The following is a 56741-nucleotide window of genomic DNA, read 5'->3' on the forward strand; positions in this document are numbered from 1 at the left end:
GACTTATTTTTCGGAATCCGGCTGCTGTACTGCCTTTCGAAATAGTAAACCAAAGCTGAGATGAAAAGCGCGATTAAAAGCAGCAGTCCGCCGACAGGCTTGAAGATGTTGGCTCCGCTTAAGAGTCCTGTCAGTTCAAGCTTTCGATAGACTTCCCTGTCGATCAGCTGATTTTCCTCAACAAGTATCTGCCCCTGCTTGATCTGCACCTGCTGCACGCTGTCAGCCGCTTCCTGACGCTTCTGCTCCGTCTTGTCAGGATCGTATACATAGTTGGGAATGATTGCAAAGCGTCCGATTTCATCGGCGGCGTTTTTTAATTTTGAAGGTATTGAATTACCCTTCAGCTCTTTCGTTACATGCTCTTTCGCTTCATCAAGCTTGCCGGCGCGGATTTCTTTGCTCATCACGTCATTGACGGCGGTGATGACCGAATCCTGTGTCATGGAAAGCTCTCCGTCGCTGGCCTTCAGCAGGTGTTTGATTGAATCCTGCGACAGCGAGTCCGTCACATCTGAAGTCAGCTTTTCTTCGACAGATTTGATCTGGTCTTTTTCAGATGGGGCCTGCTTGTCTTTTTTCTCTTGTTCTGCGCTTTCTTTTTTCACTTCTTTAATGATGTCGAAAATTGATGAGACAAGGTCGACCCTGTTGTCAGAGTACTCTTTTTTCAAGGTGTACTGGTCGGGAACTTCCTCTCTCGCTTCCTGCTTTTTATTAGCCGTTGCCTTTTGATCTTCGACTGTTGCCGGCGCATAGATCGTATTCTCGCTGATCGAAAATAAATCGAGGTCGAGGGACTCGGGCCTCACATGGAAAAACAGCAGGATGAACATTAGCGCGGATAAAGCCGCATAAAGAATGACGGGGAGGAAGCGGCCGTTTTCCAAGCGGATGGGCCGAAACTTTCCGTCTCTTTTTTTCTTTTTCAACAAAAGCACCTCTTTTCCCGCGGGAAACTAAAAAATGACCCGATAACGGGCGATCGGGCCATTCGGAATTATTTTGACTTTTCGTATGCTTCAATAATACGGGCGACAAGCGGGTGTCTGACCACGTCCGTCTGATCCAGTTCAACAATTGAAATGCCTTCGATATCAAGGAGCATCTTTTTTGCAACAGCAAGCCCCGATGTGACGCCCTTCGGCAAATCGATTTGCGTAATGTCGCCTGTAATGACCATTTTAGAACCAAAACCCAATCTCGTCAAAAACATTTTCATTTGTGCCGGTGTCGTATTCTGCGCTTCATCCAAAATCACAAATGCGTCGTCGAGCGTCCGCCCCCTCATGTAAGCAAGCGGCGCGATTTCGATCGTTCCTCTTTCAAGCAGCCGTGCCGTATGGTCCGTTCCGAGCACGTCATGGAGCGCGTCATATAGCGGTCTTAAATAAGGGTCAACTTTCTCCTTTAAATCCCCCGGCAAAAACCCGAGGCTTTCCCCTGCTTCAACAGCTGGTCTTGTCAAAATGATTTTTTTGATGCGTCCGTTTTTCAGTTCATGAACGGCCTTTACGACAGCCAAATAGGTTTTCCCCGTTCCTGCAGGGCCGATGCCGAAGATTAAGTCGTGCCTTTTCATGGCGGCGATATATTCTCTTTGACCGATGGTTTTGACTCTGATCGGTTTTCCTTTGGCGTTTTTCGTAATTTCCTCTTCATACATGCTTTCAAAAAACTCAAGCTTCTGCTTTTTCGCCATCTTGATCGCATACAAGACATCGCGTTCTGATATCTCGATTCCTTTGCGGATGAGATTCAAGAGGGATGCAAGCAGGCTGTCCACGATTTCAAACGTTTCTTCGTCTCCGGTCACATAGACGGTTTCACCGCGCGTGACAATCGAAATGTTCAGCTCTTCCTCCATTAACTTCAAATGGGAATCCTGGTTCCCAAACAGCGCTTGAGCCTCGTTCGGACTTTCCAGTTGCTGATGAATCGCAAGTAAGTGTTCTGTCATTCTTTAGTCTCCTGAACAATTGGTGTTGTTTGAACAATGTCTTCAATAACCTGGTAAAGGATGATCAATTTAACTTTACCATTCTCACTCGTTTCGTGCAAAACTTTTTCACTGATAATGTTCCCGTCGCTGCCGATTTTTTTCCTGATGTCTCTTTTTCCCATTTCGATCCCTTCAAGGACCGCTTCTTTTTTCGAGTACACCCTTTTGATTTGTTCGCTCTCTCTCGTATGTTCCTTTTCATATGCGACAGGAAGCGTAAAATTCATAAAATGCAGCGAGTGTTTTTCGGTTTCTGTCTTCGGACGCGAGAACTCTTCTTTTTTAAAAGAAAAGCCCCAGACAGGCACAGAAAAAGAACCGAAGGATAGCTTGTGACTTGTCCTTACTTTACCCGTAAAAACGTCAAATGATGTCTCAAGAGGAACCGTTACCTTTGACTTGTACCAGGTTTCACCGTAGATTTTCCCTTTGGCTCCGACTTTTTGCTTTTCCTCTTCGCTCCCGATCAGTCCGGAAACAAGCATTTGCCCTTTTTCAACGTGCTGATTCACGGTGACGAGCGGCTCGCCTTTTTCCACGAACATTTTCGAGATGGTCGCCCCTTTTTTAGCGACGATGTGCCTCGGACCAATATATTTTTCTTTGTCAGGTTCATTTTTTTCAACCACTTTCATGTGAAGGGCCGTGCCGTTTAATTCAATGCCCACCCAGGTGATGTTTTCGACGCGCTCTGTAAGCGCCTGCTGAATTTTTTCCGGGGTCAGCATCGTAAACTGAAGGCGCCCTTTTTTGACGCCAATTTGATTCAAGTGCTGTCTGATTTGATGTTCTGTCTCCGGATTGGCTCCTGTTATGTCAATTTTCCAGAGCATATTGGACAATAAAAACATGATGATAAAAAAAGCAGCAATTCCAATAGTGAAGCCGCTATTCCGTTTAGACTTCTGCACAAGGAAAGGGAAACCTTTTCGTCTGACGAAGCGGCACTTGCAGTCAAAATCCCTTATGACCCTCCGGAAGGCATGTACATCAGAAAGCGGAATATAAAGAAAGACAGCGTCTTTCTTTTTCTTAACATTAAACATCGGGATGCTGCGCCTGGTGCATTCATTTAATAATCGCTCGATCCCCTTTCCAGTTATCTCAAGCTGGATCTTTCCTGAAAAAAAAGAAAGCCATTTATTCTTCACGATTCTTTCCCCCCGACTTATGAATCGATATAGCGTACGAGCTCAATCGTGCCTTCAAGTAGAATTTCCTCAGGCAAAATCGTTTTGATGACAAAGTTTTTGCCTTGAATGATGCACTGCCCCTGTTTGAGCATCAGCCTTACTTCCGTATCGCTGAAAAGCAAAAGCCCTCTGTGGTTTTCAATATATATGTGAAGTCTTCCTATCATCGTGATCCTCGGAAGATCCATCATGACATCAGGGGGAATTTCCAATGTTCTTGTCAGCCACGCTTTGATGCGGTTTTTTCTTTGCGCCATAAAAAAAGAACCCCCTTTCATCTCATATGTATGAGTGATATGGGGGTTCTAATACTTAAATTTTAGGCCGGCGCCTCATTGTGTAATGCGGCTTTCTCGACCGCGGAGGGCCGAATACTTCGCTGAGTACAACGCCTTGGACAATCGTGTTTTTATTCATATCGAGCAGCTCTTGTTTCCGGTTGACCACCCGGCTGCTCTGCTTTTTAATGGCCCGTTCAACGGCCGGCATGGACCGCTCGGCATCCGCTTGTATTCTGCGGAGTTCTGCGGCCATATCTTCGCTTTTTGCAGCAGCCGCTGCTGCTGCAGGCCGTTGTTGTTTGTTTTCTGCCGGCTGGCGCTGTGCCGTCTGCTTCGGCGTCGTCTGCGTTTTCGGCCGTTCAGGCACCGGTTTTCGCTTGGTTTCTTCATTTTCATCATTTTTTCCGAGCTTGTTGAATATGAAGGAGATGGCTGCGATGATGGCCGCCATGATAATCGGATTGTCGAACAGGATATCAAGCAATGAGCTCCCTCCTTTTTACAGGGGCTTGTTTATTTATGATCCTCTTCATTTTGGTCTTTCGTCATCTTTCCGAAAGAATCGCGCATGTCTGTGTCGGCGTCGATGTTTTTCATATTGAGGTAGTCCATGACTCCGATCTTTCCGCTGCGGAGAGCTTCAGACATCGCAAGCGGCACTTCGGCTTCTGCCTCGACGACTTTAGCACGCATTTCTTCGACGCGGGCGCGCATTTCCTGTTCTTGCGCAACCGCCATGGCGCGGCGTTCTTCTGCTTTCGCCTGGGCGATGTTTTTATCGGCTTCAGCCTGGTCGGTCTGCAGAATCGCTCCGATGTTTTTGCCGATGTCAACGTCAGCAATATCGATCGATAGAATTTCAAACGCTGTGCCTGAATCCAATCCTTTGCTCAAGACGGTTTGTGAAATCATATCCGGGTTCTCAAGCACTTTTTTATGATTATCGGAGGAACCGATTGTCGAAACGATCCCTTCGCCGACACGGGCAATGATTGTTTCTTCTCCCGCTCCCCCGACAAGGCGGTCGATGTTTGCGCGAACCGTGATTCTCGCTTTTGCTTTCACTTCGATACCATCCATTGCTACACCGGCAATAAACGGCGTTTCGATGACTTTCGGATTAACGCTCATTTGAACGGCTTCAAGCACGTCACGGCCCGCTAAATCGATGGCCGCACATCTGGCGAATGTGAGTTCAATGTTTGCACGCTGGGCAGCGATAAGCGCGTTGACAACCCGGTCAACATTCCCCCCTGCAAGATAGTGGCTTTCAAGCTGATTGATAGTAACATCAAGTCCCGCTTTATGCGCTTTGATCAGCGGGTTCACCACGCGGTTTGGAATGACGCGGCGGAGCCTCATTCCGATCAGTGTGAAAATGCTGATTTTAACACCAGCGGCCAAAGCCGAGATCCACAGCATGACCGGGACGAATGTAAAGAAGACAGCTAGTAAGATGATTCCGGCTGCTATAATAAGCAAAAGAAACAGTGTTGACGGATCCATAATATTCCTCCTAATAATATAATTTATAATTCTCTCACAACAATGCGTGAGCCTTCCACTTTAACCACTTTCACTTTCTTGTCCTTCGCGGTGAACGAGCCTTCAGATACGACATCAAGCCGTTCATCGCCGATGATGACCGTTCCGGACGGTCTGAGCGGTGTAAACGTGACGCCGGTTTTACCAATTAAATCGCGCCGGCTTTCATTTGACACATATCCGCTTTCCGTGCTTGTCGAGTCAGTTAAGATCAATTTTTTAAAAAATTTCATACGCTTCCCCAACACCCTTGTTAATAGAATGGATGCCGCTATAGAAACAGCAGTTGCAATCAAAATGGATACGGCCATGACCTTAAAGCTTCCCGATGCTAAAAAGAGGCTCGCAACAATCGCGATCAGGCCGGCAATCCCTGCTATTCCGCCCGGCAAAAAAATCTCTAAAATGATTAAAATAATGCCTGCTGCAAACAGAAGGATCGTTTCCATTCCGGCAAGCCCGGCGACGAGATGACCGTAGAAAAAGAGCAGCAGCGCAGAGAGTCCCATAAAGCCGGGGATCCCAAAACCAGGCGAATAAAGCTCGACAATCAGCCCGAGACTTCCGATTGAAAGGAGAATCGGAATCACGACCGGATGCGTGATGAACCGGGCCACCTTTTCGGCGAAGCTCACCTCGGAACGCTCGATTTTGGCATCCTTCAAGTTCAGCTTTTTCAAAAGATCATCAAGGCTCGAAACTGTGCCTTCGGAATAGCCGACTTCCAGCGCTTTGTCAGGGCTTAATGTGAGCAGCTCGCCCTTCGGCGCCCCAACTTCTTTAGCATCGACATCCGCATCGGCCATCGCGAGAGCGTATTTCGGATCACGTCCGTTTTTTTTGGCTGCGTCTTCCATTTCAGCGAGCCACAGAGATTCCGACTTTTTATCAGCGGCATTTCCCTGCGTGTCAATGATCGCGGCAGCTCCCATTTTCCCGCCGGGCGCCATATAAATATCGTCTGCATTCAAGGCGAGGTAAGCGCCTGCGGACAGAGCCCTTCTATTCACATAAGCGGTCACCGGAATGTCGGAGTTATGTATCGTATCAGCCATGTCAAGGACTGCGTCGACCGCTCCGCCGGGGGTATTGATATCGAGTATGATATGTTTGGCATTCATATCTTCCGCTTCTTGAAAAGAACGCTCAAGAAATTTTGAAAGCCCTTTTTCAACCGTTTCTTCGATCGGAATGACATACACTGTATCTCCATCCGCTTTCACGGTCAAATGAACGCCTAGTAATAAGAATAAAACAAAACCGCTGGCCAGAGCAACAAAAATTCTAAATTTTTTCAGCAGCAACGATGTCTGAGACCTCCTTCCCCTATTATCATTAACATTACATACGTTATAAATGTAGCAAAGGTTTCATCTTTCTACTACTTTTCTATTGTATGAACACGCACAAAAAAAGACGCCTTTAATTGCTTAAAGGCGTCTTTTTCTTAAGACAGTTGTTTGCTGACAAGCTTATTGACGAGACCGCCGTCCGCCTTGCCTTTGACTTTCGGCATGATAGCGCTCATCACTTTGCCCATATCCGCTTTTGAAGAGGCGCCGACTTCGGCGATCGTCTCATTGACGATGCCGAGCAGCTCTTCTTCCGTCAGCTGTTCAGGCATATAAGCTTCCAGAATGTCTAACTCTTTTTGAACTTTATCTACTAAATCTGAACGATTAGCGTTTGAAAATTCATGGAGGGAGTCTTTACGCTGTTTTAATTCACGAGAAAGAACAGTCAGTTCTTCATCATCGGTCAGCCTGTCTTTCTTAAGCTTGATTGCTTCGTTTTGAAGCGAAGCTTTGACCATGCGAATGACAGTCAGTTTGTCTTTCTCACGGTTTTTCATATAGAGCTTCATATCTTGATTCAGCCGCTCAAGAAGACTCATAAATCCACCCTCTTTTAGTATTTGCGCTTTCTTGCAGCTTCAGACTTTTTCTTGCGTCTTACGCTAGGTTTTTCATAAAATTCACGCTTTCTTGCTTCCTGCAAAGTACCTGTCTTTGATACACTGCGTTTGAAGCGACGAAGAGCATCTTCAAGCGATTCGTTTTTTCTAACGACCGTTTTTGACATTCTCTTTCCCTCCCTCCGAATACACCAATCGACTGCTTTAAAAAAAGACATACATATAAACATGTACTTTGACATTATAATATAAGCCTCCGGTAAGGTCAACCAAGGAGAATCGTTTTATTGTTCAGTCATGATTTCGGCAGCTTGTCTGTATATATTTATAAAGGAGGCTGTTCGAAAAACTGATGATAATCTTGATCTTATTCATATTATTGATCGTTCTTTTTCTCAAAGGCATGAGCATGCTGAGAAAAGGTTTGATTTCACTGACATTTGAAAAAATCGAAAAGCGGCTGCTGTTTTTCACGGATCATCCGGTGAAAGCCTTTTTGGTCAGCATTGTATTTACGGGGGTTTTGCAAAGCAGCTCGGCATTTATGGTGATCGTCATTGGCTTTGTCTCGGTAGGCGCCCTTTCATTTAAACGTTCGATTCCGCTCATTTTGGGAACAAACATCGGGTCCACCTTCACAACGGAATTTTTGGCGGTGAAGCTGGAATTTTTGATTTTTGCCCTCTTTGCCGCAGGTGCGGTTCTTTTCATGGCCGGAAAATCCCCTTTTCGGCAAGTGGGCGTAAGCATGATCGGCTTGGGTGTTATTTTTTTCTGTATCAGCGGCTTTAGCCGGCTTGCCGTGCCGTTGTCACAGCTAGACTCGGGCGCTTATATTGTGCAGCTTGCTGAAAATTCACCGCTTTACGCCTTAATCATCGGCACGGTGTTGACCGCGATGATTCATTCCAGTTCGGCGTGTGTCGGCATCCTGATGAGCTTTATGGATCAAGGTGTCGTCGGTTTGACCGAAGCGATGAGCGTTGTTCTCGGCTCCAATATCGGGACATGCATCACAGCCGTGATGGCGTCCTTCAAAGGCGGAGCTGCGGCCAGGCAAACGGCTTATGCCCATGTGCTGTTTAATGTCATCGGTGTAGCAGCTGTATACCCCCTGCTTTCATCAATAACAGGCTTTATCTCCGGACTGTCTGAAAGCCCCGCTCAGCAGATTGCCCATTTCAGCCTGCTCTTCAATGTCGTCACATCCCTATTGTTTCTGCCGCTCTCAAATCTGTTCCATTCGCTGATCATGTTTCTCATTCCAAACAAAAACCAGGCCCGGTAAACGCCTGGTTTTTGTTGATTAGTAGTCTTCATCCGCTGTTAAGCCTTTGACAATCGACACGCCTGCGCTTGCTCCGATTCTCGTCGCTCCGGCTTCAACCATAGCAAGGGCGCTTTCCTTATCGCGGACGCCCCCTGATGCTTTAACGCCGATATCAGGTCCGACAGCTTCCCGCATCAGTTTTATATCCTGAACTGTCGCACCGCCGCCGGAAAAACCGGTCGATGTTTTGACAAAGTCGGCGCCTGCTTTGACGGCCAGTTCACAAGCGAGCCTTTTTTCTTCATCCGTCAACAGTGACGTCTCTATGATGACTTTTACGAGAGCTTTGCCAACGGCCGCGTCTGTCACCGCTCTGATGTCATACTCCACGGTCCCGGTATCGCGGTCTTTTAATGCACCGATGTTGATCACCATATCAACTTCACCGGCCCCGTCTGCAATCGCCTGCCTGGTTTCAAAAGCTTTTGTTTCCGGAGACGCTGCACCTAAAGGAAAGCCGATAACCGTGCACACTTTCACTTCTGAATCTTTAAGAAGCTCGGCGCACAGCTTTACCCAGCAAGGGTTGACGCAAACGGAAGCAAAATCGTATACACGTGCTTCTTTGCAAAGCGCTTCGATTTCGGATGTGACAGCATCAGGCTTCAATAGCGTGTGATCGATCATTCGCGCAATTTGTTTTGTCATCGTCCCGACTCCTTTTCAAGTGGTTGTCTTTTATGATATTCGCAAAAAAAGCCGGAACACCTTTTTCGTGAACCGGCTAAATTGATCATTTATGACGATAAGCGGATGTTTTCATGGACGTCGTCTTCGGCGACGCGGACGAACTGGCCTTTATTGTACGGATAGCCGGCTTTTAAGATCTTCACTTTAACAAGCTGGCCGATCAGGTCTTCGGAACCTTCGAAAACGACCTTCATATAGTTGTCCGTGTAGCCGACAAGCAGATTGTCTTCGCCCGTTTCCGTGAACGGCTCTTCCGGAATGATTTCCAGAACATCGCCTTCATAATCTGATGCGTATTCTTTCGCAAGCTGATCTGAAAGAGCGATCAGTTTGTGAACTCTTTCGTTTTTCACGTTCTCGTCAACCTGGCCGTCCATGCGTGCTGCTGGAGTTCCGGTCCGTTTGCTGTACGGGAAGACGTGGAGCTCGGAAAACTTGTGTTCTTTAATAAAGTTGTACGTCTCCATGAATTCTTCTTCCGTTTCCCCCGGGAAGCCGACGATCACATCAGAAGTGACTGCGAGCCCCGGAAGAGCTTTTTTGAGTTTCGTCAGCCTGTCAGCGAAAAACTCCATCGTATACTTTCTTCTCATCCGTTTTAAAACGCTGTTTGAGCCGGATTGAAGCGGAATGTGAAGGTGTCTGACGATCTTGTCTGAGCGGTCAAGCACTTCGATCACTTCGTCTGTAATTTGGCTCGCTTCGATTGAAGAGATACGGATTCGTTTCAGACCTTTCACACGGCTGTCCAGTTCTTTCAACAGCTGTGCAAAGTTGTAGTCTTTCATATCTTCTCCATAACCGCCGGTGTGAATACCGGTTAAAACGATTTCTTTATAGCCGGCATCAACGAGCTGCTGCGCCTGGCGGATGACTTCCTCAGGGTCGCGGGAACGAAGCAGGCCGCGCGCCCACGGAATGATGCAGAATGTGCAGAAATTGTTGCAGCCTTCTTGAATTTTCAATGAAGCACGCGTTCTGTCGGTAAATGCAGGAACATCAAGCTCCTCAAACACTCTTGCTTTCATAATATTGCTGACGCCGTTAATCGGCTGTCTTTCTTCCTGGTACTGCTGAATATAGCCAAGCATTTTTTCGCGGTCCTGCGTACCGACGACGATATCAACGCCCGGGATCGCCATGATTTCCGCCGGGGAAGTCTGGGCGTAGCACCCTGTCACACAAATGACGGCGTCAGGATTTTGGCGGATCGCCCGTCTGATCACCTGGCGGCTTTTTTTATCACCTGTATTTGTGACGGTGCATGTATTAATGACGTATACGTCCGCCGAACTTTCGAATTCTTTTCTTTCGTAGCCGGCTTCTTTGAAAAGCTGCCAAATTGCTTCTGTTTCATAATGGTTGACCTTGCAGCCAAGTGTATGAAATGCAACGGTTGCCATTGTTATTCACCTCTTAGTAACTCTGTATGATAAGAAACTGCCGCCAACGCGTACAGCGGAGCTGTTTCCGCCCTTAAGATCCGCGGACCGAGCCCGCAGGCGAGGGCTCCTTTTTCTTTAAGCGCCTCAATTTCATCTTCTGAAAATCCGCCTTCAGGACCAAACACCATGAGCACGGATGATCCTTCCGGCAGGCTTTTGAGCACGGATTGAAACCGGCTTGTCTCGCCTTGCTTTGATGACTCTTCGTATGCAACGACACATTTATCGAAGTCCTCAAGGCTCTCAAGCAAACGTTGAAACGTGTGAACCGGCGCCACATCGGGAATCGTGTTTCTGTGGGACTGTTCTGCGGCTTCCTTGGCGATTTTCGCCCACCTTTCCCGCTTTTTCTTTGCCTTTTTTTCATCAAGTTTAACAACGGAGCGTGATGCCTGAAAAGGAATAAACGAGCTTGCACCGAGCTCTGTCCCTTTTTGAATGATCCATTCCAGCTTATCTCCTTTTGGAAGGCCGTTTGCAATATGGATCTGGACGGGCAGTTCGCGTGTTTTCCCCGTCCATTCGATTACGCTCAATAAAACCTCTTCTTTTGTGACGGACTCGATCCGGCATTTCGCTTCATGGCCGTCTTTTGCACAGCAAATGACCTCGTCTCCGGGAGACATCCTCATCACGGTCGCAATGTGATGAACGTCTTCGCCTTTGATCGAGAACACAGGTGCGGCCGTGACCTCTTGTTTTGATTGTTCGATAAAATATCGTTGCATACGCTTGTCACACCTACTAACGATTATTTTTTAGCGATGATGCTGACCCAGTCCTCCATTGAAAGAACCTCGACGATCGTAAAGCCTTCTTTCACCAGTGCATCTTTGACTTCCTGTTTTTTCTGCTGAATGATTCCCGAAGTAATGAAATAACCGCCGTCTTTCAACAGGCTGTATGCCTGATCCGTAAAGCGCAAGATGACCTCGGCCAGGATGTTGGCGACGATGACGTCTTTTTCCCCTTCGACGCCGTCAAGCAGATTATTTTGCTTGATCTCGATATGATCGCTGACTTTATTGAGCTTGGAGTTCAAGCGGGCGCTTTCCACGGCTACAGGATCGAGATCATATCCTTCAACCTGTTTGGCGCGAAGCATGGCTGATGCAATGCTCAAAATGCCTGTTCCCGTTCCGACATCCACGACCGAATCCCCTTCTTTCACATACCTTTCGAGCGCCTGTATGCAAAGTACGGTTGTCGGGTGTGTGCCTGTTCCGAACGCCATTCCCGGGTCCATCTCGATGATGAGCTCATCCGTATGAACCGGTGTGTACTCTTCCCATGTCGGAACAATCGTAAACTTCTCGGAAATTTTTACGGGATGATAATATTTTTTCCATGCTGTCGCCCATTCTTCTTCGTTAACCTCGCTGATGGTGATTTTGTTCCGTCCGAGGTCAATATCATACAGCAGCAGATTATTGATGGTTTCCTTGATTCCTTCTACGGTCTCTCCCAAAAAGCTGTTGATCGGGAGATACGCTTTAATGATGACTCCTTCATCAGGGTAATCATTGGGGTCGAGCTGGTAGATTTCTCCGTATACATTCTCACGCTCTTTAATTAAATCAAGCGGATCTTCAATTACGACTCCACTCGCACCAGCTTCATGCAAAATATTCGAGATGGGCTCAACCGCTTCATGTGTCGTGTGAATGCAGATTTCGGACCATTTCATACTACCAACTCCTCATCCAATCATTAATCGCCTTTAAAGGCGCGCTTTACTTTATCGAAAAAACTCATTTCCTGTTCATCCGGCATATTTCCGCTCACTTCTGCAAATTCGCGGAGAATATTTTTCTGGTTTTCTGTTAAATTCGTCGGTGTCACGACGCGGACGACGATGTGCTGATCGCCTTGACCGTACCCGCGTACGTTGGCAACGCCTTTTCCTTTTAAACGGAACTTGGTGCCTGTCTGCGTGCCCGCCGGCACTTTTAATTTTACTTTACCGTGAAGAGTAGGCACTTCGATTTCGTCCCCGAGCGCAGCCTGTGCAAATGTCAGCGGCATTTCGCAGTAAATATCGTCGCCATCGCGCTCGAAAAATTCGTGTTCTTGGACGCGGAAAACGACGAATAAGTCACCTGACGGACCGCCGTTGATCCCCGGTTCACCCTGTCCGGATACTCGAAGCTGCTGGCCGTCATCCACACCCGCCGGGATGGTGACATTGATTTTCTTGCGTTTTTTCACTTTTCCTGTACCGCCGCAAGTTGAACATTTGTGCTTAATTTGCTTACCCGTTCCATTACAGTAATGACATACTCTTCTGTTGACAACTTTTCCGAACGGAGTCGACTGCTCCATGTTCAGCTGGCCAGAGCCGCCGCAGTGTGAACAGGTTTCCGGCTTTGTTCCCGGTTTCGCGCCTGAGCCGCTGCATGTTTCACATGTTTCTTCACGCGGAATTTCGATCGTCGTCTCTTTTCCGAAGGCCGCTTCTTCAAATGACAGTGTCATCGTATACTGCAGATCGGCGCCCTGCCTCGGGGCATTCGGGTCTCTCCGCCTTGCGCCGCCTCCGAAAATGCTTGAGAAAATATCGTCAAACCCAAAGCCGCCGAAGTCGCCGCCGCCGAAACCTCCGCCGCCGAATCCCTGATTTGGATCGGTGTGGCCAAACTGGTCGTAATGGGCCCGTTTTTGGTCATCAGAAAGTGTTTCATAGGCTTCTTTGACTTCTTTGAATTTTTCATCCGCTCCGGCTTCTTTGTTGATGTCCGGGTGATATTTTTTAGAAAGCTTGCGGTAAGCTTTTTTAATCTCATCTTTAGAAGCGCTCTTACCTACCCCAAGCACCTCATAGTAATCACGCTTACTCATCTCTTCACACTCCCGATTTTCTCACATAAATTAGATTGTATCATTTCAAATTATGTTTTTTCAATTCCTTTTGTCCTTTAGGAAGAAAAAAGTCAAAGTCAAGAGATCCTGACTTTGACTTTCATCGCCTGTAAGGTCATGTGCTGTGCAAACCGGGGTAAGCACAGCACATTTTATTTCAATTATTTTTGTTCTTTGTCGTCGTTTACTTCTTCATATTCAGCGTCAACGACATTGTCGTCGGCTTTTTTAGCGCCGGCGCCGCCGTCTTGCTGAGCCTGAGCCTGTTTTGCAGCTTCTTCGTAAAGCTTCATTGAAAGCTCTTGGACGATCGCTTGCAGCTCATCTTTTTTCGCCTTGATTTCATCAAGGTCATTTTTCTCGATCGCAGCTTTTAACGCGTCTTTTGCATCATTCGCTTTTTTCACTTGCGCTTCATCGGCTTTGCCTTCAAGATCTTTCAGCGTTTTTTCAGTTGTGAAGACAAGCTGATCCGCTTCGTTGCGAAGCTCGATTTCTTCTTTTTTCTTCTCATCCGCTTCGGCGTTTTCTTCAGCTTCTTTCACCATGCGTTCGATCTCCTCGTCAGAAAGACCTGAAGAAGATTTGATCGTGATGTTTTGCTCTTTGCCGGTACCCAGATCTTTCGCGCTGACGTTGACGATACCGTTCTTATCGATGTCAAATGACACTTCGATTTGCGGTACGCCGCGAGGAGCCGGCGGAATATCTGTAAGCTGGAAGCGTCCGAGCGTTTTGTTGTCGGCAGCCATCGGGCGCTCACCTTGGAGCACGTGGATGTCAACCGCTGTTTGGTTGTCAGCCGCTGTTGAGAACACTTGGGACTTGCTTGTCGGGATTGTCGTGTTGCGGTCAATCAGCTTCGTGAACACGCCGCCCATTGTTTCGATACCAAGTGACAGCGGAGTTACGTCCAGAAGGACAACATCTTTGACATCGCCTGTGATGACGCCGCCTTGAATGGCTGCACCAAGGGCTACGACTTCGTCAGGGTTGACGCCTTTATGCGCTTCTTTTCCAGTTTCTTTTTTGATCGCTTCCTGAACGGCAGGAATACGTGTTGATCCGCCGACAAGAATTACTTTGTCGATTTCGCTTGCAGAAAGCCCCGCATCTTGAAGAGCCTGGCGGACTGGACCCATTGTGCGCTCTACCAAGTGTGAAGACAGCTCTTCAAACTTCGCGCGGGTCAGTGTCAATTCAAGGTGCAGCGGACCTGCGTCACCGGCTGTGATAAACGGCAGCGAAATTTGTGTAGAAGATACGCCGGAAAGGTCTTTTTTCGCTTTCTCAGCCGCATCTTTTAAGCGCTGAAGCGCCATTTTATCTTTAGAAAGATCAATGCCGTTTTCTTTCTTGAATTCTGAGACGAGATGATCGATGATCACTTGGTCAAAGTCGTCTCCTCCAAGGCGGTTGTCACCCGCTGTAGAACGAACTTCGAATACGCCGTCTCCCAATTCAAGGATGGAAACGTCGAATGTACCGCCGCCAAGGTCGTAGACGAGGATCGTCTGATCTTCTTCCGTCTTATCCAGACCGTATGCAAGCGCAGCTGCAGTCGGCTCGTTGATGATCCGCTCAACTTCAAGTCCGGCGATTTTACCGGCATCCTTTGTCGCTTGACGTTCTGCATCATTGAAGTATGCAGGAACTGTAATTACGGCTTTAGATACAGTTTCGCCTAAATAGCTTTCAGCATATGATTTCAAATGCTGAAGGATGATGGCAGACACTTCTTGCGGCGTGTACTTTTTGCCTTCGATTTCAACTGTATAGTCCGTGCCCATGTGGCGCTTGACCGACATGATCGTGTTCGGATTCGTGATGGACTGGCGTTTCGCCACTTCACCCACCTGGCGCTCTCCGTTTTTAAATGCAACAACCGAAGGAGTCGTGCGGGCTCCTTCTGGATTTGGGATGACTTTCGGCTCTCCGCCTTCAAGCACTGCAACGCATGAGTTCGTTGTTCCCAAGTCGATTCCGATTACTTTGCTCATGATTTTTACCTCCTGCTATGTAGTTATTGGTTGACTTTTACCATAGAAGGACGGATCACCCGGTCCTTAAGTTTATAGCCTTTTTGCAGTTCCTCAACGACTGCGTTTGATTCGTACGCTTCATCCTCGACCTGCATAACAGCCTGGTGCATGTTCGGGTCAAATTGCTCTCCGACTGAAGGAATCTGTTCAACTCCTTCATTTTTAAGAGCCTCCAAAATTTGACGGTGCACCATTTCCATCCCTTGAAGCAGGCTTTTCGTCTGCTCGTTGTCAGGATCGATCTGTAGCGCACGTTCAAAGTTGTCAAGCGCCGGCAGCAAATCGCTGATGATGCGCTGGGAACGGTACTTTTCAGCAGCCTCAAGGTCAAGGCGTGCGCGTCGTTTGTAGTTTTCAAAGTCCGCCTGAACACGTAAAAGTTTATTTTCTTTTTCTTCAAGACGTTCTTGAAGTTCTTTGAGTTGTTTTTCAAGCATTTCTGTTTGCGTGTCTTCTGCCGGGGCATCAGCTTCAGCAGCCGTTTGTTCGGCTTCGGCTGTCTCCGCTTCTGTCTCGTTCAGTTCCTCTTGTTCGTTTAGCTCTTCAGTTTGTTTTTCTTCTGCCATCTGTGTTCACCTCCCTTAAAGGATGAGTTTCATGATAAAGAAGGGATTTCTCCCTTCTGTTTTGTTTTCGGGTACTGCCTTACCCATCATACAAACTTGTCAACGCTTTTGACAAGTCAGATGATACGTGCTGAAGCAAACCGACGACGCGGGAGTAGTCCATGCGCGTCGGCCCGATGACCGCGATGGAGCCGATCTGTTTTGAACCGACCGTGTATGTCGCGGTAATCAGGCTGCAGTTTTCCATTTCTTCATAGTCGTTTTCCTTGCCGATTTTAATGGTAATTCCGGACTCAGTCGACTGAAAGAGCCGGAGAAGCTCCTGTTCTTTCTCAATGAGCGACAATAGCGATTTCACTCTGTCAATATCGTGAAATTCGGGCTGATTCAGCATATTAATCTTGCCGCCGAAAAACAGCCGGTCGGTTTGAACAGATGAATCCAGCGTTGCGCCGAGCCCGTGTAAAATCGTATCGTAATTTTGGATATGCGACTTTAAGAAGATGACGACCTCTTTGAAAATCCTGTCTTTCAGCTCTGAGATCGGCACGCCTCTAAGGCGTTCATTTAATATATTCACCAGCTTTTCGAGATCGGAAAGATTGACCTCCGCCGGAAAGTTGATCGTTTTATTCTCGACATGGCCGGTATTCGTTACTAGAATGGCAACGGCCTTCTTAGGCTGAATCGGCACAATCTGGATCTGTTTGAGATGATTTTCGCTCAGTCTCGGACCGAGGACAATCGATGTATAATTTGTCAGATCAGACAGCACTTGAGCCGACTTCTGCACCGCTTTTTCGAGTTCAAAGATTTTTTCTTTGAAAACCGAATGAATAATGTTCAAGTCCGTTTTTGACAGCTTTCCGGGTGAAAGCAGATGATCGACATAATAGCGATAGCCTTTTTCAGAAGGAATCCGGCCTGAAGATGAGTGGGTTTTTTCAATAAAACCGAGCTCTTCCAAGTCAGCCATTTCGTTTCTGATCGTCGCTGAGCTGAATGTGATATCTTCCTTTTTGGAAAGCGTTCTTGATCCTACCGGCTGAGCTGAACGAATGAAATCGTTGACGATAACCTGCAAGATTAACAGCTGACGATTTGTTAACATCCATATCACCCCTGTTAGCACTCGACACAACTGAGTGCTAATTGTATATCAAAATTACCAAACCAAAATCAAAATGTCAATTATAACTCACCCAGGAATGCTTGAAACACTTCATTCCCTAACAGTTTTCCATTATGTGTTAAAAATACATTTTTGCTCGTGTTCACAATCAGCCCTGTTTCTTCCAGCGAACGGAGCACTTTCGGGAAGAGATCGTCAACAGTTCTTCCGTATTTTTGGAAAAAGTGTTCTTTGTCTACTCCCGCGGTTTTTCGAAGACCGAGAAACATTTCTTCTTCAATCTGTTCATTTTTTGTAACCCTGTGTTTTTCTTTATAAGGAAAACCTGACTGCTCAATCAGGTCGATATAATGTTTAACAGGGCCGGCATTTACCGTTCTTTCACCATTGATATAGCCGTGCGCGCCCGCGCCCAAACCGAAATACTCCTCATTGTTCCAATATGTGAGGTTATGTTTGCTCTCATATCCTTTTTTGGCGTAGTTGCTGATTTCGTATTGGCCGATGCCCGCTTCTTCCATTTTCCGCATCACAAGTTCGTACATTTCTGCTTCCTGATCCTGCGGAGGCAGGTGAAGCCGGCCCTTTTTCATCAAGTTATAAAAAACGGTTTTCGGCTCGACGATCAGCGAGTAGACCGAATAATGTTCAGCCCCGAGGGCAAGCGCCGTATCGAGCGATGAAGCGAAGTGGCCGATGGTTTGTCCTGGCAGACCGAACATCAGGTCAAGGCTGATATTATCGAACCCCGCGTTTCGCGCTCTTTCAAAGGAAACGAGTACGTCTTTTTGCTCATGGACTCTGCCGATTTTTTTTAGCAGCTCGTCTTCAAACGTTTGTACGCCAAAGCTCAGCCTGTCTACACCGGCGGCTTTTAAAACCTCCAGCTTTTCAGCCGATAAATCGTCGGGATTGGCTTCCACTGCAAATTCGGCAAGGCTTTCGGACGGTTTCAAAACGCGATGAATGGAATCAAGAAGCCGCTCAAGCTGCGCTTCCGACAGCGATGTCGGCGTTCCTCCCCCGATAAAGATCGTTTTCAGCTCCGGATGTCCGGCCGCTTCCATTGAATTGGCCATTTCCTTCTCTAAAGAACGCAAATATTCATCAACAGGCTGAGATTGAATAAAAAACTTGTTGAAGTCGCAATAATGGCAAATGTGCTCGCAAAACGGAATATGGATATATGCTGCTTTCATTGTTTTCACCTTCTTTTACAGGAAGAAGCCGCAGTGTGTTACGCTGCGGCAGCTCATGATTATGATTTCGGGCTGCTGTCGTCCATTTTCAGGACTGCCATAAAGGCTTCCTGCGGAACTTCGACAGAGCCGACCTGTTTCATTCTTCGCTTTCCTTCCTTTTGCTTTTCGAGCAGTTTGCGTTTTCTGGAAATATCCCCGCCGTAGCACTTCGCCAAAACGTTTTTGCGCATGGCTTTGATGGTTGAACGGGCGACAATTTTTGTGCCGATGGCTGCCTGGACAGGCACTTCAAACTGCTGGCGCGGAATGAGTTCCTTCAGCTTTTCGACAATAACTTTTCCCCGTTCATACGCATAATCGCGGTGAACGATAAAGGAAAGGGCATCGATTTTTTCGCCGTTCAGCATAATATCCATTTTCACGAGCTTGGACGGTTTATATCCGATGAGTTCGTAATCAAATGACGCATAGCCTTTCGTATTTGATTTAAGCTGATCGAAAAACTCGTAGACGATTTCCGCAAGCGGAATTTCGTAGACAATGCTGACGCGGTTCGCATCAAGGTACTGCATATCGATAAACTGGCCGCGCTTGCCCTGGCACAGTTCCATGACCGCTCCGACAAAGTCGTTCGGCACCATCATCGTCGCTTTGACGAACGGTTCTTCCACCCGGTCGATCTTCTGCGGATCAGGCATATTTGACGGGTTATCGACAACGATTTTTTCTCCGTCTGTCATGTACACGTCATAGATAACACTCGGAGCCGTCGTAATCAAATCGATGTTGAATTCGCGTTCAATCCGCTCCTGAATAATTTCCATGTGGAGCATCCCCAGGAAACCGCAGCGGAAGCCGAATCCGAGAGCCTGGGACGTTTCCGCCTCATACTGAAGGGCTGAATCGTTTAGCTCAAGTTTTTCAAGCGCTTCCCGCAAGTCGTTGTATTTCGCTGTATCAATCGGATACAGACCGCAATAGACCATCGGATTCAGTTTTCTGTAGCCTGGCAGGGCTTCGGGCGCTGGGTTTTCCGCACTTGTAATCGTATCCCCTACACGGGTGTCTCCGACGTTTTTGATTGCGGCCGTCAGGAATCCGACGTCACCGACAGTCAGTTCGTCAACCGGGACGGCCTTCGGTGTGAAAACGCCGACTTCAGTGACTTCAAATTCTTTTCCGGTCGCCATCATCTTGATTTTTTGACCGGCTTTTACGGTACCTTGGACGACTCTGATATAGGCGACGACCCCGCGGTATGCATCATACAGAGAGTCAAAGATCAGCGCTTGAAGCGGCGCTTCCGGATCTCCGCTTGGTGCCGGAACCTTTTCAACGATCTGCTCCAATATTTCTTCAATTCCGATGCCTGCTTTTGCTGAAGCAAGGACGGCTTCTGAAGCGTCAAGACCGATGACATCCTCGACTTCCTGGCGGACGCGTTCGGGTTCTGCGCTCGGAAGGTCGATTTTGTTAATGACCGGCAGGATTTCAAGGTCGTTGTCAAGCGCAAGGTAAACGTTTGCCAGCGTTTGCGCCTCGATTCCCTGTGCGGCGTCGACGACGAGAATCGCGCCTTCGCATGCGGCAAGGCTTCTCGAAACCTCATACGTAAAATCGACGTGTCCCGGGGTATCGATCAGATGAAAAATATATTCCTCTCCGTCCTTTGCCTGATATTTCAGCTGTACGGAGTTCAGTTTAATGGTGATTCCTCTTTCACGTTCCAAATCCATCGAGTCGAGGAGCTGTTCTTTCATTTCCCTTTGAGTGATTGCCGCCGTCTTTTCCAGGATTCGATCCGCAAGCGTTGACTTGCCGTGATCGATATGGGCGATAATAGAGAAATTTCGGATTCTCGACTGCCTTTGTAATCGTTTTTCTTTATCTGTCACACTAATCACTCCTACTATGAAACGCAATATGCGCTAGCTTAGATTATATCAATAGGGTTGTGAAGATTCAATGCTAAGTCACATATGCTTTCTAAACCCGAAAAAGAAAAAACGAGTCCTGCATCCGACTCGTTTTTTCTTTTACTTATTCCGTTTTTTCCTTTATCCAGTCATACAATGAACGGGCTGTGTTTGTGACCGAATCGGCCAGGGCGCGGCCGGCCGAGGAAAAGAGGTTGAAAGCTTCCAGCTGTTCCAGCTCTTTTTGTTTTTCCTCCAAATCGATTTGATGGCCGAGGACTGACGCCTCCTTCGCATCCCCTTCAGATATGCTGAGCGCCGCTTTTAAATCAGGGTCCTGATACCCTTTCATTTCAATCATTCCGTTGTTCGCCTGCTGCATGCCGAGAAGGACGCCGAAAAACATGACACAGCAAGCCAATATGCATTTCCCCATAAAAGAAGCCACTTCCATCACCTGTCCTATTGTTTTTTCTTATCGTCTTCACCGGTGTCTGCATCAACTTTTTCAGCATTCCAGTACATCTCGCTGAATACATCCGCCATCGCTTCTGCAGCCCGCTCCAGCTCTTCGCGGTTATTATCTACGCCGCCAAATTCGATTAAGACGGATCTTTCGTTTAAATCTTGATTATATATGCCATTATCCCCGGCAGCTCCCTTAGATATAACACCGCGGCTCAAACCGGGATATTTTTTTTCCAGCCGTTCATGCAGTTCTTTTGCGAGTTTTAAGTTCGATTCGAAATTAGAGCTCTTCTTGCCGAGCACAAATGCAACACGTGCATAGCTTTTTCCTTTGACAGTTGCGGTTGTCGCTTTCTTCCGCTGCGAATCCCTGTGAATATCGATAAAATACTGCAAATCTTTGTTTTGAGCCATCGCCTCTTTAACGACCGGCCTTGATTCATCATAGGAACGGGCATAAGCCCAGCCTTTTTTCCGCAAGTTCGCCTGAAAGTCAGTTTTATCCACCATTGCCCCGACCCCCTGCGACTTCATCGCATTTGCGAGCATATCGCTGACAAGCGTCACATTTGCTTTCGAATGAAGCGCCCGATCAGGTACCGTCTCCCCTTTTAAAAAGGGAAGATACGACTCCGTATTGTGCGTATTGTAGATAAATACGACTTTTCGGCCGCCCGTCGATTGTTCAGGAGGTTTTTCCTCCCCTGTTTGCTTTTTTTGTTTCCCTTCAAGCTCTGCAAGATTCGCTTCTCTCTCCTCTTTTAAGACCTCTGTCGGCGGCGGAGATTCTGACGGCATATTCGTGTAATCCGTCCCTTGCCCTGCAATAAGGATTTCCGAGTCAAAATGAGAGAAGCCCGGAAGCTCCCGACCGAGAAAACTTCGCGGATCTTTTAAATTAATGCTGGTCGCCAGTTTCAAGACGATCGGAGAAAGCTCAAAGCGTTTATTCGGTTCCGGCAATTCTGATGCGAAGTAGTGGTTTTCCATTCCCAAAATGAGTCCAAAGGTCTCGCCCGCCAATTCATCGGTCACCCGGTACAACGATGAAGACGGCCTTAACTCAGGACGCAGCGATGTCAGCACGCCTGATAAAATAAAAACGAGCAGCAGGCTGACGATAAATAAGAATACTGTCTTAATCGCACTTCTTCCATTTACAGCCAGCACAAACTGACGATTCCTGCCTCTTTTTCTCATCGCAAATCCCTCCAGAGCTTGTCTAGTAAATAGACTATGTACAAGATAGAGAAAGTAGAACAAGTTCCGGCAATGCTATAAGCACGAAAAAAAAGCGGCCTGGTCAGCCGCCTTAATCTTAGTGGTTATACATTCCTTTATTGTCTTGCGAGACATTTTCATGAAGCGCTGTGTTCAGACCGTTCGCAATCACATTTGCCATATCATCGATAAAGGTATCAACCTCTTTTGGGGTTACCATTAAGTTATGGCCGAGCGGAGCGAGGACTTCATGGATCAGCTGCCTTTTTTCATCCTCTGCGAGGCCTCCGACTATACCGAGAAACGATTTGCGGTGCTCCTCATCGGGAAGGTCTTCTTCGGTGAGGACCTTTCTTTTCCCAAAGCTCATCCCCGCGGGAACGAGCGACCTGGACGGACTGTCATCTCTCATCTCTCTTCCAAAATGCTTCAGCATATAATCAATCGTATCACTCGTGATCGTGACGGCATCGACCACCGTCGGAACACCGATGGCGATGACCGGAATGCCAAGCGTTTCCTCGCTTAACTCTTTTCTTTTATTCCCCACCCCAGATCCGGGGTGTATCCCGCTGTCTGAAATTTGAATGGTAGAATTCACACGCTCGATCCCTCTTGAGGCCAGCGCATCAATGGCAATGACAAAGTCGGGCTTTGAGCGATCGATTACCCCTTGGATAATGTCGCTCGTTTCAATTCCGGTCAAGCCCATGACTCCCGGGGAAAGCGCGCTCACCGGACGGTAGCCATCCTCTACATTTTCGGGCTGCAGCTGAAAAAGGTGCCTCGTCACGAGAAGGTTTTCTGTCACTAGGGGGCCGAGTGAGTCGGGCGTGACATTCCAGTTGCCAAGCCCTACAATTAAGCAGCTGGCATCCCGCGGAATGTTCAAATAATCGAGAAATGCGGAAAACTCCTTCGCAAACACATTGACGACTTTTTCCTGCAAGACGGAATCCTGCTGTCTGATCCCTTGTGTTTCAAAGGTTAAATAGCGGCCGGCTTTTTTCCCCGACAGCTTCGCTCCTTCTTCATCAATGTCCATCGTCTGAATTTTGATCCCGTCTTTTTCGTATTCTTTGACTGTAAACCCTTTCAGCTCTTTCTTTGGAGAAGCTTCCTTTTCCTCTGCCAGATCCCTCGCTTCCACGGCTAAGTCTGTCCGGACTGCATATTGACTTAAATCAAGCTTCTTTTTCTCCATATTTGCATTCCCTCCAAAAACATAACTGGTGTTAGTGTGCCCACAAGGTCTGTGAACATTCCCCCGAAGCGGAGCTTTCAAACAAAAATACTTTACATTTATATTGCAATCTAAGGGTGTGTTTGATAGAATACAATTTGTTCTATTGTTGAGATCTAACCTATAGAAAAGGAACAGAGGTTATGTCTTAGGAGGTGAAACACATTGCCAAACATTAAATCAGCGATCAAACGCACAAAAACAAACAACGAGCGCCGCGCGCACAACGCAACTATCAAATCTTCAATGCGCACTGCTATGAAACAAGTTGAAACTTTCGTAAGCAACAACGAAGCAGACAAAGCGAAAGCAGCTCTTTCTGCAGCAGCAAAGAAAATCGATAAAGCAGCTAAAAAAGGTCTTGTCCACAAAAACACCGCAGCTCGTTACAAATCAAACCTAGCGAAAAAAGTGAACGGACTTTCTGCATAATAGAAAGCTTGGCCATGCCAAGCTTTTTTGCTTGCCTTCATAAAAAACGGCTCTCTTAAATGAGAAGCCGTCAGACCGCCGATAAATCGATAAATCGTAAAAACCGCGCGGTCAGCTGGCGGAAGAAAATCAACATGACAATGTGCGCGATGCGCTGCATTGCAAAAATATACGGTCAATCCAGCCATAAGGTAGGCTCTGCAGAAAAGGGAATGCTCGCTGATCTCATCCTCTGGGGTCCGGCCTTTTTTTGTCGTCAAGCCTGAACCCCGTCCGTGCCGAAGCGAAATATTCGCGGATTGAGTAAACTGGACATGAAATGAAATAGCGTATAAGACTTATCAGAGGAGAGCTTCCCTTCCACCTGTCAGCTATGTTCACTCGCACGACGCTATTTTTCGTGCTAAATATTGTTGATTTTTATACAAAATGAGGGAACTTCCAAAAAGGAAATTCCCTTGCTATGTACAAGTTTAATTATTCCGGTGTTTAACTTTTAAATGATAATCCAATTTCCTTCAAAGCAACCCGCAATTTAGGTAAAGACGCTGGTCCCATACCGTGAAATTTCAAAATCTCTTTTTCGCTGTATTTTGACAGATCCTGCAAAGAAGTTATTCCATTGTGTTCCAAAGCTCGTCTGGCTGGCGCAGAGAGCAATGAAAGAAATCCGTTGTCAGGTTTGCGCTGTTGCTCACAAATCGGGCAAACAGGACAATTACTTCTTTTATCATACTGGTGTCCTTTGCTGCAAGTCCTTAAATTCTTTGTCATTTCATTTCTCCTTTTCCGCACATTTTCAATGTTACCGATTTTATCTTTTCTTTTTTGCAATCGTGCCCCTTTGCTATGTTTGGCATCTGATGTTCATATTCAGGATACACCGAAACTCGTTAAACTATCTTCTGGAAAAAGAAAGGCTGCGAAATCGTCGGTTTCAGAAATCGAAGCTCCAACTGGTTCCTGGATCGTCATAGCGGTTTAGTAAGGATGGTTTTACTTATAACCTGTGAGTAACTGGAGCAGGCCAAAGCGAAAAACGAAAGAAAGGGAAGCGTCCCAAAAACAATGATCCGGGCTGAAGCGAAAAATAGACACAAATCATGAAAGTCCCTATTGATGCAAAGACTTTTAGGTCAAACTCATTTCTCTTCTTCACTCAATTGCTTGACAAAGTCGAGATGTTTATATCCCCAGCTGCACATATCGGTCAACACCGGCGCCAACGTTTTTCCGTGCCCGGTTAAACTATATTCGACCTTCGGAGGGATTTCCTGATAAACTTGCCGTTTGACGAGACCATCATGTTCGAGCTCCCGAAGCTGGTTGGTCAGCATCCCCTGTGTAACTCCAGGGAGCATCCGTCTTAATTCTCCGAAGCGTTTGGTGCCTTCATGAAGTAATACGAACAGGATCAGCGGCTTCCATTTTCCTCCTATGGCCGCCAAAGTTATGATGATACCTTCCGTCGTCTTCATTTCCCGTACTTTTGACTTCATCTTTGTCAACTCCCGATTCGGTATTCGTGATATCAGTTACGTTACCATATCATTCTGATTCGCGGTAGTACTCTTATTTTACATACATAGTACGGTTTACCGGACTACCATAAACAAGTTCTTTCACCGCAATAGTACGGTTTAAAGGTCTATGTACGAAAAAAAAGCGTACTTTGCAATGCCAAAAATATTCGTAATAATTGGGACGAAGAAAGGTTCAAGAAAAACAACAAACGGTAGAGGAAGATGTTTATGAAAATAATGGTAATTGCAGCACATCCAAATTTGAGGGAGTCCAAATGGAACAAGGCACTAATGAACGAATTGAAAAATCATCCTGATATCTTTATTCGTGATCTGTATCAGGAGTATCAAAATTGGAGTATCGATGTTGAAAAAGAACAGCAATTATTACTTGAATATGACCGGATCGTTCTTCAGTTCCCATTTTATTGGTTCAGCTGTCCGCCTCTTTTGAAAAAATGGTTTGATGATGTGCTGACATACGGCTGGGCGCACGGCCCCGGAGGCGAAAACTTGAAAGGCAAAGAATTCATGATTGCTACGACAACAGGCGGAGCGGAAGAAGAATATCGCGTTGGGGGCCGCAATATGTTCACTGTAGAAGAGTATTTACGGCCGATTGAGGGTACTATTATCCGATGTCATGGCACGTTTCTTCCGGCTTTTACATCCCACAATCCTCATGACAATATCCTCAAAAACGAAGCGAAGCGATATGCAAAGCATGTTTTATCACCTAAGGAAGGATAAAGCTTGCCGATTATGAGGGTAAACGGAAAAAGAAATAAGAACAACTGAAAAGGCTGTCGAGATTTTCTCGACAGCCTAACGGCTCTCTTAAAATTAGAGAGCCGTTTTTTCAATCGGACTGCAAAAGCTTGAGCAAAAACAGCTCAAGCAGGAGCTGCTTGTCTTTTTTGCCTGTCTTCATTTCATAATCCATAACGGCGAGATGCTCGATGATGCTTTTCAGCTCTTCTTCAGAAAACAGCCTCGCCTGGTCGATCGCGAGCTTCACCCTGAACGGGTGAACTTTGAGGTTTGAGGCGATTTGCTTTTGCCCGTACCCCTGCTGCGAAAAGTATTTCGTCTGCATCAAAAGCCTGAACTGGTTTGCGATCAGCGCCATCATTTTGATCGGTTCTTCATTTTGCTTTAACAGATCATAGAAAATCTGCAGCGCTTCTGTACGCTTCCGGTTCACAACCTTGTTGATCAATTCAAAAATATTCTGCTCGAGACCTCTGGCAACGAGCTTTTTGACGTCCTCAAATGTGATCGAATCCCGATCACCAATATATGTACTAAGCTTTTTCACCTCTTGGGCAATGGCCGACAGGCTGGCATTACACAGGATGACAAGCTCCTCCGCCGCTTCTCGTTCTATGAGCTTCCCCTCTGATTTTGCAAGCCCAGTGATAAAATCAGCCGTTTCCCGGCCGTTCAGTTCTTTTGCTTCAACCATATGGGCGTGTTTTTTCAAGAGCTTGGTCAGCTTTTTCCTCTCATCAAGCTTTTCATAAGGAGCGAGCAGCACAAAAACGGAATAAGGCGCCGGCTGCGCAATATAATCCTCCAGGCTCCCGAGGTTATGCTCCGTTTTATCTTTCTTTTTTTCAGCTGTTAAAAAAGACGGGTTTTTCGCAACAACAAGACGCTTCTCCCCCATAAACGGAAAAGTTTCAGCATCTTCAACAGCAAGGTCCAATGCCTCTTCTTCCAGATCAAATACGGAAAGGTTGAAATCCTTCGTCTCTTCGTCAACAACGGCTTGTCTGATCCTTTGAACCGTCTCCTGCAGAAGATACGTCTCTTTCCCGTATAAACAATAAACAGGATGAATATCGCCTTTTTTTAAGCTTTTCCAAATATCAAATACCGTCATCTGCACTTTCCCCTCTTTCATCCTTCCTTTCTATCCTAAAGCGTGTTTTGCAATTAGTAAAGAGAGAAGCGGAGTCACCCGCTCTCTCATTTATAATAAACGCCTTCCATAAACCCCCGGGTCAGTTTATAGAAGACGATGTTCATAAATTTTAGAAAACGGTTGCATGAAGCTCCTAGATTTTTGCAAAGAATTGAATTATACTGGATATCAATAGGAGGGGTAAATTGTGAATGAATTTGAAAAAGACGTGCAAAGCAAACGTAACGATCTTGTAGATTCAGGTGTCGGTTTTATCGTGTCTTTTGGCTTTTTCGCTACAATGTTTATTATCGCTACTGTTATACATCTGGCCGCTTAATCAAGCCAAGTCATGGACACCGCTTTACTCTCCGTCAGGCAAGCGGCTTTTTGACGGCTGCTGTTTTTCAGCAGTCTTTTTTTCTTGCGAGGAATGTACTTTATCATATGGGGGATGAAGTAAAAACGTTCCGTTTCCGCCTCGAAATAGGTACTGAATCGAACCGTGCTGATCCGTTCTGAATACTTTCACATGGTGGCGGTTTAAGATATCCAGCACTTCCCCGTGGGGATGGCCGTAGCGGTTGTGCTCTCCCGCCGAAATGATGGCTGCTTTCGGCTCAATTTGCTTAATCAGATCTTCCCCCGTAGAACCTTTGCTTCCATGGTGACCGACTTTCAGAATATCCGCTTTAAGATTCGGATACACTTTCATCATCTCATTTTCACCTTCCTTCTCCAAATCGCCCGTTAACAGCCACGAAAATTCGCCAGCTTTCAGCCACAACACGAGGGAACCGTTGTTTTTGCTGTTTTTGTCCGCCTCTTTCGGTGAAAGAACATAAAATTCAAGATTGCCAATATGAAGGATGTCACCTCTTTTGGCTACATGTACCTTGACGCCTTCTTTCAAGGCAAGGCGAAGCAGCTTTTCATCAGACGGTTCGGCTGCGAAGCCTTTCGGCACGATCAATTGCTTGACTTTATGTTTTTGGATCAGCACTTGAGCTTCACCAATATGATCCTGATCAGCATGAGTCAAAATTAAAGCATCGAGCTTCTTGACTCCTTTGGATGCCAGAAATGGCATTAATACGCTCTCTCCTAGGGAAAAATCCTTTTTCCGCTTTCTCCACTGCTCTTTCCGGAAGGATACGGTTCCTCCCGTATCAATGAAGACGGTGCCATTCTGACCGGGAGCGCTGACATACATGCTGTCACCTTGGCCGATATCAAGCATTGTGACCTCTCCTTCTCCTGCAAATTGAGGAAGACATACGTGAATAGCAAACACAGCGGCAAGGAAGCCGGACGAAATCATGACCGCACGAAACGACATCTCTTTTTCAAGAAACAGCAAAAACAGAAAAATAGCTGCGAAGTAGAAAAACAACAAAATATCCGGCGGTTTAACCGCAGAAAAAACGAAAATATCCACGGCAGACACCGATTTAACAGCCTGATGGCTCCACACAAGCAGATGGTCCAGCACACAGGCTGCCGCCTCCCCGAGAGGACGAAAACATATGAAAGCCAACAGACTTCCGAAAGACAGCGGCATGATGATAAAAATATAGAGAGGTATGAAAAGCAGATTCATCACTGTGCTGAGAAATGAAAACTCTTGAAAATGGATGAGCAGGATCGGAAGGGAGGCGAGCTGAGCCAAAAATGACCCCAATAGCAGTTGAGAGATTCGGCTTTTCGGCTTGATCAATATTTCTTTTGAAAGAATGAAAACGAAGGATACGGCAAAAGAAAGCTGAAATCCGGCTTGAAATAGCAGATAAGGATGATACAACAGCAGTCCGAGGCAGGCGATGCTGATCACATCGGCGCTTTTGAAGTTCTTATTGGACAGTGATGCCAGCAGATAGATTTCAGACATGAGAACCGCCCTCACTACCGACGGGGCGCCTCCGGTCAAAACTGCCGCAACGGGCAGCCCGAAAACGAGCAGCCATTTGGCGCATTCTCTCGTCAAACCGAAGCGAATAAATACGTGGAACAGAGCGGCCGACAACAGACCGACATGAAGCCCGGAAATCGCTAAAAGGTGAATGATCCCGAGACGCTGATAGCCGTCCAGCACATCTTGTTCAATGAGAAACCGGTCCCCGAAAGTAAGCGCTCTTACAATACCGGCAGCCGGATTAGCCATATTTTCTTCTGTAAAATCAAGGCCCGCTTTTCGGATGTTCAATAGAAATGGCATAAGACCGCCGCCCGGCTTGCAGTTTTCAATGGACTGAACCGCAAATATCCAGTGAATCCCTTTTTGATACAAGGATTCTTTTTGATCAAAAGTTCCAGGAACGGTCTCTTTTTTCGGCGCTCTTAATTCACCTTGCATGACACAGAGGCTTCCCGGCTGAAGAGCGGAGAGCGCCCGTTTTTCTTGCGGAGACCGGATCGTATAGCCCGCTTTCAAAGCTTCCCCCTTATCTGTTTCGGCTGTGAATGAAAGCCGGTCTCCGTCTATTATGGGGATATCCCGAACAGAAGCAAACGTGTGAAATTTGCCTTCATGATAAATCGTTGTATTGAAATGGTCAATCATGTTAAAAGAGGTGAAATATAAAATACAAATCGCTGCACATATGATGAAAAGGAGTATTTGTTTCTTGAAGAAACAGAGGATAAAGAACAGAAAAAAACCGACGGCGAGGAAGAGATAAAGAGAAGAGTGAGCGGAGGCGATTCCGGCTGCCGCTGAAATCGCTCCGCACGGGAAGATGCGATGTCTGTCCATTGGATTACACGTAGCTTGTAAACAGTTTGTTAGCCTCTGCGTGTATTTTCCTGATTTCCTCTTCCTCAAGGCCTTTATCAGCCAGCTGTTTGATCAGATCTGCCACAAACGATAACTTTTCCTGGTTTTTCAAGTCGATAATCATCTCATCGAGCTCTACCTGCTCCACTTTAACAGAAGCCTGATCGAAAAGTTCAACCGCGTAAGGATGGTTTTTGTAATCTTTCGCATAGTATATCGTTTTAATACCTGCCTGAATGATCGATTTACAGCATTGAATGCACGGAAAATGCGTGACATATATTTCAGCGCCTTCGGTCGGAACGCCGAATTTTGCACACTGAAGAATCGCGTTCATCTCGGCGTGAATCGTTCTGATGCAATGCCCGTCCACCATATAGCAGCCTTCATCCGCACAGTGAACACCTCCGGCGATCGATCCGTTGTAGCCTCCTGCGATAATCCGTTTATCCCTGACAATCGTCGCCCCTACAGCAAGCCTTGTACACGTGCTGCGAAGCGCCAGCAAATGGCTTTGCGCCATAAAATATTGATCCCAAGAAATCCGTTCCACTTGTTTTCCCTCCAAAAATACGATGTCGACTTCCCTAAGTTTACATATGTTTATCCGCAAACGTCAATTTACTTTACCGTGATGGAAGATTTTATTCTTTCAAAAGACTTTTCTCCAATTCCCGAAACGTTTGTTATGTCTTCAATCGTCTGAAACATTCCGTTCTCCTCGCGGTATTCGACTACCGCTTCCGCTTTTGAAGGACCGATCCCGGGAATCGTCTGAAGCTCCTCAGAGGAAGCCGTATTGATATTGACGATATCACTTGAGCTGCCGTCTGCTCTTGAGTCCGCTTCCGAAAGAAAGCCAGCGGCCTCTTCCCCTTCAAATGGAATGTAAAGAACCATACCGTCCCGCAAAACGGCTGCCAGATTAATTTGCTTTTGGTCCGCTTTTTTCTCGGTGCCGCCTGCTTTTTTCAATGCATCGTGCACCCTGTCTCCCTCCTTCATTTGATAGACGCCCGGATTTTTCACAGCGCCTTTCAAATCGATGATAACCTCCTCTTCCCCCGCGTTTTTTTCCCGCTTCACCTCCTCTTTCTTGTCAAAAGTCTGTGCAGAAGCCTCTTCAGGAATGGAGAAGCCGGATGAAGTTTCACGCTTTCCGCTTAACAGCATGAAGGCAGCGCTGATGATCAAGACGAGTGCCACACCTCCCGCCGCATGCCATTTATATTGTTTTAGCCAATCTGTCAAACTGCTCACCTGCTTTCATACATATTTTGACTGAAGCCTTCATATCGTTTAAAAGATACAGGTTCAAAGGAGGGGAGAACGATTGAATATCGGCTTTATCGGGACAGGAAATATGGGGACCATTTTAATTGAGGCGTTGATTGAATCCAGAGCGGTCATTCCCTCATCTTTAACAATTACTAACCGAACGATCGACAAAGCGTTAAACATAAAAAAACGATTCCCAGACATTCAGGTTGCAGAACGGCCGGAAGAAGTGATCACGGAAAGTGATGCCGTGTTTATCTGTGTAAAGCCGCTGGATATTTATCCTTTGCTAAAGCGGCTCTCACCCGTCTTCACCCGCGATCAGATTGTGGTCACCATTACGAGTCCGGTGCAGGTCGAACAGCTGGAAGCCATCGTCTCCTGCCAGGCGGCAAGGGTGATCCCGAGCATTACGAACAGAGCGTTGTCTGGCGTGTCATTATTGACTTTCGGAGAAAGCTGCACAGCTGAGGCAAAAGAAAAATTGACGGCTTTAGTGAGCAAGATCTCAATCCCTCTTGAAATCGAAAGCGGGATTACGAGGGTCGCCTCAGACATTGTCAGCTGCGGCCCCGCCTTTGTCAGTTATTTGGTTCAGGAGTTTATTCAGGCCGCTGTAGAAGAAACCTCCGTCTCAAAAGAAGACGCGATTTTAATGACGACAGAAATGCTGGTTGGTTTGGGAAGGCTGCTCGAAACAGGGCATTACACATTGCCCGCCCTGCAGGAAAAGGTGTGCGTTAAAGGCGGTGTAACCGGTGAGGGAATTAAGGCGCTGGAAAGCGGCGTTCAGGATATGTTCCGCCAGATGTTCCGGAACACCCATTTGAAGTATGAAGAAGATATCGCTCTAGTCAAGAAGCAATTTTCCGTTTGATTCATTGTTTCACGAACGCGCTGAGATTTTCAACAAAGGAAAAATACATTATGAAAAACCATCGTTACGATTAAACGATGGTTTTTGTTTTTTTCGCTGTATAAAAATGACGTTCCGACTCTGCGCCAGGCTCCAATTTTGAAAAATCGGCAGTCACGCACTGCACCTCAAATCCGGCTTGCCGCAATAAGCTGATATACTTTTCCGTCTGGAAAGTCCGCTGTTCATGCGATTCATCAAACCTTTCGTATACGCCTCCGCTTTCTACGAAGAAGGTCAAATCGTGAACAGCTGAATGAGGCTCATCCCCCGCATAGCTTTGCCAAATGACGCTGACTTCTTCATCCTGATCGGCATACGTACTTCCCGGAAAAATGACATCCATTTTGTAAATGGAATGAACATCAAACAGAAGAAGCCCGCCTTCTTTTAATAGAGAAAAAACGTTTTTAAAAGTATTGAAAACGTCTTTTTCGCTCTTTAGATAATTCAGCGAGTCACAGCAGATCACAACCGCGTCAAACTCTTGCCCATGCCCGGCAAGCTCGCGCATATCCTGCTGAAAGAACTGAATATCGAGCTGCCGAACGGCTGCTTTGTACTGAGCCTGTGCAAGCATATCTTCGCTAATATCGATTCCTGTGACATCGCAGCCTTTTTCAGCCAAGCGGACCGATATTTCACCCGTTCCGCACGCCAGATCAAGTATCCGTATACGTTCTTTCTGCTGTGCACCGATCGTTTTTTCAATCCAGCTGACCCACTCATCGTAAGGAGCGTGAGACATCAGCTTGTCATAAATACCGGAAAATCCTTTATAAATCATTCATTAACTCCGAACGAAAGGTCTTCAGTCGGCGCGTCTCCCCACAGCTTTTCAAGGTTGTAATAGCCTCGTTCCTCTTTGTGGAAAACGTGGACAACGACATCGCCCAAATCGATCAAAACCCATCTGGCTTCGTCAAAGCCCTCCATTTTCTTCACATTGATTCCATTTTCTTCAGCCTGATCCTTAATTTCCCGGGCAATGGCCTGAACCTGTTTGTCAGAATTCCCATGGCAAATCAGAAAATAATCAGCCACAAGCGAAATCCCCTGCATATTCAAGGCGATCATATCTTCCGCCCGTTTATCATCGCAGGCCTCTGCGGCAATTTTTAAAATTGAAGCTTGATCCATTCAGTAATTCCTCCTAGTGTCTATCGTTTACTAAAGCATTATATGTGGCGACCGTTTCCGGATAAACGGCCTGATTTTTTGAAATTAAAAATGTCATCGTATTTTTCAACGCCTGGATAAGCGCCAAATCCAAATCTTCCTCAGCGAGAGTCCGAACCTCTTCAACCCCTGGAAAACGGCGGCCCGGCTCGATATAATCCGCTACATAAATCACTTTCTCAAGAAGCGTCATATTCGGCCTCCCAGATGTATGGAATCGAATGGCTGACAGGATGTCTTCATCCGTAATTCCAACCTCTGTTTTGACAAGCGCTGCTCCTGCCGGCGCATGCCAAAGTTCATGATGAAAATCGAGCACTTCAAGCGGCCCGCCCCCGTTGAGGATGATTTGTTTCATTTCCTCTTTCGGGCGAAATTTGGCATAGTCATGAAATATCGCGGCGATTTCGGCTTTTTTCACATCTGCGCCAAACCGTTCGGCAAGTTTGACAGCCGTCTCCATTACGCCGACCGTATGGATGTAGCGCTGTTCTGTCAGCTGTTCTTGCACGCAGGCTAAGGCTTCCTCACGTTTCATATAGATGATTCTCCTTCACATAGACCTTCACTTCGTCAGGGATTAAATAATCTGTCGGCTGCTGATTTTTAATGCGGTCCCTAAGTAAAGATGATGATACTTCAAAAATAGGCACATCGACAAAAACGAGCGGATACGGCGTCTCAATTTGAAAGCCGGGCCGTTTCACCCCGACAAATTGAATCATGTTGACAAGCTTGTCAATGTTTGACCATTTCGGCAGGTATTCCACCATATCCGCGCCGATAATAAAGTAAAACTTATCGTTTGGATATCGGTCTTTCAGCAGGCGAACGGTATCAAATGTATAAGAAGGGCCTTCCCTTTCGAGTTCGATCGTCTCCAATTTAAATTGCTCTTTCCCCGATATGGCGAGCTTCAGCATTTCCGCCCTGTGCATACTTAGCGAAAACGAGTTTTTTTGTTTATGCGGCGGAATTTGGTTGGGCATGAACCAAATTTCATCAAGATCCAGTTTATACAGGACTTCATTTGCCATTAATAAATGCCCGTTGTGCGGAGGATCAAATGTCCCTCCAAAAATCCCGATTTTCCTCATGATTACCACCTTTAAGCGTTAAGGAAGCTCAATTTTTTTATTTTCTTTCGACTCCTTATACAGCACGATAATGTTTCCGATCGTCTGCACCAGTTCGGCGCGTGCTCCGCCCGCCAGCGCTTCGGCTACTTCCTCTTTAGGCTGCTCGCAGTTTTGCAGCACGCTCACCTTGATTAATTCCCTGGCTTCAAGCGCTTCACTGATTTGTTTGACCATGTTTTCGTTGACTCCGCCTTTACCGACTTGAAAAATCGGTGACAGATGATGCGCTTCCCGGCGCAAATAGCGTTTTTGTTTTCCTGTTAGCATGATTTTCCTCCTAGTTGCTGCAACACAATTGATTTCATTTTTTCCATATTAGGCTCATGTCCGGTCCACAGCTCAAAAGCAAGGGCTGCCTGGCCGATGAACATGCCGACTCCGTCCAATGTTTTCAAGCCTTTTGCTTCAGCCTCCTGCAGCAGGGCCGTTTTCAGCGGATTGTAGATAATATCGCATACAAGGCACGTTTCTTTCGCATTCGCCAATGAAAGCGGGGCAGCTTCGATGTTCGGGTGCATCCCGACCGACGTCGTTTGAATCACGATATCATATGCTGACAAGTCTGCTTCTGCTTCCTGCAACGACAAAGCACGTGCCTCTCCTTCAAAACGCTTAGTGAATGCTAGTGCCTTTTCAGGTGTACGATTCGCCACGTCCAGCTGCTTCGGCATCTCAGCTGCCAGAGTGGTAAATATCGCCCTCGCCGCACCGCCTGCCCCAATCAACAGTATCGAGAGCTCAGAAAGCGGACGATCAAGGGATGGCTTCAGCGATTTAAGAAATCCTGCTCCATCTGTATTATATCCGACCAGCCCTTCTTTTTCTCTTCTGACAGTGTTGACCGCCCCGAGAGCTTCGGCACTTTCATCAATACGGTCGAGATGCTTCATGATCGATACTTTATGGGGGACCGTCACATTAAACCCTTGAATGCCAAGGGCCCGCATACCTTTCACAGCATCCTCAAGATCTTCGTTTTTCACGCGAAAAGCGTGATAATGTCCTTCTAAAGAAAGATCCTCCAAAGCCGCATTATGGATGTCCGGAGACATGGAATGAGCCACCGGATTGCCAATCAGTCCGTACATCGGTTTCATAACTCTCTCCCCTTAGCACTTATATTAGAGATCTGCGTAAAAACACGTGAACGCCTTTAGGCGCGTGGGCGACAATTTTTTGGTTCGCCTCTTGGACAGTTACCCAGCCGAGGCCCGAGAACACAACGTCCGTTTTCGGCTCTTTAATCGTAAACGTATGTTTAACAAGCTCTGGAAACGAGTCAAGATCTTCTTTTGCAGGGGGAGCAAGCATTTCCCCAGCGTGCTTTTCATACAGCTGATCCGCGTTTTCAAGCTTTGTTCTGTGGATATTGAGTTCATTCGGCATATAGCATACAAACGAAGATCTGCCTCCGCTTGCATAATCAAACCGCGACAATCCGCCGAAAAACAGCGTCTGTTCTTCGTTCAGCTGAAAGGTGCGGGGCTTTAGCTCCTTCTTCGGCGTTAATATTTTCAGATCGCGTTTCGCGACATAGTGCGCCATTTGATGATGGTTGATGATTCCCGGCGTATCATACATCGCCGATCCGTCATCCAGAGGAATTTCAATCGCGTCAAGCGTTGTCCCCGGATATTGAGATGTCGTAATGATGTCGCCCTCTCCGGAAACCTCTTTAATAATCCGATTGATAAACGTTGATTTTCCTACGTTCGTACACCCGACGACATATACGTCTTTGCCCTGTCTGTAATGTTCGATCGCGTCGATCGCATCTTTCATCCCCTGCCCGCGCCCGGCGCTGACGAGCAGCACATCAACAGGCCTTAAGCCGAGCTCTTTCGCTTCGCGCTTCATCCAGTTTACAAGGCGCTCGCGCTTGACTGATTTAGGGAGAATGTCTGCTTTGTTTCCTATTAATAAGATCGGATTGCCTCCGACAAAGCGGTTTAGGCCGTTGATCCAGCTTCCGTTGAAATCAAAGATGTCGACGATTTTCACGATAAGCGAATTCGTTTCCCCAATGCCGTGCAGGATTTTCAAAAAGTCATCGTCCGTCAGTGAAACATCCTGAATTTCGTTATAATTTTTCAATCTGAAGCAGCGCTGGCAGATGACATTATCTTTTAACAGCGATGCTTCAGGCGCGTAGCCCAGTTTATTTTTATCTTCGGTTTGAATGGCGACTCCGCATCCGATACAAACTACCTTTTCCATTCTTTAATCCTCCCACTGAATATGGCCTTTCCGTTTTAAAGCGCTGAGAATTCTGCGTTCCACCTGGCGGTTGAAACGCGTAAAAAAGCCGTCGGAAGCAGCCACAGGCACGACAAGAATGGTATGAAACCCATTGCGGTTCCCTCCCAGCACATCTGTCATGAGCTGATCTCCTATGACAACGACGTCTTCTTTTTTAAGACCCATATTTTTGACGGCTTTTCTGAAAGCTCTGCCCATCGGCTTTTTCGCTTTGTAAATAAACGGGATATTAAGCGGTTCAGAAAATATTTTGACGCGTTTTTCATTATTATTTGAGACAATTGTCACTTTAATGCCGTGCTCTTTCATCTCTTCAAACCACTCGATGAGACGCGGTGTAGCACTAGGCCTGTCCCATTCTACAAGCGTGTTGTCCAAATCCGTAATAATCCCTTTTACATTGCGCTCTTTTAGTTTTTCAGGGGTAATATGAAAAATATTTTTTACAAATTCATCCGGCAAAAAGAACTTTTTTAACACAAAGCCGCACCCTTTCCTTTCAATTACTGCTTCTTTTTTCAATGTGTCGAATCAAATCTAAAAGTGTCTTAAAAAATCGGCTGCCCGAAAAGTTTTCGACATATAATAGGATTCTTCAACAGGTGTGGATAAAATTACACACAGTATCCACTCATATTTCATCGACCTTTTATTAAATTATAAACATGATACCCACAAGTTATCCACTTTTTGGTGTGGATAACAGAACGATTGTTCTCGCCCAATATTCATGATAGATTATAGGTACTTCAAACAAAGATCATATAACTTAACATTTTATGCTTATTCCAAACAGGTTATTCCAATTTTTATGAGGAGGTGTCTTCCCCATTAAATGGGTACCGAGTATGAAAAAGCTGTCTGATGAACTTTTAATAGAATCATACATTAAAGCAAATGAGATGAATTTGAACCGCGAATTCATCGAGCTGATTGAAACCGAAATCAAAAGAAGGTCGCTCGGTCATCTGCTTTCCGTCTCTTCATAGCTCAAGCACTCCCGAGCGCTCTTGCCGCTTTTTTTCACTTAGGTTGATATTATATCACTTGAATAATACGCTTACTACTGTTTTTCATGAAAAAACACCTCTCTAAAAGAGGTGCTATTTGAAGAATCCGTGAGGACTAAGCCAGTAGAACCCGCCGATGACGAGCAGGACGACTAAAAGGACGACAACGAACGCATATCCGTATGCGGCGCCTGCATATCCGGGATAAGCCGGGTACGAACACGGACCAGCGGGAAAAGGATATCCCATCGCATCATTCCTCCTTTAGACTGTTATAGTAACAGCCTATGAAGAAAAAGGAGAAATGGCTAGGCCTTTTACTTAAATCAAGAAGTTTTTATAACTTTACTTTCATTAATTCCTTCAAAAATAATTCGCGCGCCTTTTGGGGTTAAGTGATTTCCCGATGGGTCGATAAACCCCGAATGGATCAGCTTCTCATCTGTAGCTCCGCCAGCTTTTTTCACGATGTTTTTCCAGTTGTCGATCAGCGGCACATCAAGTTCACGCGCCGTTTCCCTTGTGACATCATTATAGGAATCGTGCCATTTGCGCGCTCCTCCGTATTTTTCAAACGAAGCAGCCCGGTATCTTGCATAATAAAAGATGTTGTCCCCGCTTCCTTCGACGATCGGCAGGCACGTCATTAATATCGGCTCTATTCCGCGGCGGCGGCTTTCTTTAACAAAATAATAGAGGTTTTCTTTAAACCTTTTTTTGGATACGCGCGGCAGCCCTTTCGCAAGAATTGCTGCATCATTTGTTCCGAACATGATAAAAAGATATGCCGGCTGCTCATCCAGCACATCCTTCCTGAACCGAAGCCTGGCGTCTTCTGTCGTTTCTCCGCCTATTCCCGCATTATTTATTTTGTACTGCCCTTGAAGGGAAGTCTGAAGTAAATTGACCCATTTTTCCGCTTTTGGATAATCGCGAAATTGCCAATTTGAGCCGCGTGTATTGCTGTCTCCAAATGCTACGACTTTTCTGGGATCGTCCTCTCCGCAGCCTGCAAGCAGAAGCAGAAAGATGAGGACCATCACCAAGCTTTTTTTCATTCGTTCCACCTCCAAAAGCCAATACTACGATCATATAGGAGAGAAGCTGCACTTTCAATGGGAGAAATCTCTGCCATTCTGCAAGCGTATAGTCCTTACTATGCATTTAACCTGTCCCCCCTGTTTAAAAACATTCGTATTGGTTCACGGTTTTCCGACAAACAATGTATATGTTTTGACAGGTCGAAAGCCTAATTTTTCAGCGAGGCGAATCGATGCAACGTTTTGCCGGTCGCAATCCCAGCGCGGTTTCAAGCGGTTCTCTATTGCATACGCGATAAAAGCGCCGGCGCAGCGGGCTGCAAACCCACGTCCCCTGTAATCCGGGTGTGTTACGATATCAACTTCGGCAAAGCGTTCCGAACAAAAAATGGTGACACATTCACTGGCGATCACACCTTCATGCGACACTTTAAATCCGAAACCGTTCTTCAAAAAACGGCCTGGCCCTCCCCAATACTCAATCGCGTATTTTTCCGTGAAATTCGCGCTTTTTTGAAAGTCATCTTCAGAAAATCTTTCAACACCGGCAAATGCGGCGCTGCGAACATATTCCTCTTTTCCAAGGAAAAATGACACGCGCTCCATTTGCTGCAGAGGATCGCCAAGCCCCCCAATTAAAAAGGCGTCCCACTCCTCAGAAGCCGAAAACACGGTAAAGCGCGCTCCGTTCCTCTGTTCATTCAAATAGTGAAGCCATTCGCTCCTTCCGCTGTCGGGGATATCTCCAGCGACATAATAAATCCCGGCAGCTGTTCGAAAAAGAACAGTGGCCGGTGTGAAGAAATCATCGACATAAACGTTTCCTTCGATAAGTCCTTCGGCTATCGCATGCGCGAATGTCGGACTTTCGTCTGTTAACAAAACCTTTGCTTTTCGTTTTTCACTCGATTTCAGTTCAATCATCATAACTCCTCCTCGAACTTGAGACCGTCAAGCCCCGCTGGCTGATTCGGTGCCGTATTCAATATTGCGGTCAAAGATAAAAACAGACACCGCAATATCCTCCTGAATTTTGATGTCTGTAAAAAGGTGCTCGAGCTTCGCTCCGATGAGCTGCTCCATTCCTTCCGGCACGTGATTGGAGTAGTGTTTCTGAATCAGGGTCGTCCTTGCGGCATGGACCATTTCCCTTCCCTCCGACGTGCTTGCGATAAATTGCTCGCTCGCCGTCAAATTGCCGTAAAGCGTCGAAACTGCCATATTGTCGACAAAGACCGTGTGAATCCGTTCAGGCCCCTTGCCAAACAGCTCTTTTCGAAGCTTGCGGATCATATCGTTGAATTCGTGGATTTTTTTAGACATCATGCTTACCCCTTCCGTTTAAACCTTCCATCTGTCTCGATGTCCCCTTAGACATTTCACTTGGTTAAAATTTTCCTATTCTATTGAATTATAATCAATATCACTTTATAATAAAAGCCGGGCTGATGGATTTGTAATACCGTCGTGTTATGAATCTATCGAATTCTGACAATATAGGATTGGTCTGTTAGTAAGCTTTGCTAGTAAACTATTCCGCCATGTATGTTTATACCGCTTTCCACGCCAGGATTCGGTATATATGTACATGGCTTTTTTGATTTTGAAAAGATGATGGAGGGGAATAAAGATGGACGGAAAGCCAATCAGTGTCCGGATAGACGGCAAAGAAATTAAAGCAGCGGCCGGGGCAACCGTTTTAGACATATTGAACAAAAACGGGTTTGAACACCCGCAAATATGCCATGTTCCAGAGACGGATCCTATTCAAACGTGTGATACCTGTATTGTGGAAGCAGACGGAAAATTAAAGCGGGCATGCTCCCTGCGGGCAGAAGACGGAATGACGGTCAGCCTGTCTGGAGAACGGGTCAAAGCAGCACAAAAAGAAGCAATGGACCGCCTGCTCGAAAACCATTTGCTTTATTGTACGGTATGCGACAACAACAACGGCAACTGTACGCTACATAATACGGCAGAAATGATGGGAATCGAAGAGCAGAAATACCCTTACACGCCAAAAGAAGACCCGTCTTGCGCAGTCGATATGTCGCATCCCTTTTACCGCTATGATCCGAATCAGTGCATCGCATGCGGACAATGTGTTGAAGTCTGCCAAAACCTGCAGGTCAATGAGACGCTCTCAATTGACTGGGAGCGTGACCGTCCGCGGGTGATCTGGGATGAAGGCGTTTCAATCAACGAGTCATCATGCGTCAGCTGCGGGCAGTGTGTCACGGTTTGTCCGTGCAATGCGTTAATGGAAAAATCGATGCTTGGAAAAGCCGGGTTCATGACAGGCATCAAACCGGATGTCATGGAGCCGATGATCGACCTTGTCAAAGATGTAGAGCCGGGATACAGCAGCATCTTTGCCGTTTCAGAAGTCGAGGCGGCGATGCGTTCACAGCGGATCAAAAAGACAAAGACCGTCTGTACATTTTGCGGTGTCGGCTGTTCATATGAAGTATGGACAAAAGGCCGTGACATCTTAAAAATTCAGCCGGTGTCAGAAGCTCCCGTCAACGCCATTTCGACGTGTGTGAAAGGGAAATTCGGATGGGATTTCGTAAATGCGGAAGAGCGTTTGACCAAACCGCTGATCCGCAAAAATGACGAATTTGTCGAATCAACTTGGGAAGAAGCGCTTGACTACGTCGCCCGCAAATTAGGCTCAATTCGGGAGCAGAGCGGAAAAGACGCCGTCGGGTTTATTTCGTCTTCAAAAATTACGAATGAAGAAAACTACTTGATGCAAAAGCTGGCGCGGCAAGTATTTGGCACGAACAATGTCGACAACTGCTCGCGGTACTGCCAGTCTCCGGCAACGGACGGATTGTTCCGCACAGTCGGCATGGGCGGCGATGCTGGCACCATTCAAGACATCGCGAAAGCAGGCCTCGTCATCATCGTCGGCGCCAACCCGGCCGAAGGCCACCCGGTACTGGCAACCCGTGTGAAGCGCGCCCATAAGCTTCACGGACAAAAGCTGATCGTCGCTGACCTTCGCAAAAACGAAATGGCCGAACGCTCGGATCTGTTTATCAGACCGCGGCAAGGAACTGATCAAGTATGGCTGATGGCCGTGACCAAGTATATGATTGACCAAGGCTGGCACGATCAAGCGTTTATCAATGAAAACGTCAATTTCTTTGAAGAATATAAGCAATCGCTTGAGACATACACCCTTGAATATGCAGAAAAAATCACAGGCATCAATCAACAGACGCTGATCCAAATCGCTGAGATGATCCGCGACGCCGACGGTACGTGCGTCCTCTGGGGAATGGGAGTCACCCAAAACACAGGCGGTTCCGACACGTCCGCCGCGATTTCAAACCTGCTTTTAGCTACCGGTAATTACCGCCGCCCGGGCGCTGGGGCGTACCCGCTCCGCGGCCATAACAATGTCCAGGGCGCATGCGACATGGGGACGCTTCCCGGCTGGCTTCCGGGATATCAGCACATTACAGATGACAAAGCGCGGAAAAAGTTCGAAAAAGCTTACGGCACAACAATCAACGAGAAACCCGGACTTGACAACATCGAAATGCTTCACGCCGTTGAAGAAGGCAAAATGAAAGCTATGTATATCGTCGGAGAAGATATGGCTTTAGTCGATTCAAACGCAAACCGGGTCCATGACATTTTATCAAGCCTTGATTTCCTTGTGGTTCAGGATATGTTCCTTTCGAAAACAGCCCAATACGCCGACGTTGTTCTCCCTGCGTCAGCTTCGCTTGAAAAAGAAGGAACTTTTACAAACACGGAAAGACGCGTACAGCGATTGTATCAGGCCCTTTCGCCGCTCGGAGACGCAAAGCCGGACTGGGTCATCATTCAAGACATCGCAAACCGGCTTGGAGTTGACTGGCATTACAGCCACCCGGGAGATATTTTTTCAGAAATGGCAAGCCTGTCACCGCTGTTCGCAAAGGCCGATTATGACGCAATTGAAGGATGGAACAGCTTCCTGTGGGGCAGCCTGACCGGAGAAAGCACGCCTCTTTTATATGAAGACGGCTTTAACTTCCCTGACCGGAAAGCGCGCTTTGCCCTCGCAGACTGGACAGAGCCGGCCGAATTCCCTGAAGAATACGACCTTCACATTAACAACGGCCGAATGCTGGAGCATTTTCACGAAGGAAATATGACGAACAAATCGGCAGGCATCCAGGCGAAAGTGCCGGACGTCTTTGTTGAAGTCTCGCCTGAGCTTGCCAAAGATAGGGGCATCTGCGACGGATCGCAGGTCAGACTGATCTCGCCGTTTGGCGCCGTAAAATTAACCGCGCTTGTGACAGACCGGGTTAGAGCGAACGAGTTGTATTTGCCGATGAACTCGACAGATAAAGAATCTGCAATCAATTTCTTGACCGGCCCCGCAGTAGATGCGCGTACCAATACACCTGCTTACAAGCAGACAAAGGTGCGTATGGAAGTGCTCGGCGGATGCGCAGAACCGCCGCTTCCGAAAACAAATCCGCGCAATAAGAAACGCCATCCGCAAAACGGAGCTGAAGTCGAGCGGAAATGGAAGCGACCGGGATACGTTCATTTAACAGACTAAATCAAAAGGAGGTCATCACACATGGCAGCTCCCATCACCGCCATCCGCAAAGAAGACAAATCTGAGGAGCAAATGAAGCTTGAAAAATTAGAAGAACTCAAAACCCTTTTGGCTGAACAGGAAGCCGCCGTTTCAAAAACGATGAAGCTTCTCGGCGAACTGAACGGCCTCGGGGTCCTTGATGCCGCAGACAGCATGATCGGCGCAAAGGAAGATATCGCCAAAATCGTCCTCGGCCAGCTGTCTAAAGAGCCGGCCAAAAACCTGATGAATACAGCCATTGCGGCAGGCGGCGCTCTCTCCAAAGCCGAACCGGAAGTCATGGGGAAACTGGTAGAAAGCATCGTCGCCGGCACAAAACAAGGAGAAGACTTTTTAAAAAGCGATAAAAAAACCGGGGTCCTCGATCTGCTGAAAGCCATGAACGACCCTGACATCAACCGAGCCGTCGGCTTCGGTCTGCAATTTTTAAAAGGCATGGGAAAAGCATTGAAAGACTGACAAATAAGAAAACCGGCTCACCACTTTGAGTCGGTTTTTCCTATTGGCGATAGAAGCACCGTCGCTTTCTACCGCCTCATTTGCTGTGTGTTTCATCTTTTTTATTCAGCGATTCTTTTAAAATATTAAAAACTGCCACTGCAATAACGACAGTCATTAACCCTGTCGTCAGCAGATTTGGGAAGGTTTCCTGAACCCCGATCATGACCACGCTCAGCACAATCAACGAAAGTATGAACAGACGTTTGTTTTTCATCTGCTGCACCGGACTAACTGATTGATAGCGTTTACCCTATGGTGAACCGTCCGGCACCCTCACCTCCTTGCCTTTATTATCCCGCTATTGTTAACTTTTGTAAACGATTAAAAAATGGAAGCGGTTGCGAAAACAAGCGGCTGCATGCCGAACAGAACGCCGAAATATTTGGCAGTCCGGCAATTTTGCCGCGTACAGACACAGACATCCCCCCTCCCACATACATTTACATATAGGCTTCTGCCTACATACATTATGTGGAGGTGCCGATAATGACAGGTGTTTTTGCAGCGCTCGGTTATGTCATCAAGGAACTCGTTTTTTTAGTATCATATGTGAAAAACAATGCCTTTCCACAGCCGCTGTCAAGCAGTGACGAAAAAAAGTACTTGGAGCTGATGGCCCAGGGGGATGAACACGCGAGAAACATGCTGATCGAGCATAACCTCCGGCTGGTCGCCCACATCGTCAAAAAATTCGAAAACACAGGCGAAGATGCAGAAGACCTGATTTCCATTGGAACGATCGGGCTGATCAAAGCGATCGAAAGCTATTCAGCCGGAAAAGGAACAAAGCTCGCCACTTATGCGGCACGGTGTATAGAAAACGAGATTCTCATGCATTTGCGCGCATTGAAAAAAACGAAAAAAGACGTCTCCCTCCATGACCCGATCGGCCAGGACAAAGAAGGCAACGAAATCAGCCTCATCGATGTCCTCAAATCGGAAAACGAAGACGTCATCGACACCATCCAGCTCAACATGGAGCTTGAAAAAGTCAAAAAATACATCGACATTCTGGACGGACGGGAAAAGGAAGTCATCGTCGGCAGATTTGGCCTTGATTTGAAGAAAGAAAAAACGCAGCGCGAAATCGCGAAGGAGCTTGGGATTTCGCGGAGCTATGTGTCGCGGATTGAAAAGCGCGCGCTGATGAAGATGTTTCATGAGTTTTATCGGGCGGAGAAGGAGAAGCGGAAGCGTGCGAAGGGAAAATAAAATATAAGAAGGCCAGGAAGTAGATAACCCTGGTCTTTTTTTGCTTATTTAAATCGCAAACTACTTTGAAAGGGCAGAATCTGTACCAATTGCTAGTTACCTACAACACTAGAAGTATAAATCTATAGCTACAGCCTCCACTGTGTCGAATATAGGGGGAACTTAATAAGGTTCCTCCTCCTTTTTTAAGAGTAAAAGTATTATAGCACCTCTCTCCCAAAATAATAGGCTTTAACATTGCTAAAGGTCAATTGAGTTTGGTTTTAGAAAACTTATTTGGCCTTTATGAAATTAGTCATCACTAAGCCTTTAACCTGCACTGATTGAGTCCTGGTAAAGTTCATTAGAAAGTCTTATTTTGATTAAAAATAGATTATTAAACAAAAGGCGAAAGGGAAGGTAGAGATGGAAGGGGATAATATTTATTAGTACATTATTCTCCTCTTATAAAGAGTCTCATATGACAGATAAGCTATACACAATTATATTTTTTGAACTTTTTAATAATGTAAATTATGTAAATAAATATTATTCCTTTTTCCTATTTACCCATATTTTTACTACTGATAGAATAATCACAAGGAGGTGGGAATTCATACCAAAGCAAACAATTACAGGTTGTAACCTAAATACATAGTCACTGGTTTGCTACTAATTATACGTAGAGGAGGAAATGATTATCAATAGACTAGCTAAAGGATTCATAGTAATAGCTTCTTTAGCCCTTGGCTCTACTTCCTTTGTCCAGTCATCTCAAGCTAAGGAAAATGATGAGATTGATACTAATGCCACTGGAACATCCGTACCCATTGTTTATACTGTAGATAGTCTGTTCACACCAAAGGTTGAATTACAAAATAAAAACTCTGCTACAAAGCCTGTTAAAGATGCTATCCGGGCAGTTCTAAAGAATAAAGCAAAGCTTTTTCAACTTGTAGAAAGGCTTGCAGGAAAGAAAGTAAGAAATGAACTTGAAGAAAGGTTTACAAAGTATATAGAACCCGTACTAAAAGACCTTTTAGATGAGTATTATGCCTTTGGGTGGTCTGATGTCCAAAATAAGCTATATAATTCGCTTAAAAAATCAGGACTTTCTAACATAAATGCCAAAGTTTTAGCATATTGGACAACCATTGCAATTAAATCGTTTTAAAATTATTCATAATATAATAGGAGATAAATATATATGAAAAATAAAAAGAGAATAGCTTCAGTGGTTCTAAGCGCCACGCTTCTTACATCTTTCTTAGGCACATCAGGTGCATTAGCATCTGAAAAAACAGCGTCATCTACTCCTGTTGCTATGAAAGTGACTGTTCATAAAGGGGTACAAAACGCTATCAAGTCACAGAATGTACCTGTTAAAACAGTAGCTACTGCTAATGGGAATTTTCAAACTCAAGGCGCAGTGTCATGGACTTATAAAGCCTTTAAATTAGCTCTCCGCTCAGGAGGTTGGGTTTTATCGCAAATGCTTAGACCTTTGTCTCCAAAGGCCGCCGCATGGGTTAGAAAAAACTCTGCTAAAGTAGCTAAGTTGATGGATAAAGGCGAAAAATGGACTGAGAATCAGTTTTATAATGGACTGAGAGGCATTGGCTGTCCGCCTGATGTGGCAAGAGCATTGGCAAAATTCATTATTACGCTGATTTAACGAATAAAAAATTTAAGAAAGTGCTGTTAGTTCCCCACTAATGGCACTTTTCTAATGGAGGTCAAAGATGACTATCTTTACAGCAATAACTCTAGCTATACTTTCATGTTTGGTTATTTCCTGTGTTTTGTTTTTACTTTTGATTAAAAAGGGGGTTATAGATAATCCCCCAAACACCTTGGCGTTCATATCTTTTATCCTCCTCATAGGCTTTTGTTTATTCTTTGCCATGGCTGTTCCTAGCCTAATTATTTATTTTGTTTCTTTAGGTGTTAATCATTTCTTAGGCGACTATGTAAATTATAGCTCTAGATCTGATTTATACATATTTTCTTTATTAGTAAGCGCATTAGCACTTGTTTACATGCTTATACTTATGGCAGTTATAAAAGGACTCTCAATATTTCTCAGAATTCCTAAGTGGATAACTTATATATTTGAGTTTGCTGTTGCGTGGATAGCCGTTTATTTCTCCATAGAGTATGTTACAAATAGCCATCTAAGTAATGTATCCATATTTCAAGGTGGAGAGTTACTTTTATCCTTTTTTATTACATTTCTATTCTTAGGGTGTGACATTCTTTTTTCTAACCTAGATGAGATATCAAGGGAAAAGTTAGGATAGGCACAGTAAAAAATACTGTGTCTATATAAATATTTAGAGAAGGAGAGATCAGAATTTTTCAGTGGGGAGAAGAAAATGGGATAAGTAGTGCATGTGGGGCTACGTGTAGACTATTCCCCTCTTGCACAAGGAAAGGCTGCAGGTGTGTAGAAAAAGCTCTTTGGTGCATCATCTACAACATCAAAAGAGCTGGGAGCAATTTAGATAGAGTAATGGACATTATCATTCAGCAGAAGAATGTAAGTGGATATAGACGAAGGAGTATCAGTGACCGTATAAACTACACGACTCCATTTTAGAAAGGTCATTAAAAATGATTTGACAACCAACCGGCTTTTTCACTTTATCAAGACTTTCATGATATTCTTTGAGCAATTCAACGTGTTCCGGTAACATCATTGACACCCATTTGATACTTCCTCTGTCCCGCAGCATACACAATTTTCCTTTCTAACTTTAATCTCAATCGTGCGGTTCCGGCGTTTGTATAAAAAACTTCGTGTAGAAGTGCTGACGAGCCGTACCGTTCTCTGAAACCGTCCATAACGTACCCAAGTATTCGCTTTTTTCTTGATCAGGGCGAAATAGATTGAGCTTGATTAAATTGTCTCCTGAATATTGGAAAGAGAAACTGAAATTTCTTTGTTTTCACATCTCGGCATGCCCAAAAACTCGTGTCAAGACAGAGTTTTGCCAGCAGCGTATTCGGTTCAATTCCAACAGTTCATGGCAAACCAAATTATCTTTTCATGTCATCTTTAATTTTCATTGCAATTGTTTGTGCGTCTCCCCACATATTTTCAAGACCGTTACTTTCATACGTGTGAATAGCATCATGGGGGACATACCAAATACGTATGTATGTTTCTTTTTTAAATAACGTTAAACTTAAAAATTCTTTATTACTTTAATACAACAAAAACGGATAACCTCTAGGAGTCAACGAAATCAGCCTCATCAATGTCCTCAAATCGGAAAACGAAGACGTCATCGACACCATCCAGCTCAACATGGAGCTTGAAAAGGTGAAAAAATACATCGACATTCTGGACGGACAGGAAAAGGAAGTCATCGTCGGCCGCTTCGGTCTTGATTTGAAGAAGGAAAAAACGCAGCGCGAGATCGCGAAGGAGCTTGGGATCTCGCGGAGCTATGTGTCGCGGATTGAGAAGCGCGCGCTGATGAAGATGTTTCATGAGTTTTACCGGGCTGAGAAGGAAAAGCGGAAGAAGGCGAAGGGGACATAATTTAGCAAAGGCCGGATTGGACATTCCGGCTTTTCTCTATTTTCACTAAAGTTTCTTTTAAAAGAAATAGATGAAAGAGTTATGAAAATCGTTTTTGCACACTAATAAGCTCTATGAGAAAGACAATCTGGATCATAGCAGATAACTTGATTATGAGTTCTTTAATCGCATCGTCCCTGCTTTCTTTATACAGGCCTCGATCTGGGTGTGGTTGCTCGATCCATACCCTTATATACATTGCCATCACTCTGGATCTACTTCCTATCAAGTTTTATTAAATAATGAGAGGAATCGTTCATGCATTTGTCAGCTGGCGGCCCCTCGATGAGCATCACCTTCATAAATGCATCACACCTTGGGTAATGCTATGTAATAACTGTTTGTCCTAATGGGTGATTTTCAGTATGAAAACAAATAAAAAACCGATGGCTTGAACCATCGATCTGTATTCTATATTACTGGGCCCTCAATATAGTAAATCTATCTCATTGGTTATGAAAGTTTATTTTCATTACATTTCTATACGTTTATATCAATTATGGTTAAAAAATAGCGAGAAAAAACAATAAACGTCCATCCTAACTTTTTCATCTTATTTATTAAGAATTTTAACCTCTTCCTTTTAAAATAAAGAAGCGATTTTCAGTTCTTAATGCTATGTCATCGGGACATGTCTGTTAAAGTAGCCAAAAAATACATTCAGATATCCACTCACAACCACAATCCACTTTGATCCACTACAGATTTCTGAACTGACATTAAACAGCTAGACTTATAAATACCGATTATCAATTTTTTTATTCTGTTCCAGTTCCCATTCACAATTAGGACATTTCGGCGGCGTCTCGGCATAAAGTGAACTAATTTATTAATGTTCAACAACAGAATTTCGTCTATTTGCAATAAAGAATCCACAGATCATTGCAAGAATGGCCATCGCCCACCAGAACGTTGAGATCGCCTGATCATGATCGATGATAATCAAACGAATGACAGCTGTGATGCCAATATAAATGAAGTAGCGAAGCGGGAAATGAAAGTCTGATTTGAAGTATTTGATAATCAAAGCAATGAACTCAAAGTACATGAAGAATATAAGCAGTTCTCCAAGCATCTCATAATAGCTGTCCACTTTGTTGAACAGTGACTTGTATACGAATTGCACAATGTACCATGTCTCACTGATCAGAAGTGCGCTTAAGGCTATCGCCAGGAAGAACAGACAGACATTGAGAAGCGCTTGTAACAGGTAAGGCACCTTTTTGAATTTGTTGGAAAATCTCATCATGTTGTCTCCTATTTCAATATATTCGTGGTTTTTATTCTCAGCCTACATCTTGGTGTTCCAAAATCGTAGCACAATGTAGTACTTAGAATTCTTTTGTATACTGTGAAACTGTCCCTGCATGCGGGACATCATTCGCGCAATGCTCCTTTCACCGAGTCCGTTGCTTTCCGGTGTTATATCCGCAAGTTTAATCGTATTGCTAACATGGATCTCAAATATCTCTTGATCCGATACAAACGTGATGCTGATTTCTTCTTCCGGATCTGCGTATTTAAATAAGTTTGACATCACATTATCAAATACACGACCAAGCTCCTCCAAATTCACGTTAATATAGGTTTCCGGCAGCTCGCCTGAAATATGGACCCGGAAATGCTTCTGATGAAGGATAGCAATCTGATCTGATATTAGATCGTAGATCACTTCTTTTACTGCAACGGTCTCCAGATCGGCCTCATATTCCTTGTCCAGCAGGAAATACGCAAACAGATTGTCAGACAAGCTTTTTAATTGCAGTGCTTTACCATAAGCATTGGCTACATACCGATCTTTGCTGGTACCCGCTTCGCCTCCCGCTTTTTTAGCAAACTCCAGATTCATGATCAGCGACGTCAGCGGTGTGCGCATATCGTGCGACATTTCGGTAACCAGGCTGCGGCTCTCAGCTTGCAATTCCTCGATAGCTTTAAGTTTGTCCAGGAAAGCTTTCCGCAGATCCTCAATGCTCTTTGCAATCATCGCTAATTCATCATGCCCTTTTATCGTCATCTCGTAGTCCAGTTCGCCCCCTTCAAGAATATGAATCTCTTGGTGAATCGTTTTAAGGTAGCGAAGACTTTGGCGAATGCCAAAGAGAACAATGATTAAAAAGATGAGGGTTGCCCCGAGCAAATCCAATGTAAAGGCCAGACTATAATATCGGGAAGAGTAGAAACCGTCGATAATGACTCTTCCTTCGCCATCGCTAAACTTGACAGGATGTGAATGATTTTGAGCGTACTGAGTCAGCTTTTCCTTTCCATAATCCGATTCGGAATAAATGGAATCATATTGCAGCTCCTGATCCTTGAATATGGTGAGGTTAATGTAATTTTCTTTTTTGACCCACTCACCAAACGCTTTTCTATCTGATGTAGACAACTCATTTTCTGAAACGTACTTGCTGAATTTTTGAATGTATCTTGCTGACTCCTCGTGATAATACTCATCCGAACTCAGATATCCCTCGATCAGATCATCTGTGATTTTTTGCAACGTCAGAAAGATCACACCACTCACAAACGCAGCAACCATGATCAGCAAAGCCAGTTTTTTGGTTAGCGTAAATTTACGATGCGCCAAATCGATATCCTCTTCCCCATTCAGTTCTTATATAAACCGGACGTGCCGGATCATCCTCAATTTTGGAGCGCAGCTTCCGAATATGCACCATCACCGTATTGTTGGAACAGTAAAAGTAAGGCTGTCCCCACACACTCTCATATATATTTTGGGCAGAAAATATTTTGTTGCGTTTGCTCATCAGAAGTTTCAGGATACGATATTCCAGATCTGACAACTTGATTTGCTGCTCCTCTTTCCAGACCTCATTAAATTCTTCGCTCACTCTTAGTTTGCCCCCGATAAGAAATGTTTCTTCCTGTTCCTTCTTTTCCTGATAGATAGTATATCTGCGTAATTGAGCAATCACTCTAGCATGAAGTTCCTCTTCCGAGAATGGTTTAGTCATATAATCATCGCCGCCGGCGAGTAACCCCTCAGTTTTATCGAGTGTACTCGATCTGGCCGTCAGAAACAGAATCGGGACGTTAGAGGATTTCCTGATGTGCTGACATGTTTCAATTCCCGAAATGCCTGGCATCATAATATCCAAAATAACCAAATCAAGCGAGTCATCCACAAGTTGCAATGCTCGCTTTCCATCCTTGGCTCTTAGCACCTCGTAGCCTGCACGCGTAAGGGATTCCTCCAAAAGATCACCAATATCCTGATCATCCTCTACGACTAATATTCGATGGGTCATGTCTCTCTCACCTCATGATTCTTGATGTTATTTCTCGTGTGTCCTTACTATATATCGTTCATAGTTAAGTACGTTATAAGATACTACGTAAATCTTAACAATTTATGAAAGCTGATGCCCGCCACAAATTTGTCACATTTTCTAAAAAAACGATGACTCTTCATAAATTGTTAAGATTCGGTCTTTATATTTATCCATTGTAAGGCTCAGGTTTTTCAGATCCGAACCACACATTGCGATGATAAATGGAAAAGGAGCATTGATATGACTGTACAAAAAGAAGGACACGGGCAACCGGTGAGTCTGCGGGAACGGGTTCATTTTCTGGACATCGTACGCGGATTTGCCTTGCTGGGCATTATTATTGTCAATTATTTTCTGATCGTAGATTCAGTAAAGGGATTCGAAATGACCTCCGATGACGTACTGCACAATCTGGTTTCCTGGTTTGCCGAAGGGAAATTCGTTACGTTATTCTCCTTCCTGTTCGGGGTTGGGTTTATGATCTTTATGGATCGAGCCGCGCAGAAGGTAGATAGTCCCAACAAGCTGTTTGCCCGTAGGTTATCTATCCTGTTGGGATTTGGCATTTTGCACATCACATTTGTTTGGGTCGGTGACATATTAGCCTTTTACGCCGTAAGCGGCTTCCTGTTACTCGCCTTCTATAAACGCACGGCCAAAACGGTGCTTAGATGGATTATCGCACTTATCGTGTTTCAATTCCTGACTCCTGTTTTCACAATGTTGTACAATGTCATCAATACTGCAGGGTCAAAAAACCCAAATTTTTCAGAGTTTACTTTGTTTAGCCACAGCAGCCTTACCTACGTGGAATCCATCAGCACTCGGTGGACAGATATGGTCACGATGGCTGCTGGCTCTTTCTCTATGATCTATTCCATGTTTCTCATGTTTCTGCTGGGCGTGTACTTTGTTAAGATGGAATTTTTCAAAGACATGGAAGCGAAAAAGCCTATATGGAAGCGTATCTGGATCATTAGCACAATCGCTTTTCTAATAACACAAAGCAGTATATTACTAGACATGTTTAATCTTTCTGAGAATATGCTGTGGAAGGACATTTCCTCTGTCTTGAGTCAAAATGGCGGCTTAACCGGAAGTATGTTTTATATGAGCACTTTTGCAATGCTGTTTCTATACGTTCCTCAGCTGCGAGGCCCTATGATGATATTCACCAAAGTCGGACGGATGTCATTGACCTGTTATCTGCTTCACTCTATCATTGGAACAGTTCTGTTCCTCAGGTACGGATTCGGGCTTGCGGGTCATATTCAATCTGCCGGCACGTTCATGTTCAGCCTGGCCGTGTATTTCGTGCTTATGATCTTTAGTACATTGTGGTTGAGACGATTTAAGTACGGTCCGATGGAATTAATATGGCGCAAGCTGACGTATGGCAAATTAAACGGGAGTCCCAAAGCAACTCCGCTGCACTCGGAAAAATCTATTCAGAAATAACCCCCTTGCACAGATTGCATGACTTCAAATTAGTGTTGTTGAATGAAGCGGGCATTAAACGGACAGATTTGATATATGGACTATATCATTTAGGCTTCTTTGGGCTAATAAATCCACCAGAGTTTACTCAATGTGCATTGCTCATGATCGAATCTAAATTGAATCTTTTACGCATGTTCATAGTCAAAGGCGCCTCATTCGACTATTTTTGTAACTTTTCGCAGGAAAAATTCGAGAATGATGACAAATCCCGCATACACACTTAATACGGTAGTGAACGATAGTAAATAAGGGTTACATGCAGCTTGTTTTCCAATAAAACAAAGAAAAAGAAATCATACAAAAAGACAGGAGAAAGCTTTTGAAGTATTTTAACGCCAAATTTACCGCGGAAGAAAAAGCGACGGAATCACTTTTTGTGATAAGGGCTCGTAGAACAGCTGGAATGTTTCTACTGAACGACTGAACTCGATATTTCAGCAACTGAGGGAGTGAACAATCATGAAAACAAAAAAGGAACCAAAAGTTATTCTGGAACTAGCAAAGGAATCTGATCTGCCAGAATTTCAAAAAAAATTACAAGAAGCCTTTGCGATCGCCGTGATTGAAACGTTCGGTGATTGCGAAGATGGACCGATTCCATCGGACAATGATGTTCAGGAGTCTTTCAATGCTCCCGGAGCGGTGGTATATCATATTCTTCAGGATGGTAAGAATGTCGGTGGTGCAGTAGTACGTATCAACAGCCAAACAAATCATAATTCGCTAGATTTATTCTATGTATCTCCAGAATATCACAGCCAAGGGATTGGTCTTTCTGCTTGGAAAGCGATTGAAGCACAGTATCCGCATACTGTGCTTTGGGAAACCGTGACACCTTATTTCGAAAAGCGAAATATCAACTTCTATGTGAATAAGTGTGGATTCCATATCGTAGAGTTCTACAATGAACATCACTCTGATCCGCATATGCATCGCAATGGACACGAAGATGACAAGCCCCTGCCGAATGATGATGACTTTTTCAGATTTGTAAAGATTATGAAAAAAAAAGGACTAAACAATTGAACACGGCGAGATGCCGCAGAGAGTTGCTGGTAACTTTTTTAGAGAAATGTATTAATGCTGTCTAACAATAAAAAAAGCTTTATCCTAGAAATAGGATAGAGCTTTTTCACCTTTTGACTCAATTGTCAATTTTAAACCAATCCAATACATAAAAAAAACCTCTATTAAGAGGGTTTAATCAGTTTTCATGTTTGATTTCGGTCAGAAAGTTGATGATATGCTTCACTTTGCTCTACAGCCTGTTTGTTGCATAAGGCATTTACTATTTTTTTACACAAACCCCCAAATACCTTTGCTTTTCTAGAGAAATCCAGATGTGTGTTTAAAGCATAATACCTAGATATCAGGCTTTCGTTTAAACCTGTTACAAGCTTAGCACTTAAATAGCGGAATTTATAATATATGCTTGGACAGCCGAAAAAGCCGAACTGTACATGGTATGCACTTTTGCATTCGAACTTTCATGTTACGTAATATTAACCTTTCGTACATATAATCACACGCAATTGAAAATGCAGCTTGGCTATTTAAAGTATCTCCTTCATTCGCTAGCATTACAGGAGGCTGACTCAACATTGATTTAATCAATCAGTGATAGGAAATCTGTGCACCCCCCTTTTGTAATGAATAATGAAATCCTCATGCATTTGTACGCCTTGAAAAGAACGAAAAAAGACGTCTCTCTCCATGACCCGATCGGCCAGGACAAAGAAGGCAACGAAATCAGCCTCATCGATGTCCTCAAAATCGGAAAACAAAGACGTCATCGACACCATCCAGCTCAGGCACAGAGTTTGAAAAAGTCAAAAAATACATCGACATTCTGAACGGACGGGAAAAGGAAGTCATCGTCGGCCGCTTCGGTCTTGATTTGAAGAAAGAAAAAACGCAGCGCGAGATCGCGAAGGAGCTCGGGATTTCGCGGAGCTATGTGTCGCGGATTGAGAAGCGGGCATTGATGAAGATGTTTCATGAGTTTTATCGGGCGGAGAAGGAGAAGTAATATCGCAGAAGCCGGTCTAATAATCCGGCTTCTATTTCTTTCCTCTATGCCCTCAATAAAAGTGAGAGCTTGTTATCCACTTACAGAGGTCTGTTGAATTCTGATTTTATTTGTGTTGCTATAATGTTCATAACATTTTTCATAAATTCCTCTATTGTTAATGAAGCAGTCCCTCCACCTTGAGCGAACATTTTATTTCCTCCACCTTTTCCATCAATAAGGGAAAGGCTTTCTTGCATTAGGGTTCTCATATCCATTTTATTTGCTTCTCCTCGTCCGCAAACCAATTGGAAGCGATGATCGTTCTCTGATAAGAAAAAAATAAGGGCCCGTTTTTCTCGATCAGCAATCATTTTTGCTAGCTTTTGAAGTTCTTGAATCGATCGATCTGAAAACGTTTCGATCACCATGACAGTATCATTTTGAATGGTGTTTTTGGCTAATAATTCATTGGCTTCATACTGAAGGTTTTTTTCATTAGATTCTAGAAGCGCTTTGTCTAGCTTCTTTACATTTTCAAGCAACCGTTTGACAGCTTCGCTTAATTCCCCTTCAGGACGATTAAGTAATCCAGTCAATTCAACGATTGCTTTTTGTTTTTGATCGAAATGCGTTATAACCCGATTTCCGCATACAAAATACAAACGAATTTTTTTCCTCTGTCTTTCCCAATTCAATACTTTAATTGCTCCGACTTCTCCTGTAGCGCTAGGGTGTGTTCCGCCGCATCCGTTGTAATCAAATTCATCAATCATGACAAGACGAATATTTTCTTTTACAGATGGGAGTTTACGAATCGGATAATTTACTAAGTCATCATATTCTACCCATTTTGCTACTATGGACCTATTTTCCGTTATGATCTCGTTTGCAAGCTTCTCTGCTTTGCCTGCCATTTCCTCTGTTAATTCTGATACATCAAGGTCAATGGTAACCGTATCATTTCCAAGATGGAATCCAACTGTATGAATATCGTATAACTGCGCGAATGCCGCCGACAAAATATGCTGCCCGGTGTGCTGTTGCATGTGATCAAAACGCCGTTCCCAATCAATAACCCCAACAACCTGATCATCTAAATTCGGTAAAGTCCTTTCTACATAATGACGAATTTCTCCATCGACCTCTTCAACGTTTAAAACCTTGACACCGTTCAATGTTCCTATATCATGGGGCTGGCCCCCGCCTGTTGGATAAAAGGCTGTTTCCTCTAGGGTAATATAAAAATCACCTTTTTTGTCCTGTTGCTGTTTCAAGATTTTCGTTTCGAACGTTTTAAGATAGGGATCTTTGTAAAAAAGTTTGTGATGATTCGGACTCATGCCATCTCCCCTTATTTTTTAAATTATTGAAGTCTTCCTCTAGCTTCAATATTTAATTCATCTACAACCTCTCCATTATCGACTAGATAGGCTTTATCGTGCAAGTTGCATACTGGGCAGATATGATTTGGAATAATTCGCACCTTATCTCCAATGCTTACTTTTTTGTTGAATTCTTCATGATAAATAATAGCATGTT

The 56741-nt window shown here is 45.1% G+C and carries 60 protein-coding genes and 5 pseudogenes (2 of these 65 running past the window's edge); 18 read left to right on the forward strand and 47 right to left on the reverse strand.

Annotated elements, in window-relative coordinates; all coding sequences use genetic code 11:
• From M1D67_RS14215 to rpsU, 9 genes are all read right to left on the reverse strand, one after another.
• Positions 1-836, reverse strand: the beginning of a protein-coding gene (locus M1D67_RS14215) for an HD family phosphohydrolase (protein ID WP_231692479.1). It extends 1219 nt beyond the left edge of the window; only the first 836 of its 2055 coding nucleotides appear in the window; its start codon is at positions 834-836; the stop codon falls past the left edge of the window.
• 164 nt (positions 837-1000) lie between these two features.
• A complete protein-coding gene (locus M1D67_RS14220; protein WP_017474322.1) occupies positions 1001-1960 on the reverse strand; it encodes a PhoH family protein in 960 nt (319 codons plus the stop codon).
• Positions 1957-3153 (reverse strand): sporulation protein YqfD, encoded by a 1197-nt coding sequence (gene yqfD, locus M1D67_RS14225; RefSeq protein ID WP_161517334.1) that lies wholly within the window; start codon positions 3151-3153, stop codon positions 1957-1959. The genes M1D67_RS14220 and yqfD overlap by 4 nt, the downstream gene beginning before the upstream one ends.
• Positions 3154-3170: 17 nt before the next feature.
• Positions 3171-3452 (reverse strand): sporulation protein YqfC, encoded by a 282-nt coding sequence (gene yqfC / locus M1D67_RS14230; protein WP_020452247.1) that lies wholly within the window; start codon positions 3450-3452, stop codon positions 3171-3173.
• A gap of 55 nt (positions 3453-3507) precedes the next feature.
• Positions 3508-3960 (reverse strand): hypothetical protein, encoded by a 453-nt coding sequence (locus M1D67_RS14235; RefSeq protein ID WP_020452248.1) that lies wholly within the window; start codon positions 3958-3960, stop codon positions 3508-3510.
• A gap of 29 nt (positions 3961-3989) precedes the next feature.
• Positions 3990-4982: a flotillin-like protein FloA gene (gene floA, locus M1D67_RS14240; RefSeq protein WP_020452249.1), complete on the reverse strand. Its 993-nt coding sequence runs from the start codon at positions 4980-4982 to the stop codon at positions 3990-3992.
• Between the two features lie 23 nt (positions 4983-5005).
• Positions 5006-6325 carry an NfeD family protein gene (locus tag M1D67_RS14245; RefSeq protein ID WP_020452250.1) on the reverse strand — a complete coding sequence of 440 codons (1320 nt, stop codon included), beginning with the start codon at positions 6323-6325 and terminating at the stop codon, positions 5006-5008.
• Between the two features lie 143 nt (positions 6326-6468).
• Complete coding sequence (locus M1D67_RS14250) at positions 6469-6915, reverse strand: GatB/YqeY domain-containing protein (protein WP_023855244.1); 447 nt, start codon at positions 6913-6915, stop codon at positions 6469-6471.
• Positions 6916-6929: 14 nt separating this feature from the next.
• Positions 6930-7103: a 30S ribosomal protein S21 gene (gene rpsU / locus M1D67_RS14255; protein ID WP_003183654.1), complete on the reverse strand. Its 174-nt coding sequence runs from the start codon at positions 7101-7103 to the stop codon at positions 6930-6932.
• Between the two features lie 185 nt (positions 7104-7288).
• On the opposite strand from rpsU, the gene M1D67_RS14260 reads away from it, so the two are divergent.
• The gene (locus M1D67_RS14260; protein ID WP_020452253.1) at positions 7289-8224 is read left to right on the forward strand and encodes a Na/Pi symporter; all 936 of its coding nucleotides are present in this window, start codon (positions 7289-7291) and stop codon (positions 8222-8224) included.
• A gap of 18 nt (positions 8225-8242) precedes the next feature.
• Here M1D67_RS14260 and deoC read toward each other — a convergent pair whose 3' ends face one another.
• The 13 genes from deoC to gpr form a co-directional block, all read right to left on the reverse strand.
• Positions 8243-8914: a deoxyribose-phosphate aldolase gene (gene deoC, locus M1D67_RS14265; protein WP_023855246.1), complete on the reverse strand. Its 672-nt coding sequence runs from the start codon at positions 8912-8914 to the stop codon at positions 8243-8245.
• Positions 8915-9003: 89 nt separating this feature from the next.
• Positions 9004-10359, reverse strand: coding sequence for a tRNA (N(6)-L-threonylcarbamoyladenosine(37)-C(2))-methylthiotransferase MtaB (mtaB, locus tag M1D67_RS14270; RefSeq protein WP_026579280.1), 1356 nt, complete (start codon positions 10357-10359; stop codon positions 9004-9006).
• 2 nt (positions 10360-10361) lie between these two features.
• On the reverse strand, positions 10362-11129 hold the full coding sequence (locus M1D67_RS14275; RefSeq protein WP_026579279.1) for a 16S rRNA (uracil(1498)-N(3))-methyltransferase: 768 nt from the start codon (positions 11127-11129) through the stop codon (positions 10362-10364).
• A 23-nt stretch (positions 11130-11152) separates the two neighbouring features.
• Positions 11153-12088 carry a 50S ribosomal protein L11 methyltransferase gene (gene prmA / locus M1D67_RS14280; RefSeq protein WP_095291031.1) on the reverse strand — a complete coding sequence of 312 codons (936 nt, stop codon included), beginning with the start codon at positions 12086-12088 and terminating at the stop codon, positions 11153-11155.
• A gap of 23 nt (positions 12089-12111) precedes the next feature.
• Positions 12112-13239, reverse strand: a complete 1128-nt coding sequence (gene dnaJ / locus M1D67_RS14285) for a molecular chaperone DnaJ (protein WP_020452258.1) — start codon at positions 13237-13239, stop codon at positions 12112-12114.
• Positions 13240-13421: 182 nt separating this feature from the next.
• Entirely contained in the window at positions 13422-15260 is a 1839-nt protein-coding gene (dnaK, locus tag M1D67_RS14290; RefSeq protein WP_020452259.1) for a molecular chaperone DnaK, read from the reverse strand.
• 23 nt (positions 15261-15283) lie between these two features.
• Positions 15284-15868, reverse strand: a complete 585-nt coding sequence (gene grpE, locus M1D67_RS14295) for a nucleotide exchange factor GrpE (protein WP_020452260.1) — start codon at positions 15866-15868, stop codon at positions 15284-15286.
• 79 nt (positions 15869-15947) lie between these two features.
• The gene (hrcA, locus tag M1D67_RS14300) at positions 15948-16979 is read right to left on the reverse strand and encodes a heat-inducible transcriptional repressor HrcA (protein WP_020452261.1); all 1032 of its coding nucleotides are present in this window, start codon (positions 16977-16979) and stop codon (positions 15948-15950) included.
• 80 nt (positions 16980-17059) lie between these two features.
• Positions 17060-18199 (reverse strand): radical SAM family heme chaperone HemW, encoded by a 1140-nt coding sequence (hemW, locus tag M1D67_RS14305; RefSeq protein ID WP_026579276.1) that lies wholly within the window; start codon positions 18197-18199, stop codon positions 17060-17062.
• A gap of 59 nt (positions 18200-18258) precedes the next feature.
• The gene (lepA, locus tag M1D67_RS14310) at positions 18259-20097 is read right to left on the reverse strand and encodes a translation elongation factor 4 (protein ID WP_020452263.1); all 1839 of its coding nucleotides are present in this window, start codon (positions 20095-20097) and stop codon (positions 18259-18261) included.
• Positions 20098-20242: 145 nt separating this feature from the next.
• The gene (locus tag M1D67_RS14315) at positions 20243-20566 is read right to left on the reverse strand and encodes a YqxA family protein (RefSeq protein ID WP_023855247.1); all 324 of its coding nucleotides are present in this window, start codon (positions 20564-20566) and stop codon (positions 20243-20245) included.
• 14 nt (positions 20567-20580) lie between these two features.
• On the reverse strand, positions 20581-21786 hold the full coding sequence (gene spoIIP, locus M1D67_RS14320) for a stage II sporulation protein P (protein WP_020452265.1): 1206 nt from the start codon (positions 21784-21786) through the stop codon (positions 20581-20583).
• A 118-nt stretch (positions 21787-21904) separates the two neighbouring features.
• Positions 21905-23011, reverse strand: coding sequence for a GPR endopeptidase (gene gpr, locus M1D67_RS14325; protein ID WP_025811132.1), 1107 nt, complete (start codon positions 23009-23011; stop codon positions 21905-21907).
• A gap of 204 nt (positions 23012-23215) precedes the next feature.
• Between gpr and rpsT the strand changes: the two genes are divergently transcribed.
• On the forward strand, positions 23216-23482 hold the full coding sequence (rpsT, locus tag M1D67_RS14330; RefSeq protein ID WP_020452267.1) for a 30S ribosomal protein S20: 267 nt from the start codon (positions 23216-23218) through the stop codon (positions 23480-23482).
• Positions 23483-23971: 489 nt separating this feature from the next.
• On the opposite strand, the gene M1D67_RS14335 is transcribed toward rpsT, so the two are convergent.
• Both M1D67_RS14335 and M1D67_RS14340 read right to left on the reverse strand, forming a co-directional pair.
• On the reverse strand, positions 23972-24256 hold the full coding sequence (locus tag M1D67_RS14335; protein WP_479831848.1) for an RNA polymerase alpha subunit C-terminal domain-containing protein: 285 nt from the start codon (positions 24254-24256) through the stop codon (positions 23972-23974).
• Positions 24257-24624: 368 nt separating this feature from the next.
• Complete coding sequence (locus M1D67_RS14340; RefSeq protein ID WP_023855250.1) at positions 24625-24981, reverse strand: winged helix-turn-helix transcriptional regulator; 357 nt, start codon at positions 24979-24981, stop codon at positions 24625-24627.
• Positions 24982-25233: 252 nt separating this feature from the next.
• Between M1D67_RS14340 and M1D67_RS14345 the strand changes: the two genes are divergently transcribed.
• Positions 25234-25755, forward strand: a complete 522-nt coding sequence (locus tag M1D67_RS14345) for an NAD(P)H-dependent oxidoreductase (protein WP_025811130.1) — start codon at positions 25234-25236, stop codon at positions 25753-25755.
• Between the two features lie 109 nt (positions 25756-25864).
• Here M1D67_RS14345 and holA read toward each other — a convergent pair whose 3' ends face one another.
• Positions 25865-26890 (reverse strand): DNA polymerase III subunit delta, encoded by a 1026-nt coding sequence (gene holA / locus M1D67_RS14350; RefSeq protein ID WP_479831349.1) that lies wholly within the window; start codon positions 26888-26890, stop codon positions 25865-25867.
• 229 nt (positions 26891-27119) lie between these two features.
• On the opposite strand from holA, the gene M1D67_RS14355 reads away from it, so the two are divergent.
• The gene (locus tag M1D67_RS14355; protein WP_003183686.1) at positions 27120-27251 is read left to right on the forward strand and encodes a YqzM family protein; all 132 of its coding nucleotides are present in this window, start codon (positions 27120-27122) and stop codon (positions 27249-27251) included.
• Positions 27252-27275: 24 nt separating this feature from the next.
• Here the strand turns inward: M1D67_RS14355 and M1D67_RS14360 are convergent, their stop codons facing one another.
• The 3 genes from M1D67_RS14360 to M1D67_RS14370 all read right to left on the reverse strand — a co-directional run bounded on the left by M1D67_RS14360 (position 27276) and on the right by M1D67_RS14370 (position 30935).
• Positions 27276-29663: a DNA internalization-related competence protein ComEC/Rec2 gene (locus M1D67_RS14360; RefSeq protein WP_479831350.1), complete on the reverse strand. Its 2388-nt coding sequence runs from the start codon at positions 29661-29663 to the stop codon at positions 27276-27278.
• A 4-nt stretch (positions 29664-29667) separates the two neighbouring features.
• Entirely contained in the window at positions 29668-30237 is a 570-nt protein-coding gene (locus M1D67_RS14365; protein WP_020452273.1) for a ComE operon protein 2, read from the reverse strand.
• 68 nt (positions 30238-30305) lie between these two features.
• Positions 30306-30935, reverse strand: a complete 630-nt coding sequence (locus M1D67_RS14370) for a helix-hairpin-helix domain-containing protein (protein ID WP_479831351.1) — start codon at positions 30933-30935, stop codon at positions 30306-30308.
• A gap of 82 nt (positions 30936-31017) precedes the next feature.
• Here M1D67_RS14370 and comER point away from each other — a divergent pair, with 82 nt between their 5' ends.
• Positions 31018-31839 carry a late competence protein ComER gene (comER, locus tag M1D67_RS14375; RefSeq protein WP_025811127.1) on the forward strand — a complete coding sequence of 274 codons (822 nt, stop codon included), beginning with the start codon at positions 31018-31020 and terminating at the stop codon, positions 31837-31839.
• A gap of 70 nt (positions 31840-31909) precedes the next feature.
• On the opposite strand, the gene M1D67_RS14380 is transcribed toward comER, so the two are convergent.
• The 8 genes from M1D67_RS14380 to M1D67_RS14415 are packed head-to-tail and all read right to left on the reverse strand — an operon-like array spanning position 31910 to position 36935.
• Positions 31910-32665 (reverse strand): class I SAM-dependent DNA methyltransferase, encoded by a 756-nt coding sequence (locus tag M1D67_RS14380; protein ID WP_145624093.1) that lies wholly within the window; start codon positions 32663-32665, stop codon positions 31910-31912.
• The gene (gene rsfS / locus M1D67_RS14385; protein ID WP_023855256.1) at positions 32662-33018 is read right to left on the reverse strand and encodes a ribosome silencing factor; all 357 of its coding nucleotides are present in this window, start codon (positions 33016-33018) and stop codon (positions 32662-32664) included. The genes M1D67_RS14380 and rsfS overlap by 4 nt, the downstream gene beginning before the upstream one ends.
• 13 nt (positions 33019-33031) lie before the next feature.
• The gene (gene yqeK / locus M1D67_RS14390) at positions 33032-33595 is read right to left on the reverse strand and encodes a bis(5'-nucleosyl)-tetraphosphatase (symmetrical) YqeK (protein ID WP_026579268.1); all 564 of its coding nucleotides are present in this window, start codon (positions 33593-33595) and stop codon (positions 33032-33034) included.
• Positions 33585-34154, reverse strand: a complete 570-nt coding sequence (locus M1D67_RS14395) for a nicotinate-nucleotide adenylyltransferase (RefSeq protein ID WP_025811125.1) — start codon at positions 34152-34154, stop codon at positions 33585-33587. Before M1D67_RS14395 ends, yqeK begins: the two co-directional genes overlap by 11 nt.
• Positions 34155-34172: 18 nt before the next feature.
• A complete protein-coding gene (yhbY, locus tag M1D67_RS14400) occupies positions 34173-34463 on the reverse strand; it encodes a ribosome assembly RNA-binding protein YhbY (protein ID WP_003183704.1) in 291 nt (96 codons plus the stop codon).
• The gene (gene aroE / locus M1D67_RS14405) at positions 34457-35293 is read right to left on the reverse strand and encodes a shikimate dehydrogenase (RefSeq protein ID WP_479831352.1); all 837 of its coding nucleotides are present in this window, start codon (positions 35291-35293) and stop codon (positions 34457-34459) included. The genes yhbY and aroE overlap by 7 nt, the downstream gene beginning before the upstream one ends.
• 19 nt (positions 35294-35312) lie before the next feature.
• Positions 35313-36413 (reverse strand): ribosome biogenesis GTPase YqeH, encoded by a 1101-nt coding sequence (gene yqeH, locus M1D67_RS14410; protein WP_195536612.1) that lies wholly within the window; start codon positions 36411-36413, stop codon positions 35313-35315.
• A gap of 3 nt (positions 36414-36416) precedes the next feature.
• Positions 36417-36935 (reverse strand): YqeG family HAD IIIA-type phosphatase, encoded by a 519-nt coding sequence (locus tag M1D67_RS14415; RefSeq protein ID WP_020452282.1) that lies wholly within the window; start codon positions 36933-36935, stop codon positions 36417-36419.
• Positions 36936-37303: 368 nt separating this feature from the next.
• On the opposite strand from M1D67_RS14415, the gene sda reads away from it, so the two are divergent.
• Positions 37304-37444, forward strand: a complete 141-nt coding sequence (gene sda / locus M1D67_RS14420) for a sporulation histidine kinase inhibitor Sda (protein ID WP_003183713.1) — start codon at positions 37304-37306, stop codon at positions 37442-37444.
• A gap of 114 nt (positions 37445-37558) precedes the next feature.
• Here sda and M1D67_RS14425 read toward each other — a convergent pair whose 3' ends face one another.
• The 4 genes from M1D67_RS14425 to M1D67_RS14440 all read right to left on the reverse strand — a co-directional run bounded on the left by M1D67_RS14425 (position 37559) and on the right by M1D67_RS14440 (position 39828).
• Positions 37559-37714, reverse strand: a complete 156-nt coding sequence (locus M1D67_RS14425; protein WP_023855260.1) for a hypothetical protein — start codon at positions 37712-37714, stop codon at positions 37559-37561.
• 77 nt (positions 37715-37791) lie between these two features.
• Positions 37792-38523: an SGNH/GDSL hydrolase family protein gene (locus M1D67_RS14430; protein WP_020452283.1), complete on the reverse strand. Its 732-nt coding sequence runs from the start codon at positions 38521-38523 to the stop codon at positions 37792-37794.
• A 144-nt stretch (positions 38524-38667) separates the two neighbouring features.
• Positions 38668-39429: a GNAT family N-acetyltransferase gene (locus tag M1D67_RS14435; RefSeq protein ID WP_096748243.1), complete on the reverse strand. Its 762-nt coding sequence runs from the start codon at positions 39427-39429 to the stop codon at positions 38668-38670.
• A gap of 27 nt (positions 39430-39456) precedes the next feature.
• Positions 39457-39828 (reverse strand): Na-translocating system protein MpsC family protein, encoded by a 372-nt coding sequence (locus M1D67_RS14440; protein WP_025811122.1) that lies wholly within the window; start codon positions 39826-39828, stop codon positions 39457-39459.
• A gap of 307 nt (positions 39829-40135) precedes the next feature.
• On the opposite strand from M1D67_RS14440, the gene fdhF reads away from it, so the two are divergent.
• Both fdhF and M1D67_RS14450 read left to right on the forward strand, forming a co-directional pair.
• Entirely contained in the window at positions 40136-43075 is a 2940-nt protein-coding gene (gene fdhF / locus M1D67_RS14445; RefSeq protein ID WP_043054401.1) for a formate dehydrogenase subunit alpha, read from the forward strand.
• Positions 43076-43096: 21 nt separating this feature from the next.
• Positions 43097-43576 (forward strand): helical membrane plugin domain-containing protein, encoded by a 480-nt coding sequence (locus tag M1D67_RS14450; RefSeq protein WP_025811120.1) that lies wholly within the window; start codon positions 43097-43099, stop codon positions 43574-43576.
• A 76-nt stretch (positions 43577-43652) separates the two neighbouring features.
• On the opposite strand, the gene M1D67_RS14455 is transcribed toward M1D67_RS14450, so the two are convergent.
• Positions 43653-43832 (reverse strand): hypothetical protein, encoded by a 180-nt coding sequence (locus M1D67_RS14455; RefSeq protein ID WP_023855265.1) that lies wholly within the window; start codon positions 43830-43832, stop codon positions 43653-43655.
• A 272-nt stretch (positions 43833-44104) separates the two neighbouring features.
• Here M1D67_RS14455 and sigK point away from each other — a divergent pair, with 272 nt between their 5' ends.
• The 4 genes from sigK to M1D67_RS14475 all read left to right on the forward strand — a co-directional run bounded on the left by sigK (position 44105) and on the right by M1D67_RS14475 (position 47109).
• Entirely contained in the window at positions 44105-44830 is a 726-nt protein-coding gene (gene sigK, locus M1D67_RS14460; protein ID WP_023855266.1) for an RNA polymerase sporulation sigma factor SigK, read from the forward strand.
• A gap of 673 nt (positions 44831-45503) precedes the next feature.
• Positions 45504-45983: a hypothetical protein gene (locus M1D67_RS14465; protein ID WP_023855267.1), complete on the forward strand. Its 480-nt coding sequence runs from the start codon at positions 45504-45506 to the stop codon at positions 45981-45983.
• Positions 45984-46016: 33 nt separating this feature from the next.
• Positions 46017-46484, forward strand: a complete 468-nt coding sequence (locus tag M1D67_RS14470; protein ID WP_026579257.1) for a hypothetical protein — start codon at positions 46017-46019, stop codon at positions 46482-46484.
• 67 nt (positions 46485-46551) lie between these two features.
• On the forward strand, positions 46552-47109 hold the full coding sequence (locus tag M1D67_RS14475; protein ID WP_023855269.1) for a hypothetical protein: 558 nt from the start codon (positions 46552-46554) through the stop codon (positions 47107-47109).
• A 327-nt stretch (positions 47110-47436) separates the two neighbouring features.
• Here the strand turns inward: M1D67_RS14475 and M1D67_RS14480 are convergent.
• Positions 47437-47544, reverse strand: a pseudogene (locus M1D67_RS14480) (YolD-like family protein); the annotation flags it as partial.
• Positions 47545-48050: 506 nt separating this feature from the next.
• Between M1D67_RS14480 and M1D67_RS14485 the strand changes: the two are divergent.
• Positions 48051-48356, forward strand: a pseudogene (locus tag M1D67_RS14485) (sigma-70 family RNA polymerase sigma factor); the annotation flags it as partial.
• A gap of 868 nt (positions 48357-49224) precedes the next feature.
• Here the strand turns inward: M1D67_RS14485 and psiE are convergent.
• The 3 genes from psiE to yrkP are packed head-to-tail and all read right to left on the reverse strand — an operon-like array spanning position 49225 to position 51667.
• Positions 49225-49641: a phosphate-starvation-inducible protein PsiE gene (gene psiE / locus M1D67_RS14490; protein WP_023855272.1), complete on the reverse strand. Its 417-nt coding sequence runs from the start codon at positions 49639-49641 to the stop codon at positions 49225-49227.
• A gap of 45 nt (positions 49642-49686) precedes the next feature.
• Complete coding sequence (gene yrkQ / locus M1D67_RS14495) at positions 49687-50985, reverse strand: two-component system sensor histidine kinase YrkQ (protein WP_023855273.1); 1299 nt, start codon at positions 50983-50985, stop codon at positions 49687-49689.
• Positions 50972-51667 carry a two-component response regulator YrkP gene (gene yrkP, locus M1D67_RS14500; protein ID WP_026579256.1) on the reverse strand — a complete coding sequence of 232 codons (696 nt, stop codon included), beginning with the start codon at positions 51665-51667 and terminating at the stop codon, positions 50972-50974. Before yrkP ends, yrkQ begins: the two co-directional genes overlap by 14 nt.
• 264 nt (positions 51668-51931) lie before the next feature.
• Here yrkP and M1D67_RS14505 point away from each other — a divergent pair, with 264 nt between their 5' ends.
• From M1D67_RS14505 to M1D67_RS14525, 5 genes and pseudogenes are all read left to right on the forward strand, one after another.
• Entirely contained in the window at positions 51932-53149 is a 1218-nt protein-coding gene (locus M1D67_RS14505; RefSeq protein ID WP_026579255.1) for a DUF418 domain-containing protein, read from the forward strand.
• A pseudogene (locus M1D67_RS14510) lies at positions 53068-53306 on the forward strand (hypothetical protein). The gene M1D67_RS14505 and the pseudogene M1D67_RS14510 overlap by 82 nt, the downstream one beginning before the upstream one ends.
• Positions 53307-53650: 344 nt before the next feature.
• A complete protein-coding gene (locus M1D67_RS14515) occupies positions 53651-54217 on the forward strand; it encodes a GNAT family N-acetyltransferase (RefSeq protein ID WP_448156331.1) in 567 nt (188 codons plus the stop codon).
• Positions 54218-54553: 336 nt separating this feature from the next.
• A pseudogene (locus M1D67_RS14520) lies at positions 54554-54796 on the forward strand (ImmA/IrrE family metallo-endopeptidase); the annotation flags it as partial.
• Between the two features lie 44 nt (positions 54797-54840).
• Positions 54841-55220 (forward strand): annotated as a pseudogene (locus M1D67_RS14525) (sigma-70 family RNA polymerase sigma factor); the annotation flags it as partial.
• Between the two features lie 80 nt (positions 55221-55300).
• Here M1D67_RS14525 and M1D67_RS14530 read toward each other — a convergent pair.
• Together M1D67_RS14530 and M1D67_RS14535 are read right to left on the reverse strand one after the other, a co-directional pair.
• A complete protein-coding gene (locus M1D67_RS14530; RefSeq protein WP_479831353.1) occupies positions 55301-56542 on the reverse strand; it encodes an alanyl-tRNA editing protein in 1242 nt (413 codons plus the stop codon).
• A 23-nt stretch (positions 56543-56565) separates the two neighbouring features.
• On the reverse strand, positions 56566-56741 hold the final stretch of the coding sequence (locus tag M1D67_RS14535) for a D-TA family PLP-dependent enzyme (protein WP_479831354.1). It continues 928 nt past the right edge of the window; only the last 176 of its 1104 coding nucleotides appear in the window; its start codon lies off the right edge, out of view — the gene reads right to left on this strand; it ends in the stop codon at positions 56566-56568.

Source organism: Bacillus sp. PK6-025 (assembly GCF_056530265.1).

Excerpts from the sequence above, each read along its gene's own strand:
- M1D67_RS14220 (WP_017474322.1), bottom strand. The coding sequence starts at position 1,960 with ATGACAGAACACTTACTTGCGATTCATCAGCAACTGGAAAGTCCGAAC.
- yqfC (WP_020452247.1), bottom strand. The coding sequence starts at position 3,452 with ATGGCGCAAAGAAAAAACCGCATCAAAGCGTGGCTGACAAGAACATTG.
- floA (WP_020452249.1), bottom strand. The coding sequence starts at position 4,982 with ATGGATCCGTCAACACTGTTTCTTTTGCTTATTATAGCAGCCGGAATC.
- M1D67_RS14250 (WP_023855244.1), bottom strand. The coding sequence starts at position 6,915 with ATGAGTCTTCTTGAGCGGCTGAATCAAGATATGAAGCTCTATATGAAA.
- rpsU (WP_003183654.1), bottom strand. The coding sequence starts at position 7,103 with ATGTCAAAAACGGTCGTTAGAAAAAACGAATCGCTTGAAGATGCTCTT.
- M1D67_RS14260 (WP_020452253.1), top strand. The coding sequence starts at position 7,289 with ATGATAATCTTGATCTTATTCATATTATTGATCGTTCTTTTTCTCAAA.
- deoC (WP_023855246.1), bottom strand. The coding sequence starts at position 8,914 with ATGACAAAACAAATTGCGCGAATGATCGATCACACGCTATTGAAGCCT.
- mtaB (WP_026579280.1), bottom strand. The coding sequence starts at position 10,359 with ATGGCAACCGTTGCATTTCATACACTTGGCTGCAAGGTCAACCATTAT.
- M1D67_RS14275 (WP_026579279.1), bottom strand. The coding sequence starts at position 11,129 with ATGCAACGATATTTTATCGAACAATCAAAACAAGAGGTCACGGCCGCA.
- prmA (WP_095291031.1), bottom strand. The coding sequence starts at position 12,088 with ATGAAATGGTCCGAAATCTGCATTCACACGACACATGAAGCGGTTGAG.
- dnaJ (WP_020452258.1), bottom strand. The coding sequence starts at position 13,239 with ATGAGTAAGCGTGATTACTATGAGGTGCTTGGGGTAGGTAAGAGCGCT.
- dnaK (WP_020452259.1), bottom strand. The coding sequence starts at position 15,260 with ATGAGCAAAGTAATCGGAATCGACTTGGGAACAACGAACTCATGCGTT.
- grpE (WP_020452260.1), bottom strand. The coding sequence starts at position 15,868 with ATGGCAGAAGAAAAACAAACTGAAGAGCTAAACGAACAAGAGGAACTG.
- hrcA (WP_020452261.1), bottom strand. The coding sequence starts at position 16,979 with ATGTTAACAAATCGTCAGCTGTTAATCTTGCAGGTTATCGTCAACGAT.
- hemW (WP_026579276.1), bottom strand. The coding sequence starts at position 18,199 with ATGAAAGCAGCATATATCCATATTCCGTTTTGCGAGCACATTTGCCAT.
- spoIIP (WP_020452265.1), bottom strand. The coding sequence starts at position 21,786 with ATGAGAAAAAGAGGCAGGAATCGTCAGTTTGTGCTGGCTGTAAATGGA.
- gpr (WP_025811132.1), bottom strand. The coding sequence starts at position 23,011 with ATGGAGAAAAAGAAGCTTGATTTAAGTCAATATGCAGTCCGGACAGAC.
- M1D67_RS14335 (WP_479831848.1), bottom strand. The coding sequence starts at position 24,256 with ATGACAAAGAATTTAAGGACTTGCAGCAAAGGACACCAGTATGATAAA.
- M1D67_RS14340 (WP_023855250.1), bottom strand. The coding sequence starts at position 24,981 with ATGAAGTCAAAAGTACGGGAAATGAAGACGACGGAAGGTATCATCATA.
- M1D67_RS14345 (WP_025811130.1), top strand. The coding sequence starts at position 25,234 with ATGAAAATAATGGTAATTGCAGCACATCCAAATTTGAGGGAGTCCAAA.
- holA (WP_479831349.1), bottom strand. The coding sequence starts at position 26,890 with ATGACGGTATTTGATATTTGGAAAAGCTTAAAAAAAGGCGATATTCAT.
- M1D67_RS14360 (WP_479831350.1), bottom strand. The coding sequence starts at position 29,663 with ATGGACAGACATCGCATCTTCCCGTGCGGAGCGATTTCAGCGGCAGCC.
- M1D67_RS14380 (WP_145624093.1), bottom strand. The coding sequence starts at position 32,665 with ATGATTTATAAAGGATTTTCCGGTATTTATGACAAGCTGATGTCTCAC.
- rsfS (WP_023855256.1), bottom strand. The coding sequence starts at position 33,018 with ATGGATCAAGCTTCAATTTTAAAAATTGCCGCAGAGGCCTGCGATGAT.
- yqeK (WP_026579268.1), bottom strand. The coding sequence starts at position 33,595 with ATGAAACGTGAGGAAGCCTTAGCCTGCGTGCAAGAACAGCTGACAGAA.
- M1D67_RS14395 (WP_025811125.1), bottom strand. The coding sequence starts at position 34,154 with ATGAGGAAAATCGGGATTTTTGGAGGGACATTTGATCCTCCGCACAAC.
- yhbY (WP_003183704.1), bottom strand. The coding sequence starts at position 34,463 with ATGCTAACAGGAAAACAAAAACGCTATTTGCGCCGGGAAGCGCATCAT.
- aroE (WP_479831352.1), bottom strand. The coding sequence starts at position 35,293 with ATGAAACCGATGTACGGACTGATTGGCAATCCGGTGGCTCATTCCATG.
- yqeH (WP_195536612.1), bottom strand. The coding sequence starts at position 36,413 with ATGGAAAAGGTAGTTTGTATCGGATGCGGAGTCGCCATTCAAACCGAA.
- sda (WP_003183713.1), top strand. The coding sequence starts at position 37,304 with ATGAAAAAGCTGTCTGATGAACTTTTAATAGAATCATACATTAAAGCA.
- M1D67_RS14425 (WP_023855260.1), bottom strand. The coding sequence starts at position 37,714 with ATGGGATATCCTTTTCCCGCTGGTCCGTGTTCGTACCCGGCTTATCCC.
- M1D67_RS14430 (WP_020452283.1), bottom strand. The coding sequence starts at position 38,523 with ATGAAAAAAAGCTTGGTGATGGTCCTCATCTTTCTGCTTCTGCTTGCA.
- M1D67_RS14435 (WP_096748243.1), bottom strand. The coding sequence starts at position 39,429 with ATGATTGAACTGAAATCGAGTGAAAAACGAAAAGCAAAGGTTTTGTTA.
- M1D67_RS14440 (WP_025811122.1), bottom strand. The coding sequence starts at position 39,828 with ATGTCTAAAAAAATCCACGAATTCAACGATATGATCCGCAAGCTTCGA.
- fdhF (WP_043054401.1), top strand. The coding sequence starts at position 40,136 with ATGGACGGAAAGCCAATCAGTGTCCGGATAGACGGCAAAGAAATTAAA.
- M1D67_RS14450 (WP_025811120.1), top strand. The coding sequence starts at position 43,097 with ATGGCAGCTCCCATCACCGCCATCCGCAAAGAAGACAAATCTGAGGAG.
- M1D67_RS14455 (WP_023855265.1), bottom strand. The coding sequence starts at position 43,832 with ATGAAAAACAAACGTCTGTTCATACTTTCGTTGATTGTGCTGAGCGTG.
- sigK (WP_023855266.1), top strand. The coding sequence starts at position 44,105 with ATGACAGGTGTTTTTGCAGCGCTCGGTTATGTCATCAAGGAACTCGTT.
- M1D67_RS14465 (WP_023855267.1), top strand. The coding sequence starts at position 45,504 with ATGATTATCAATAGACTAGCTAAAGGATTCATAGTAATAGCTTCTTTA.
- M1D67_RS14470 (WP_026579257.1), top strand. The coding sequence starts at position 46,017 with ATGAAAAATAAAAAGAGAATAGCTTCAGTGGTTCTAAGCGCCACGCTT.
- M1D67_RS14475 (WP_023855269.1), top strand. The coding sequence starts at position 46,552 with ATGACTATCTTTACAGCAATAACTCTAGCTATACTTTCATGTTTGGTT.
- psiE (WP_023855272.1), bottom strand. The coding sequence starts at position 49,641 with ATGAGATTTTCCAACAAATTCAAAAAGGTGCCTTACCTGTTACAAGCG.
- yrkP (WP_026579256.1), bottom strand. The coding sequence starts at position 51,667 with ATGACCCATCGAATATTAGTCGTAGAGGATGATCAGGATATTGGTGAT.
- M1D67_RS14505 (WP_026579255.1), top strand. The coding sequence starts at position 51,932 with ATGACTGTACAAAAAGAAGGACACGGGCAACCGGTGAGTCTGCGGGAA.
- M1D67_RS14515 (WP_448156331.1), top strand. The coding sequence starts at position 53,651 with ATGAAAACAAAAAAGGAACCAAAAGTTATTCTGGAACTAGCAAAGGAA.
- M1D67_RS14530 (WP_479831353.1), bottom strand. The coding sequence starts at position 56,542 with ATGAGTCCGAATCATCACAAACTTTTTTACAAAGATCCCTATCTTAAA.